The organism is Ruicaihuangia caeni (assembly GCF_029952955.1).
Taxonomy (GTDB): domain Bacteria; phylum Actinomycetota; class Actinomycetes; order Actinomycetales; family Microbacteriaceae; genus Ruicaihuangia; species Ruicaihuangia caeni.
In genome coordinates this window covers 1-56,609 of record NZ_JASATX010000002.1, presented here as the reverse complement: position 1 = coordinate 56,609, position 56,609 = coordinate 1, and the positions used below count along the sequence as shown (strand labels likewise).

General features: G+C 69.1%; 56 protein-coding genes and 1 riboswitch (1 of these 57 running past the window's edge). Of the genes, 24 read left to right on the top strand and 32 right to left on the bottom strand.

Going from position 1 to position 56,609, the window contains the following annotated elements; translation table 11 throughout:
* Window positions 1-766, top strand: partial view of an MBL fold metallo-hydrolase gene (locus QF206_RS05395; protein WP_281488195.1) — the 3' portion only. The gene continues 272 nt to the left of window position 1, outside the view; the window shows 766 of its 1,038 coding nt (coding positions 273-1,038); the start codon falls outside the window, past its left edge; it ends in the stop codon at window positions 764-766.
* 23 nt (window positions 767-789) lie between these two features.
* Entirely contained in the window at window positions 790-2,028 is a 1,239-nt protein-coding gene (gene purD / locus QF206_RS05390) for a phosphoribosylamine--glycine ligase (RefSeq protein ID WP_281488194.1), read from the top strand.
* Window positions 2,029-2,373: 345 nt separating this feature from the next.
* On the opposite strand, the gene QF206_RS05385 is transcribed toward purD, so the two are convergent.
* The 3 genes from QF206_RS05385 to QF206_RS05375 form a co-directional block, all read right to left on the bottom strand.
* Complete coding sequence (locus tag QF206_RS05385; protein ID WP_281488193.1) at window positions 2,374-3,237, bottom strand: metallophosphoesterase; 864 nt, start codon at window positions 3,235-3,237, stop codon at window positions 2,374-2,376.
* Between the two features lie 69 nt (window positions 3,238-3,306).
* Window positions 3,307-4,476, bottom strand: a complete 1,170-nt coding sequence (locus tag QF206_RS05380; protein WP_281488192.1) for an acyl-CoA dehydrogenase family protein — start codon at window positions 4,474-4,476, stop codon at window positions 3,307-3,309.
* Window positions 4,466-5,749 (bottom strand): CaiB/BaiF CoA transferase family protein, encoded by a 1,284-nt coding sequence (locus QF206_RS05375; protein ID WP_281488191.1) that lies wholly within the window; start codon window positions 5,747-5,749, stop codon window positions 4,466-4,468. Before QF206_RS05375 ends, QF206_RS05380 begins: the two co-directional genes overlap by 11 nt.
* A gap of 104 nt (window positions 5,750-5,853) precedes the next feature.
* Between QF206_RS05375 and QF206_RS05370 the strand changes: the two genes are divergently transcribed.
* From QF206_RS05370 to QF206_RS05360, 3 genes are all read left to right on the top strand, one after another.
* Window positions 5,854-6,753, top strand: a complete 900-nt coding sequence (locus QF206_RS05370) for a phosphoribosylaminoimidazolesuccinocarboxamide synthase (RefSeq protein ID WP_422785360.1) — start codon at window positions 5,854-5,856, stop codon at window positions 6,751-6,753.
* A gap of 4 nt (window positions 6,754-6,757) precedes the next feature.
* On the top strand, window positions 6,758-7,264 hold the full coding sequence (locus QF206_RS05365; protein ID WP_281488190.1) for a GNAT family N-acetyltransferase: 507 nt from the start codon (window positions 6,758-6,760) through the stop codon (window positions 7,262-7,264).
* A gap of 232 nt (window positions 7,265-7,496) precedes the next feature.
* Window positions 7,497-8,366, top strand: coding sequence for a VOC family protein (locus QF206_RS05360; RefSeq protein WP_281488189.1), 870 nt, complete (start codon window positions 7,497-7,499; stop codon window positions 8,364-8,366).
* A 271-nt stretch (window positions 8,367-8,637) separates the two neighbouring features.
* Here the strand turns inward: QF206_RS05360 and QF206_RS05355 are convergent, their stop codons facing one another.
* Together QF206_RS05355 and QF206_RS05350 are read right to left on the bottom strand one after the other, a co-directional pair.
* Window positions 8,638-10,092: a catalase gene (locus tag QF206_RS05355; protein WP_281488188.1), complete on the bottom strand. Its 1,455-nt coding sequence runs from the start codon at window positions 10,090-10,092 to the stop codon at window positions 8,638-8,640.
* Window positions 10,093-10,168: 76 nt separating this feature from the next.
* The gene (locus tag QF206_RS05350; protein WP_281488187.1) at window positions 10,169-10,645 is read right to left on the bottom strand and encodes a Fur family transcriptional regulator; all 477 of its coding nucleotides are present in this window, start codon (window positions 10,643-10,645) and stop codon (window positions 10,169-10,171) included.
* 164 nt (window positions 10,646-10,809) lie between these two features.
* Between QF206_RS05350 and purS the strand changes: the two genes are divergently transcribed.
* The 4 genes from purS to purL all read left to right on the top strand — a co-directional run bounded on the left by purS (window position 10,810) and on the right by purL (window position 14,820).
* Window positions 10,810-11,109 (top strand): phosphoribosylformylglycinamidine synthase subunit PurS, encoded by a 300-nt coding sequence (gene purS / locus QF206_RS05345; RefSeq protein ID WP_281488186.1) that lies wholly within the window; start codon window positions 10,810-10,812, stop codon window positions 11,107-11,109.
* Window positions 11,109-11,807, top strand: a complete 699-nt coding sequence (gene purQ, locus QF206_RS05340; protein WP_281488185.1) for a phosphoribosylformylglycinamidine synthase subunit PurQ — start codon at window positions 11,109-11,111, stop codon at window positions 11,805-11,807. The genes purS and purQ overlap by 1 nt, the downstream gene beginning before the upstream one ends.
* Before the next feature lie 2 nt (window positions 11,808-11,809).
* Window positions 11,810-12,349: a DUF3817 domain-containing protein gene (locus tag QF206_RS05335; RefSeq protein WP_281488184.1), complete on the top strand. Its 540-nt coding sequence runs from the start codon at window positions 11,810-11,812 to the stop codon at window positions 12,347-12,349.
* A gap of 209 nt (window positions 12,350-12,558) precedes the next feature.
* Complete coding sequence (gene purL, locus QF206_RS05330; RefSeq protein WP_281488589.1) at window positions 12,559-14,820, top strand: phosphoribosylformylglycinamidine synthase subunit PurL; 2,262 nt, start codon at window positions 12,559-12,561, stop codon at window positions 14,818-14,820.
* A gap of 60 nt (window positions 14,821-14,880) precedes the next feature.
* On the opposite strand, the gene QF206_RS05325 is transcribed toward purL, so the two are convergent.
* The 3 genes from QF206_RS05325 to QF206_RS05315 form a co-directional block, all read right to left on the bottom strand.
* The gene (locus QF206_RS05325; protein ID WP_281488183.1) at window positions 14,881-15,474 is read right to left on the bottom strand and encodes a nuclear transport factor 2 family protein; all 594 of its coding nucleotides are present in this window, start codon (window positions 15,472-15,474) and stop codon (window positions 14,881-14,883) included.
* A 40-nt stretch (window positions 15,475-15,514) separates the two neighbouring features.
* Window positions 15,515-15,829 (bottom strand): chorismate mutase, encoded by a 315-nt coding sequence (locus tag QF206_RS05320; RefSeq protein WP_281488182.1) that lies wholly within the window; start codon window positions 15,827-15,829, stop codon window positions 15,515-15,517.
* A gap of 71 nt (window positions 15,830-15,900) precedes the next feature.
* Window positions 15,901-16,818: a DMT family transporter gene (locus tag QF206_RS05315; RefSeq protein WP_281488181.1), complete on the bottom strand. Its 918-nt coding sequence runs from the start codon at window positions 16,816-16,818 to the stop codon at window positions 15,901-15,903.
* Window positions 16,819-16,937: 119 nt separating this feature from the next.
* Between QF206_RS05315 and QF206_RS05310 the strand changes: the two genes are divergently transcribed.
* Entirely contained in the window at window positions 16,938-17,546 is a 609-nt protein-coding gene (locus tag QF206_RS05310) for a maleylpyruvate isomerase family mycothiol-dependent enzyme (protein ID WP_281488180.1), read from the top strand.
* A 115-nt stretch (window positions 17,547-17,661) separates the two neighbouring features.
* On the opposite strand, the gene QF206_RS05305 is transcribed toward QF206_RS05310, so the two are convergent.
* Both QF206_RS05305 and QF206_RS05300 read right to left on the bottom strand, forming a co-directional pair.
* Window positions 17,662-18,948 (bottom strand): adenylosuccinate synthase, encoded by a 1,287-nt coding sequence (locus QF206_RS05305; RefSeq protein WP_281488179.1) that lies wholly within the window; start codon window positions 18,946-18,948, stop codon window positions 17,662-17,664.
* 78 nt (window positions 18,949-19,026) lie between these two features.
* The gene (locus tag QF206_RS05300; RefSeq protein ID WP_281488588.1) at window positions 19,027-19,671 is read right to left on the bottom strand and encodes a TrmH family RNA methyltransferase; all 645 of its coding nucleotides are present in this window, start codon (window positions 19,669-19,671) and stop codon (window positions 19,027-19,029) included.
* A gap of 164 nt (window positions 19,672-19,835) precedes the next feature.
* Between QF206_RS05300 and QF206_RS05295 the strand changes: the two genes are divergently transcribed.
* Together QF206_RS05295 and QF206_RS05290 are read left to right on the top strand one after the other, a co-directional pair.
* A complete protein-coding gene (locus QF206_RS05295) occupies window positions 19,836-20,759 on the top strand; it encodes a DNA-methyltransferase (protein ID WP_281488178.1) in 924 nt (307 codons plus the stop codon).
* Window positions 20,760-20,798: 39 nt separating this feature from the next.
* Window positions 20,799-21,602, top strand: coding sequence for a class I SAM-dependent methyltransferase (locus QF206_RS05290; RefSeq protein WP_281488177.1), 804 nt, complete (start codon window positions 20,799-20,801; stop codon window positions 21,600-21,602).
* 35 nt (window positions 21,603-21,637) lie between these two features.
* Here the strand turns inward: QF206_RS05290 and QF206_RS05285 are convergent, their stop codons facing one another.
* The 5 genes from QF206_RS05285 to QF206_RS05265 all read right to left on the bottom strand — a co-directional run bounded on the left by QF206_RS05285 (window position 21,638) and on the right by QF206_RS05265 (window position 27,823).
* Window positions 21,638-22,969 (bottom strand): septum formation family protein, encoded by a 1,332-nt coding sequence (locus QF206_RS05285; RefSeq protein WP_281488176.1) that lies wholly within the window; start codon window positions 22,967-22,969, stop codon window positions 21,638-21,640.
* Window positions 22,966-23,520, bottom strand: coding sequence for an orotate phosphoribosyltransferase (pyrE, locus tag QF206_RS05280; RefSeq protein WP_281488175.1), 555 nt, complete (start codon window positions 23,518-23,520; stop codon window positions 22,966-22,968). Before pyrE ends, QF206_RS05285 begins: the two co-directional genes overlap by 4 nt.
* A gap of 48 nt (window positions 23,521-23,568) precedes the next feature.
* Entirely contained in the window at window positions 23,569-24,405 is an 837-nt protein-coding gene (locus QF206_RS05275; RefSeq protein WP_281488174.1) for an exodeoxyribonuclease III, read from the bottom strand.
* A gap of 211 nt (window positions 24,406-24,616) precedes the next feature.
* Window positions 24,617-26,707, bottom strand: coding sequence for an MMPL family transporter (locus QF206_RS05270; RefSeq protein ID WP_281488587.1), 2,091 nt, complete (start codon window positions 26,705-26,707; stop codon window positions 24,617-24,619).
* Between the two features lie 198 nt (window positions 26,708-26,905).
* Window positions 26,906-27,823 (bottom strand): AEC family transporter, encoded by a 918-nt coding sequence (locus QF206_RS05265; protein WP_281488173.1) that lies wholly within the window; start codon window positions 27,821-27,823, stop codon window positions 26,906-26,908.
* Window positions 27,824-28,094: 271 nt separating this feature from the next.
* On the opposite strand from QF206_RS05265, the gene QF206_RS05260 reads away from it, so the two are divergent.
* From QF206_RS05260 to QF206_RS05240, 5 genes are all read left to right on the top strand, one after another.
* On the top strand, window positions 28,095-29,492 hold the full coding sequence (locus QF206_RS05260) for a DUF6421 family protein (RefSeq protein ID WP_281488172.1): 1,398 nt from the start codon (window positions 28,095-28,097) through the stop codon (window positions 29,490-29,492).
* Window positions 29,493-29,513: 21 nt separating this feature from the next.
* Window positions 29,514-30,398 carry an ABC transporter ATP-binding protein gene (locus QF206_RS05255; RefSeq protein WP_281488171.1) on the top strand — a complete coding sequence of 295 codons (885 nt, stop codon included), beginning with the start codon at window positions 29,514-29,516 and terminating at the stop codon, window positions 30,396-30,398.
* Window positions 30,395-31,483, top strand: coding sequence for an ABC transporter permease (locus tag QF206_RS05250; RefSeq protein ID WP_281488170.1), 1,089 nt, complete (start codon window positions 30,395-30,397; stop codon window positions 31,481-31,483). The genes QF206_RS05255 and QF206_RS05250 overlap by 4 nt, the downstream gene beginning before the upstream one ends.
* A 134-nt stretch (window positions 31,484-31,617) precedes the next feature.
* On the top strand, window positions 31,618-31,899 hold the full coding sequence (locus tag QF206_RS05245) for an SHOCT domain-containing protein (RefSeq protein WP_281488169.1): 282 nt from the start codon (window positions 31,618-31,620) through the stop codon (window positions 31,897-31,899).
* Window positions 31,896-32,963: a threonine aldolase family protein gene (locus tag QF206_RS05240; RefSeq protein WP_281488168.1), complete on the top strand. Its 1,068-nt coding sequence runs from the start codon at window positions 31,896-31,898 to the stop codon at window positions 32,961-32,963. The genes QF206_RS05245 and QF206_RS05240 overlap by 4 nt, the downstream gene beginning before the upstream one ends.
* A 177-nt stretch (window positions 32,964-33,140) precedes the next feature.
* Here the strand turns inward: QF206_RS05240 and QF206_RS05235 are convergent, their stop codons facing one another.
* Window positions 33,141-34,622: an APC family permease gene (locus tag QF206_RS05235; protein ID WP_281488167.1), complete on the bottom strand. Its 1,482-nt coding sequence runs from the start codon at window positions 34,620-34,622 to the stop codon at window positions 33,141-33,143.
* Between the two features lie 261 nt (window positions 34,623-34,883).
* Between QF206_RS05235 and QF206_RS05230 the strand changes: the two genes are divergently transcribed.
* Window positions 34,884-35,660, top strand: coding sequence for a nitrilase-related carbon-nitrogen hydrolase (locus tag QF206_RS05230; protein ID WP_281488166.1), 777 nt, complete (start codon window positions 34,884-34,886; stop codon window positions 35,658-35,660).
* 52 nt (window positions 35,661-35,712) lie between these two features.
* On the opposite strand, the gene speB is transcribed toward QF206_RS05230, so the two are convergent.
* Window positions 35,713-36,702, bottom strand: a complete 990-nt coding sequence (gene speB, locus QF206_RS05225; protein ID WP_281488165.1) for an agmatinase — start codon at window positions 36,700-36,702, stop codon at window positions 35,713-35,715.
* Between the two features lie 194 nt (window positions 36,703-36,896).
* On the opposite strand from speB, the gene QF206_RS05220 reads away from it, so the two are divergent.
* The 4 genes from QF206_RS05220 to QF206_RS05205 all read left to right on the top strand — a co-directional run bounded on the left by QF206_RS05220 (window position 36,897) and on the right by QF206_RS05205 (window position 39,716).
* Complete coding sequence (locus QF206_RS05220) at window positions 36,897-37,880, top strand: polyprenyl synthetase family protein (protein ID WP_281488164.1); 984 nt, start codon at window positions 36,897-36,899, stop codon at window positions 37,878-37,880.
* Entirely contained in the window at window positions 37,877-38,893 is a 1,017-nt protein-coding gene (locus QF206_RS05215; protein ID WP_281488163.1) for a LacI family DNA-binding transcriptional regulator, read from the top strand. The genes QF206_RS05220 and QF206_RS05215 overlap by 4 nt, the downstream gene beginning before the upstream one ends.
* A gap of 54 nt (window positions 38,894-38,947) precedes the next feature.
* Window positions 38,948-39,014: riboswitch (guanidine-III (ykkC-III) riboswitch) on the top strand.
* 16 nt (window positions 39,015-39,030) lie between these two features.
* Window positions 39,031-39,345, top strand: coding sequence for a DMT family transporter (locus QF206_RS05210; protein ID WP_281488162.1), 315 nt, complete (start codon window positions 39,031-39,033; stop codon window positions 39,343-39,345).
* A complete protein-coding gene (locus QF206_RS05205) occupies window positions 39,342-39,716 on the top strand; it encodes a DMT family transporter (protein WP_281488161.1) in 375 nt (124 codons plus the stop codon). Before QF206_RS05210 ends, QF206_RS05205 begins: the two co-directional genes overlap by 4 nt.
* Before the next feature lie 97 nt (window positions 39,717-39,813).
* Here QF206_RS05205 and hemC (QF206_RS05200) read toward each other — a convergent pair whose 3' ends face one another.
* The 15 genes from hemC (QF206_RS05200) to hemE form a co-directional block, all read right to left on the bottom strand.
* Entirely contained in the window at window positions 39,814-40,713 is a 900-nt protein-coding gene (hemC, locus tag QF206_RS05200; protein ID WP_281488160.1) for a hydroxymethylbilane synthase, read from the bottom strand.
* Window positions 40,710-41,402 carry a hydrogen peroxide-dependent heme synthase gene (hemQ, locus tag QF206_RS05195; RefSeq protein WP_422785359.1) on the bottom strand — a complete coding sequence of 231 codons (693 nt, stop codon included), beginning with the start codon at window positions 41,400-41,402 and terminating at the stop codon, window positions 40,710-40,712. Before hemQ ends, hemC (QF206_RS05200) begins: the two co-directional genes overlap by 4 nt.
* A 140-nt stretch (window positions 41,403-41,542) precedes the next feature.
* Window positions 41,543-41,773: a DUF3618 domain-containing protein gene (locus QF206_RS05190; RefSeq protein WP_281488159.1), complete on the bottom strand. Its 231-nt coding sequence runs from the start codon at window positions 41,771-41,773 to the stop codon at window positions 41,543-41,545.
* Window positions 41,770-42,207: a phage holin family protein gene (locus tag QF206_RS05185; RefSeq protein ID WP_281488158.1), complete on the bottom strand. Its 438-nt coding sequence runs from the start codon at window positions 42,205-42,207 to the stop codon at window positions 41,770-41,772. Before QF206_RS05185 ends, QF206_RS05190 begins: the two co-directional genes overlap by 4 nt.
* Window positions 42,204-42,683, bottom strand: a complete 480-nt coding sequence (locus QF206_RS05180; RefSeq protein WP_281488157.1) for a hypothetical protein — start codon at window positions 42,681-42,683, stop codon at window positions 42,204-42,206. Before QF206_RS05180 ends, QF206_RS05185 begins: the two co-directional genes overlap by 4 nt.
* A gap of 74 nt (window positions 42,684-42,757) precedes the next feature.
* Entirely contained in the window at window positions 42,758-43,864 is a 1,107-nt protein-coding gene (locus tag QF206_RS05175) for an ABC transporter ATP-binding protein (protein WP_281488156.1), read from the bottom strand.
* Complete coding sequence (locus QF206_RS05170) at window positions 43,861-45,405, bottom strand: ABC transporter permease (RefSeq protein ID WP_281488155.1); 1,545 nt, start codon at window positions 45,403-45,405, stop codon at window positions 43,861-43,863. The genes QF206_RS05175 and QF206_RS05170 overlap by 4 nt, the downstream gene beginning before the upstream one ends.
* Entirely contained in the window at window positions 45,402-46,439 is a 1,038-nt protein-coding gene (locus QF206_RS05165) for an iron ABC transporter substrate-binding protein (RefSeq protein ID WP_281488154.1), read from the bottom strand. Before QF206_RS05165 ends, QF206_RS05170 begins: the two co-directional genes overlap by 4 nt.
* 155 nt (window positions 46,440-46,594) lie before the next feature.
* On the bottom strand, window positions 46,595-48,007 hold the full coding sequence (gene hemL, locus QF206_RS05160; RefSeq protein WP_281488153.1) for a glutamate-1-semialdehyde 2,1-aminomutase: 1,413 nt from the start codon (window positions 48,005-48,007) through the stop codon (window positions 46,595-46,597).
* A complete protein-coding gene (gene hemB, locus QF206_RS05155; protein WP_281488152.1) occupies window positions 48,004-48,990 on the bottom strand; it encodes a porphobilinogen synthase in 987 nt (328 codons plus the stop codon). Before hemB ends, hemL begins: the two co-directional genes overlap by 4 nt.
* The gene (locus QF206_RS05150) at window positions 48,987-49,841 is read right to left on the bottom strand and encodes a uroporphyrinogen-III synthase (protein WP_281488151.1); all 855 of its coding nucleotides are present in this window, start codon (window positions 49,839-49,841) and stop codon (window positions 48,987-48,989) included. Before QF206_RS05150 ends, hemB begins: the two co-directional genes overlap by 4 nt.
* A complete protein-coding gene (gene hemC, locus QF206_RS05145) occupies window positions 49,838-50,812 on the bottom strand; it encodes a hydroxymethylbilane synthase (protein ID WP_281488150.1) in 975 nt (324 codons plus the stop codon). Before hemC (QF206_RS05145) ends, QF206_RS05150 begins: the two co-directional genes overlap by 4 nt.
* On the bottom strand, window positions 50,809-51,969 hold the full coding sequence (locus tag QF206_RS05140; RefSeq protein ID WP_281488585.1) for a ferrochelatase: 1,161 nt from the start codon (window positions 51,967-51,969) through the stop codon (window positions 50,809-50,811). The genes hemC (QF206_RS05145) and QF206_RS05140 overlap by 4 nt, the downstream gene beginning before the upstream one ends.
* A 352-nt stretch (window positions 51,970-52,321) precedes the next feature.
* A complete protein-coding gene (locus QF206_RS05135; protein ID WP_281488149.1) occupies window positions 52,322-53,671 on the bottom strand; it encodes a protoporphyrinogen/coproporphyrinogen oxidase in 1,350 nt (449 codons plus the stop codon).
* A gap of 8 nt (window positions 53,672-53,679) precedes the next feature.
* Complete coding sequence (gene hemE / locus QF206_RS05130; protein WP_281488148.1) at window positions 53,680-54,735, bottom strand: uroporphyrinogen decarboxylase; 1,056 nt, start codon at window positions 54,733-54,735, stop codon at window positions 53,680-53,682.
* A 43-nt stretch (window positions 54,736-54,778) separates the two neighbouring features.
* Between hemE and QF206_RS05125 the strand changes: the two genes are divergently transcribed.
* Together QF206_RS05125 and QF206_RS05120 are read left to right on the top strand one after the other, a co-directional pair.
* Window positions 54,779-56,008 carry a glutamyl-tRNA reductase gene (locus QF206_RS05125; RefSeq protein WP_281488147.1) on the top strand — a complete coding sequence of 410 codons (1,230 nt, stop codon included), beginning with the start codon at window positions 54,779-54,781 and terminating at the stop codon, window positions 56,006-56,008.
* Between the two features lie 212 nt (window positions 56,009-56,220).
* Entirely contained in the window at window positions 56,221-56,547 is a 327-nt protein-coding gene (locus tag QF206_RS05120) for a transposase (protein WP_422785358.1), read from the top strand.
* The last annotated feature ends 62 nt before the right edge of the window (window positions 56,548-56,609 follow it).

Below are 56,609 nucleotides of genomic sequence, written 5' to 3'. Positions count from 1 at the left end.
GACCTTCGAAGCGCTCGGGCTCGACCTCGCCGATGTCGCGACGGTCGTCTGCACGCATCTCCACGCCGATCACTTCGGGCTCACCCAGCGCTTCCGGGATGTCTCCGAGCCCGAGGTCATCGCGCACCGGATCGAGCAGGACTGGTTCAGTGCCGGAGTCGGCAATCCGCAGCAAGACCGAGCGGCCGACTTGGAGCGGTGGGGCGCCCCGGCATCCGTGCGCACGGCGTACTCGGAATGGCAGGATGCCGAACCGCCGCGCGATGCCCAGTTCACCGCGGATCGCCTGGTCGTCGAGGGTGAGACGATCCGCCTGGGCGAGCACGCCCTCGAGGTGATCCACACCCCGGGGCACACCGCAGGTCACATGTGTCTGCACGACGCCGAGCACGGGCTGCTCTTCACGGGCGACCATGTGCTGCCGACCATCAACCCGGGCCTGGGGCTGGGCGGCCGCATCGATCCGAATCCGCTCGCCGCCTACCTGGACTCGCTCGAGCGCATCGCCGCGTACGACCACGCCGAAGTGCTGCCGGGGCACGGGTTCCGCTTCCGAGGACTCCGCCAACGCGCGGAGCGGCTCGGCGCGCACCAGCGCTCGCGCGGCCAAGCGGTCGCGCATCTGGTCGAGCAGCATCCTGGGGCGAGTGTCTGGGACACCGCCTCCCGGGTCTCGTGGACCGGAGGCTGGGAGGCCCTCGGGCCGGTGGAGCGCATCTCAGCGCTCGCGCAGACCGAGATGTTCATCGCGGCAGCTCAGGCCTGAGTGCGCCAAGTACCCTTGCAAGGGTGAGGATTCTCGTACTCGGCTCAGGTGCCCGCGAACACGCCATCATCACCGCGCTGCTGCGGGAGGACGCGGGGCACGAGATCACGGCGGCCCCCGGCAACGCCGGGATCGCGCGTGAGGTGCAGACCGTCGCGCTCGACACCACCAATGGCGCCGTGATCGCCGATTACGCGGTCGACAACGACATCGAACTGGTCGTCATCGGCCCCGAGGCTCCGCTCGTCGCAGGCGTTGCGGATGCTGTGCGCACGCGTGGCATCGCGGTCTTCGGCCCCGGCAAGGCCGCCGCCCGGCTCGAGGGATCGAAGAGCTTCGCGAAGCACATCATGGAGTCGGCCGGGGTGCCGACCGGCCGGGCCGACCGCGCCGGCACGCTCGACGAGGCGATCGAACTGCTCGACCGTTTCGGCTCGCCGTACGTGGTGAAGGCCGACGGGCTCGCCGCCGGCAAGGGCGTCATCGTCACCGACGACCGCGACGCCGCGATCGAGCATGCCCGCCACTATCTGCAGCAGGGTAGCGTGCTCGTCGAGGAGTTCCTCGATGGCGAAGAAGTGTCGCTCTTCGTGCTGAGCGATGGCCACAACGTGCTGCCGCTCAGCCCGGCGCAGGACTTCAAGCGCGTCGGCGACAGTGACACCGGCCCGAACACGGGTGGAATGGGCGCCTACTCGCCGCTGCCCTGGCTGCCCGAGGGCTTCACCGAACAGGTGCTCGAAGAGGTCGCCGTGCCGACCGTGCGCCAGCTCGCGGCCGAGCAGACGCCGTTCATCGGCCTCCTGTACTGCGGCCTCATCATCACCCCTCAGGGCATTCGCGTGATCGAGTTCAATGTTCGCTTCGGCGATCCCGAGACTCAGGTCGTGCTGCCCAGGCTTCGCACCCCGCTCAGCGAACTGCTCTTCGCGGCCGCCACCGGCGGGCTCGCCGGGCGTCCTTGGCCGGAGTTCAGCGACGACGCCGCGGTGGCCGTCGTGCTCGCGAGCGAGGGCTACCCGGAGGCGCCCATCACCGGCCGCCCGATCACCGGTCTTGACGAGCTCGACGGCGTCAGCGTCGCGCACGCCGCGACCGCGGCATCCGACACGGGCTTCACCGCCACCGGCGGTCGCGTGCTGAGCGTGGTGGGGACGGGGCGCGACATCGCTGAAGCGCGCGAGGTGACGTACCGCGAGATCGCGAAGATCGGGCTCGAGGGCAGCCACTACCGCACGGATATCGCCGCCCGGGCTGTGTGACCGCGACATCGCGCATGTCTGCGTCGCCCAGCGCGCTGCCGGCTGCTGGCGGCATCTGAGAGTTGCCTGCCGGCTTGGCGGCAGCCACTGTGCCGGGTTCCGCGATCAGGTCACCATATGAGGCGACGACTCCGCAGCGAATTCGTCGAGGCCGGCAGTGGCTTGGCGCTGAGCGGCGACGCGGCTGGTGCGATGACGTTGCGACTGACCGTCCCTGATCGAGAGAGATCGACTCCGAACGGGCCGTCGCGGGCCCCCAGCCAGAGGCGGGACCCGCGACGGCCACGTTCTAGACGTTCTGGCCGTTCCGGCCGCCCTGCTTCGCCGGTCGTCGCGTCGCCGCCGTCAGGTGTGGCGAGCCGGCCCCGCCGCTTCGATGATGCGCTGCATCTGCTGGGTATCGAAGCGATAGACGCGCACGCCGTCGCCGATGCGCGGGACCGTGAAGGGCAGCACTCGCACACCCTGCTCGTGCACGCGCACGAACGCCGCGCCGCTGCCGGCGACCGCCCCCTCGAACTCAGGCGGTGAGAATTGCTCCGACTGGTTGGTGATGGCGGGAGCGAGCACGACGGGGATGCCCGCCACCTGGTCGACGATCGCCGCGTGGTAGTGGCCGCCGAGCACGACCCGCACATCGCTGCCGCGCAGCACGTCGATGAGCGCCTCGGGATGCTGCAACTCGAGCGCCCTCAGCAAGGGGGTCTCGGCGGGCACAGGCGGGTGGTGCAGCATCAGCACTGTGCCCCGCTCGGAGGGCGTGGCGAGTTCCCGCCGCAACCACTCGAGTTGCTCTTCGCCGATCGCGCCGTAGCCGGCACCGTGCACGTGCGTATCGAGCACGATCACCCGCATCCCGTCGACCACGGTCGACGAGTAGACAGGATGCTCGCCGGGCTCGAGGCCGGCATCCGTCATGGCCTGACGGAACCCCGGAGTCTGATCGTGGTTGCCCAAGCAGTACGCCACTGCCGCACCGCGCTCAGCCGCCCACGGTTCGACCATCGCGCGCAAGCGCCGGTACGAATCGACTGAGCCGTCGTCTGAGAGGTCGCCCGTGCAGGCCACGAGATCGACCCGGCGTACCGGCTCGAGATGACCCAGCACCGACTCGAGCGCTGCCACAGTGTCGGTGACATCGTGGTGCAGCGCCCCGCCCTCCTTGAAGTGCGTGTCGCTCAGGTGGACGATCGTGAACTCGTCGGTCATGCTTCGATCCTGCCGCCAGCCGCCGACACGCGCCGAGACGCGCGGAGACGCGCGAAGACGTGCTGCCGGTCAGCGGAACGCGGCGAACCCGGTGAGCGCGCGCCCCAGCACGAGCGAGTGCACCTCGTCGGTTCCCTCGTAGGTCGCCACCGCTTCGAGGTTCGCCATGTGGCGCATCACGGGGAACTCCGAGGTGATGCCATCACCGGCGAGGATGCCGCGCGCTGTCCGCGCGATCTTCTGCGCCTCGCGCACATTGTTGAGCTTGCCGACGCTGATCTGCTCAGGGGTGATGGCCTCGGCATCCTTCAAGTTTCCGAGGTGCAGCGCGAGCAGCATGGCCTTCTCGTACTCGACGAACATGTCGGCGAGCTTCTGCTGGGTCAGCTGCATCGCGCCGATCGGCTTGCCGAACACCTCGCGGCTCTTCGAGCGCTCGATGGCGACCTCGAGGCAGGTGCGAGCCGCCCCGACCACGCCGAACACGATGCCGAAGCGCGCCTCGTTCAGGCAGCTGAACGGGCCGGAGAGCCCCGCTGCTCCGGGGAGCCGCGCACTCTCGGGGAGGCGCACGTCGTCGAGCACGATGTCACACTGCACCGACGCGCGCATGGCGAGCTTGCCCTCGATGGCGGTCGCCGTGAACCCGGGAGTGTTGGTGGGAACCGCGAAACCGCGCACGCCGTCTTCGGTCTGCGCCCACACGATCGCCACATCGGCCAGGGTTGCGAGCCCGATCCAGCGCTTCGTTCCCGAGATCACCCAGTCATCGCCATCGCGCCGGGCGAAGGTCTGCATGGCTGCGGGGTCGCTGCCCCCGGTCGGTTCGGTGAGCGCGAAGCAGCCGACGAGCTCGCCCTTCGCCATGCCGGGAAGCCACTGCTGCTTCTGCTCCTCCGAGCCGAACTTCGCGATCGCCGACATCGCCAGGGAACCCTGCACCGACACGAAGGTGCGCCAGCCGCTGTCGATGGCCTCGAGCTCCATGCAGACCAGGCCGTAGCTCACGGCGTCCGCGCCGGCGGTGCCGTAGCCCTCGAGGTGCATGCCGAGGAACCCGGCCGCGCCCGCCTCGGCGATGAGTTCGCGCCGGAAGTGCTTGGCCTCGAAGTCGTCTTCGATGACCGGTGCGATCCGCTCCGTGGCGAACTGGCGCGCCCGTCGCTGCCATTCGCGCTGCTCGTCCGAGAGCAGGGCGTCGAGGCCGAGCAGTCGCTCAGTGGTCAGTTCAGCGGTCATCGTGCCGTTCACTTTCTGGTCGGTGGGGATGCTGGTTGGCGAGGTCGAGGTGGGCGCTGGATGCGGCAGCGGATGCGGGCGGCTCGGACGCGGGAGCGGGCTCGGATGCCGCGTCGTGCCACCAGGCGCCATCGTGAGCGCCGAGGGCCGGTGGCGCGGAGCGGTACACCGGTGGCGTGGCGGAGAGGCGCAGCGCGCTTGCGACCTGCCGGCCGGGAGCACCGGCATCCGGGTCGTCGATCTCGACGATCGGGGCAAGGCCCAGTCGCTCGGCGAGCTCGAACCCTTCGAGCACCGTGTTCACACGACCGGCCGGTACGCGGGCCTCGGTCAGCGCCATCACCCAGTGGTCTGCGGGGCGCTGCGCGAGCGCGGGCTCGATGAGCGAGCGCAGTGCGTCGCGGTTTCCGACCCGCGCCTGGTTCGTGGCGAACCGCGCGTCATCGGCGAGCTCGGGCATGCCGAGCACCCCCGCGAAGGAGGCGAACTGGCGGTCATTGCCGACCGCGACCGCGAGGCTCGCATCCGCCGCGTGGAACGTCTCGTATGGCGTGATCGACGGATGCCGGTTGCCCAGCCTCGCGGGCGAGCGACCCGTCGAGATGGCCGCCGACGCCTGGTTCGTAAGCGCCGCGAGCAGCGACGAGAGCAGGTTGACCTCGACGTGCTGACCGCGCCCGGTCGCGTCGGCGTGTCGGAGGGCCGCCTGGATGCCGATCACCGCGTTGAGGCCCGTGATGACGTCGACGAGTGCGACGCCGGCCTTCGTGGGCTCGCCATCGGGGTCGCCCGTGATGCTCATGAGCCCGCCCATCGCCTGCACGAGCAGGTCATAGCCGGGAAGGTCGGCACCGGCGCCCGAGCCGAAGCCGGTGATCGAGCACATGACGACCCGAGGGTTCGCGGCGAGCAGCCGTCCGTGGTCGAGACCGAATTTCTGCATGGTGCCGGGCCGGAAGTTCTCGACGACCACGTCTGCGGTCGACGCGAGCTGCCACGCGCGCTGGCGACCCTCGTCGCTCGCGAGGTCGAGTGCGATCGACCGCTTGTTGCGATTGACGCTCGCGAAGTAGGTGCCTCGGCCCGCGGAGTCGGCCGGCGGGATCCAACCTCGGGTGTCGTCACCGGCCGGGCTCTCGATCTTGATCACATCGGCGCCGAGGTCGGCGAGCATCATCGTGGCGAACGGACCGGCCAGCACCCGAGAGAAGTCCGCGACTCGAACCCCGCGCAACGCGCTCGTCGCGTGTGCGGCGTGGTCGGCGTGGCTCACCCGGGCTCCTTCGCTGTTGGACTGCCTTCGAGACTATCGCTCGCCGGCATCCGCCCCGTTCACTCGGCGGGCGCGAGGGCACGCTGAACAGGGCACGCTGAATAATGGGGAGGGTGATCACCGAACTGCCCGGCTGGGCGCACGAGTACTCCGGCAAGGTGCGAGAGCTGTACCGCCCGATCGACGAGCAGGCAGCGGATGCCGCCAGCCCCGCGGTTGATCGCATGCTCGTGGTTGCGAGCGACCGCGTGAGCGCCTACGACTTCGTGCTCGAGCCAGGCATTCCTGGCAAGGGCGAACTGCTCACCCGGCTGAGCTCGTGGTGGTTCGAACAGCTCGACGTGCCGAATCACGTGCTCTCGACCGACCCGGTGTCGGCCGGCGGCCTCGTGCCCGATGCCGTCGCCGGACGCGCGATGGTCGTCAAGCGCCTCGACATGTTCCCGGTCGAGTGCGTGGTGCGCGGGTACCTCTCCGGCAGCGGTTGGGAGGAGTACCGGCGAAACGGCAGCATCTGCGGCGTGCCGCTGCCGGTCGGGCTCAACGACGGTGACCGGCTGCCGCGCCCGATCTACACCCCGGCGTGGAAGGCTCCGTTGGGGCTGCACGACGAGAACATCACCTACGAGCGCACGATCGAACTCGTCGGGGCGAATGCTGCGGCGTCCCTCCGCGACCTCTCGCTGTCGATCTTCGCGCGCGCGAGCGAGATCGCCGAGGCGCGCGGCGTCATCCTCGCCGACACCAAGTTCGAGTTCGGGCGCGACGCGGATGGCACCATCACGCTCGGCGACGAGGTGCTCACCTCTGACAGCAGTCGCTACTGGGACGCCGCCGCCTACCACCGCGGCGAGCGGGGGCAGAGCTTCGACAAGCAGATCGTGCGCGACTGGCTCGCGGCCAATTGGGACCGCTCAGGGGTTCCCCCGGTTCTTCCTCAGGAGATTGTCGAACGTACATCGGCTCGTTACCGTGAACTGATCGGGTTGATGACGGGAGCGTGAGTGAATGAGTGCGGCGATCTTGCGGGTCGATGTCGAGCATGCCGACAGCGTGCTGCTGAGGGCCGCACAGCGGGCAGAGATCGCTGCGCGATACCGCGACCCGGCGCGTGAGCCCGGCCGCCTCTCGTCGGAGGACTTCTCGGCGTTCTATCTCGCCTATGTCGACGGTATGCCGGCAGGATGCGGCGGCGTCATGTGCCTCGGCGACGAGAGCGCGGATGCGGCGACCGGCAGTGACGGCGGCGCCTTCCCCGCGGGGTTCACCGATGCCGCAGAGGTCAAGCGGATGTACGTGAGCCCGGCCTACCGGGGTACCGGGATCGCCCCCCAGCTGCTCGCAGAGATCGAGTCGTTCGCGCGCGAGCAGGGGCGCACCCGGCTCGTGCTCGAGACGGGCACCGGGCAGCCCGACGCCATGCGGTTCTACGAGCGCGAGGGGTTCTCGCGCATCCCCAATTTCGGGCCCTATGAGACCGAGGAGCTCTCGGTCTGCTACGCCAAGCTGCTCTAGCTGGTCGACGGTCTAGCAGGTTCCCTTGCGAACCCTCGTGTGCGCGCCACATGCTCGTGAGCGCGCCACGAGGATGTGGCGCGCACACGACGAGAAGGCGCGCTCCGGTCGGTCAGGCGTACGGAGCGCGAGGTGCGGCGACGCACTCGACGGAGCGCAACGGGAATACCTGCGGGGCGGCATCCGTTGTTGCCTATGAGAGATAGTTGCCTCAACAACGAAAGTGACGATTATGGCTGAGATCCTGCCCGCCAAGACCGATATGGGCGCGGTGACGCTCAAGGTCGCCAACCTCGATCGCATGATCGGCTTCTACCAGCAGGGCGTTGGCCTCGACGTGCTCGCCCAGGAGGGCGACTCGGCCGTGCTCGGCCGCCCAGGGGTTCCCGCGCTCGTGCTCGAGGTCGCCCCCGAGCTCAAGCACGCGCCGATGAACGCCGCCGGCCTGTTCCACACCGCGATCCTCTTCGACTCGAAGGCCGAGCTCGCCGCTTCGGTGTACTCGGTCGCCCGCAAGTACCCGCAGTCGTTCACCGGCAGCTCCGACCACTTCGTGAGCAACGCCTTCTACTTCGACGACCCCGAGGGCAACGGCGTCGAGCTGTACTGGGACAAGCCCCGCGACGAGTGGGAGTGGCGCAACGGCGAGGTGCACATGGGCACCGTCTTCCTCGATCCCAACGCGTTCCTGCGCGAGAACATCACCGAGCAGGGCCTGGAGGGCGCGGTCGAAGGAGACGCGAAGGTCGGCCACGTGCACCTCAAGGTGGGCGACATCCAGACCGCGAAGCAGTTCTATGTCAACACCGTCGGCTTCGAGGTGACGATCGCCTACGGCACCCAGGCGCTCTTCGTCTCGGCAGGCGGCTACCACCACCACCTCGGCATGAACACCTGGCAGAGCGCCGGTGCCGGCACCCGCACGCCAGCACTCGGGCTCGGTGAGGTGTCGATCGAGGTGCCGGATGCCGGCGAGCTCGACGCTCTCACCTCGCGGCTCAAGTCGAAGGGCGTGCAGGTGCGCAACGACGGCCGCGAGGTGACCTTCGACGACCCGTGGGCGAACCTCGTGCGCGTGGTGGCTGCGCCGGCGGCGGCCTGACCGCAGCACCCGGACGCGCCAGGGCGTTCCCGGCATCCTGACGATGAGAGCGGCCCACCCCCTCAGGGGTCGGGCCGCTCTCTCATGTTCGCGCGCCCGATGAGCGCGTACGAAGTCGGCATGCCCCTCGTCCCGCGCGTCGATACGGCAAGAGGCCCGACCCCCTGAAGGGATCGGGCCTCTTGCGTTCGGTCACCGGCCCCGGAAGGGGCTCGGCTCAGGCGGCGTCAGCGTGACTCAGGCAGCAACGCGGCTCAGGCAGCAACGCGACTCAGGCAGCGACGCGGCTGACCTCGGCGCGGATCTTCGCGCCCAGGTCGGCGTCGACGTTCGTCCAGTACTGGATGAACCGCTCCTTGATGGCGTCGATCGTCAGGCCGGCGTACTGGCCGAGCAGCGTCTCGAGGAAGCGCGCCTTCTGCTCGTCGTTGAAGACCTCGCGGTACAGCGTGCCCGCCTGACCGAAGTCGTCATCCTCGGAGTGCAGGGACTGCGCCGCGCGCACGAGCTCTCCGTCGGTCTCCCAGCTTCCCTCGCCGGCACGCGACGGGTCGGCCGAGGCGCCGCCGAACGAGTTCGGGGTGTAGACCGGGGTCTCGGGCGAGTTGAAGTGGTACCGCATGTTGCCCTCGTGCTGGTAGTTCTCCACGTGGGCGGCGCGGGGCTGGTTCACCGGCAACTGGTTGTAGTTCGTGCCGATGCGGTAGCGCTGCTGGTCGGGGTAGCTGAACACGCGGGCCATCAGCATCTTGTCGGGGCTGATGTCGGTGCCCGGCACGAGGTTCGACGGTGAGAACGCCGCCTGCTCGATCTCCGCGAAGAAGTTGCGCGGGTTGCGGTTCAGCGTGAAGTGGCCGACCTTGACGAGCGGGTAGTCGGCGTGCGACCAGGTCTTCGTGATGTCGAAGGGGTTGAAGCGGTAGGTCTTCGCCTCTTCGTAGGGCATGATCTGCACGAAGATGTCCCACGTCGGGAACTCGCCGCGCTCGATCGACTCGTACAGGTCGCGACGGTAGTGGTCGGCGTCGACGCCCGCGAGGCGCTCGGCCTCTTCGTTCGTCATCGCCACAACGCCCTGGCGGCTCTTGAAGTGGTACTTCACCCAGAAGCGCTCGCCCTCGGCGTTGATCCACTGGAAGGTGTGCGAGCCGTAGCCGTTCAGATGACGCCAGCTCAGCGGGAGCCCGCGGTCGCCCATGAGGTAGGTGACCTGGTGCGCCGACTCGGGCGAGAGCGTCCAGAAGTCCCACTGCATGTCGCCATTGCGCAGGCCTGAGGCACCGAGACGCTTCTGCGAGTGGATGAAGTCGGGGAACTTCATCGCGTCGCGCACGAAGAACACCGGGGTGTTGTTGCCGACGACATCGAAGTTGCCCTCGGTCGTGTAGAAGCGCAGCGCGAAGCCGCGCACGTCGCGCCAGGTGTCGGGCGAGCCCTGCTCACCGGCGACCGACGAGAAACGCAGCAGCACCTCGCCCTTGGCGCCGGGCTGGAACAGCGCCGCGCGAGTGTACTTCGACACGTCTTCGGTGATCTCGAACTCGCCGAATGCGCCGCCGCCCTTGGCGTGCGGGTTGCGCTCGGGGACGCGCTCGCGGTTGAACGCGGCGAGCTTCTCGACGAGCGCACGGTCGTGCAGCGCGGTGATGCCGTCAGGCCCCGTGGTCAGCGAATGCGCATCGCTGGCGAGGGGCGCTCCGCTCTGGGTAGTGGTGTAACCGGTCATGGTTCTCCTTAGCTGCTCAGTGGTTCGGTCTTGCAAGTGGGATCGCGGCTCAGCTGGTGCGCTGCGGCCGCCGTGGTCAAGGGCGAGCGGATGCGGTCGCGATGTCGCTCGCGCGGTCGCTGGTGCCGCCCGCCGCCTCCGTTACGACGCAGTCGACGCAGCGCCCCCAGAAGGTGACTTCGGCTTCTGCGATGGCGAAGCCCTGGGTCTGGCTGGGCACGAGGCATGGCGCCGCGCCGTGCACGCAGTCGACGTCTTCGACGCGGCCGCAGCCAGTGCAGACGAGGTGGTGGTGATTGTCGCCGACGCGGAGCTCGTAGCGGGCGGGTGAACCAGCCGGCTCGATGCGGCGGGCGAGGCCGGCCTCGGTGAAGGCACCCAGCACGCCATAGACGGCTTGCCGCGAAGTGGCTGTCAGCTCCGGCTCGACCATGCGGAACACCTGGTCGGCATCGGAGTGCGGCGCGTACCGCAGGGCGCGGAGCACGGCGAGCCGCGGCGCGGTGACCTTGAGGCCAGCGGCGCGGATCGTGTCGGCATCCTGCGTGTTCATCGACATCCATTCTATCAGTTGTCTTGACACGATCAAAACAATGACCGGCTCAAGACAAGGCTTGCGACAAGGACTGTCGACCAGGGTCGTTGAGCGGGAAGCATCCAGACATGGCTCGGTAGACTCGTGGCATCCCCGCCACCTGTGAACCCCCCGGAGTCGCTGTGCCCACCATCGTCGTCGACGTCATGCCCAAGGCTGAACTGCTCGACCCCGCCGGCAAGGCCGTCGCCGGGTCGCTCGCGCGCCAGGGGAAGGCCCACATCTCGGGTGTGCGCATCGGCAAGCGCTTCGAGATCACCGTCGATGAGGTGAACGAAGCCGTGCTCGCGGAGGTGCGCGAGATCGCAGAGAGCATGCTGTCGAACTCGGTCATCGAAGACGTCATCGACGTGCGCGTCGCCGAGGACCACCCCGCCGCGAACGCGGGCGAAGCCCACGCCGAGGCGAGCGTGAGCCGCTGATGCGCGTCGGAGTCGTCACCTTCCCGGGCTCGCTCGACGAGCGAGACGCGCAGCGCGCCGTGCGGCTCGCGGGCGCCGAGCCGGTGGAGTTGTGGCACAGCGACCACGATCTGCAGGGCGTCGACGCGATCGTGCTGCCGGGCGGCTTCAGCTACGGCGACTACCTGCGCTGCGGCGCTATCGCTGCGCACTCGCCGATCATGCGTGAGGTCGTCGACGCGGCGAACAGCGGTATGCCGGTGCTCGGCATCTGCAACGGCTTCCAGGTGCTCGTCGAAGCGCACCTTCTGCCCGGCGGGCTCATCCGCAATGACCACGGCCAGTTCGTGCGGCGCGACCAGCAGCTGCGCGTCGAGAACACCTCGACCGCGTGGACGAGCGGCTTCGAGCAGGGCCAGGAGATCACCATCCCGTTGAAGAACGGCGAGGGCGGGTTCATCGCCGACGCCGAGACGCTCGCCCGCATCGAGGGCGAAGGCCTGGTGACGTTCCGCTACGTCGGGCTCAACCCGAACGGCTCGCTCAATGACATCGCGGGGCTCACCAATGAGCGCGGCAATGTCGTCGGACTGATGCCGCACCCCGAGCACGCGGTCGAGGCGGGCTTCGGCCCCGACACCTCGACTCGCATGCGCTCGGGCGTCGACGGCCTCACCTTCTTCACGAGCGTCGTCGAGCAGGCGCTCGCGCGGGCGTGAGGATGTCGGAGCCGAGCAGCAGCGACACCGTCAGCGACGCGGCGGTTCCCACCGCCCCACCGCCGAGCGGTCACCGCTTCAGCCCCGCGCAGGTGTACCGCGTCGTGGCGGTCGCCGAGGCGATCACGTGGACGCTGCTCATCGCTGCACTCATCGTGAAGTACGGCTTCGACCCCGACACGGCGCTGCTGTTCCCCGCCGGCCTGACCCACGGCTTCGTGTTCGTGGCCTACGGCGCAACCGCGATCGTGGTGGGGCTCAACCAGCGGTGGAAGCCGGGGCTCGTGGCCCTCGGCATCCTGACCGCGATCGTGCCGTACGCGACGATTCCTTTCGACCGCGCGCTCGAGCGTCGCGGCCTGCTCAAGGGCGACTGGCGTGTGCACGACTCCGGTGACCCCCGAGACAAGCGCGTGATCGATCGGATGCTGCGCTGGTTCCTCGCGCGTCCGTGGCTGCTGCTGGGGCTCATCGTCGCCGCGGTGGTGGCGGTCGTGGCCGTGCTGCTCGTGCTCGGTCCTCCCGGCGAGTGGGGCAAGTAGCGCGCTCGCTGCTCTGGATGCGGCTCTCGGCTCGGGCGCAGTGAGCCGCCGGTAGACTTATGCCCTGCGGCATCCGCATGTTTTCACGCTTTCCAAGGCATCCGGCCAGAGCTCAGGAGCACGCCATCGTGACCGACGTTTCCACTTCCTCAGCGCACGCTTCGGCCCCGACGCCGGCACGCGGCGTCGCCGACACCGTCGAGCACGCGATGGCGACGCCCGAGCGCGAGCAGCCGTACGAGGCGCTCGGTCTGAAGGCCGACGAGTACGCGAAGATCCGCGAGATCCTGGGTCGGCGCCCGACCAGCGGTGAGCTCGCGATGTACTCGGTCATGTGGAGCGAGCACTGCTCCTACAAGTCGAGCAAGATCTACCTGCGCCAGTTCGGCAAGAAGGTGACTCCGAAGATGAAGGAGAACCTGATGGTCGGCATGGGCGAGAACGCCGGCGTGGTCGACGTGGGCGAGGGCTGGGCGGTCACCTTCAAGATCGAGAGCCACAACCACCCGAGCTACATCGAGCCGTTCCAGGGCGCTGCGACCGGCGTCGGCGGCATCGTGCGCGACATCATCTCGATGGGTGCACGCCCGGTCGCGGTGATGGACGCCCTGCGCTTCGGGGCCATCGACGACCCCGACACCGCCCGCGTCGTGCACGGCGCAGTGAGCGGCATCAGCTTCTACGGCAACTGCCTCGGTCTGCCGAACATCGGCGGCGAGACCTGGTTCGACCCGGTGTACCAGGCGAACCCGCTCGTCAACGCCCTCGCGGTCGGCGTGCTGCGTCACGAAGACCTGCACCTCGCGAATGCGCGCGGAGCGGGCAACAAGGTCGTGCTCTTCGGCGCCCGCACCGGTGGCGACGGCATCGGCGGCGCGTCGATCCTCGCGTCCGACTCGTTCGACGAGGGCGGCCCCACCAAGCGCCCTGCGGTGCAGGTCGGCGACCCCTTCGCCGAGAAGGTGCTCATCGAGTGCTGCCTCGAACTCTTCGCGAAGGAGCTGGTCGAGGGCATCCAAGACCTGGGTGCTGCGGGAATCTCGTGCGCGACGAGCGAACTCGCCTCGAACGGCGACGGCGGCATGTACATCGAGCTCGACAAGGTGCTGCTGCGCGACCCCTCGCTCACCGCCGAGGAGATCCTCATGTCGGAGAGCCAGGAACGCATGATGGCGATCGTGCACCCCGACAAGCTCGACGAGTTCCTCGCCGTCGTGAAGAAGTGGGATGTCGAGACCTCGGTGCTCGGCGAGGTCACCGACACGGGGCGCCTCGTCATCCACTGGCACGGCGAGGAGATCGTCAACGTCGACCCGCGCACGGTGGCCGTCGACGGCCCGGTGTACGAGCGGCCGGTGGCCTACCCGACGTGGATCGACGCGCTGCAGGCCGACACGGCATCCGCCCTGCCCCGCCCCACCTCGGGCGAGGAGCTGCGGGACCAGGCGTTGCGCATGCTCGGCTCGCCGAACCTGGCCGACAAGAGCTGGGTCACCAACCAGTACGACTACTACGTGGGCGGCAACACCGCACTGGCGTTCCCCGATGACGCGGGCATGGTTCGGGTCGACGAGGAGTCGGGCCTTGGCTTCGCCGTCGCGACCGACGCGAACGGGCGCTACTGCCAGCTCGACCCCCGCCAGGGTGCGCAGCTCGCACTGGCCGAGGCGTATCGCAACGTCGCGGTGTCGGGTGCGACGCCTGCAGCGGTCTCCGACTGCCTGAACTTCGGCAGCCCCGAGAACCCCGAGGTCATGTGGCAGTTCTCGCAGGCGGTCGAGGGTCTCGCCGACGGCTGCATGGAGCTCGAGATCCCGGTGACCGGCGGCAATGTGTCGTTCTACAACCAGACCGGCGATGTGCCGATCCACCCGACGCCGGTCGTCGCCGTGCTCGGCGTGATCGACGACGTCGCGCGCCGCATCCCGTCGGGTTGGCAGGATGCCGGCGACAACATCTACCTGCTGGGCACCACCGCGCTCGAGCTCGACGGCTCGGCGTGGTCCGGGGTCATCCACGACCACCTCGGCGGCCGCCCGCCGGCGGTCGACCTCGCGCGTGAGAAGCAGCTCGCTCAGCTCATCGCGGCCGGAGCGAGCGAGTCGCTCATCGCCTCCGCGCACGACCTCGCGGACGGCGGTCTCTGGCAGGCGCTGGCCGAGAGCGTGCTCCGCTTCGGTGTCGGCGCCCGCGTGTGGCTCGACGAGATCATCGAGCGCGACGGCGTGGATGCCGCCACGGCGCTGTTCAGCGAGTCGACCGCGCGTGTGCTGGTCTCGGTGCCGCGCGAAGACGACGTGAAGTTCCGCGGACTCTGCGAAGGCCGCGGGTACCCCGCACTGCGTATCGGCGTCACCGACTCGGTCGCCGCCCTCGAGGTGCAGGACCTCTTCACGGTCGAGGTCGACGAGCTGCGCCGCGTGCACCGCGCCCCGCTCGCCGAGGCCTTCGGGCCGGTCGTCGGGCAGTAGCGCGACCGAGCGCAACCACTTCTTGCGACGACCCGCCCCGGAAGGGGCGGGTCGTTCAGTTCACTCGCCAGCGAGCCAGCGAGCACCGCGCGCATAGAGCGCATCGACTTCGGGGCCCACCAGTCCCGGCATGTCTCGTTTCACCGGGTACCCGATGCGGGACTGCGCATACGCGAGGTGCCGGTACCCCACCGGGAAGCTGTTCAGGAGATCGCGGTCGAGGTCGGGCCACTCACCCGTAAGCGAATGCAGACGATCGATCTCGTAGATCGGCTGGCGGTGCGAGACCTTCCACTCCCCCGCCTGCCGACTGAAGAAGTCGTAGAAGCGACCGGTGCACACGATGTCGCACTCGACGCCCTCGACTTCGGCACGCTGGGTGATGGTCATCTTCGTCTGGGCGATGGCGCGGTCGCCGGCCACGTCGATGGACGAGCCGCCCAGGAAGTGGAGGATGCGGACCCCTCGGTTCCACCCGTCGATGCTCGCCCGGATGAACTCTTCGGCGGTGCCCTGCTTCCAGGTCGCCATCATCACTCCGTCATCGGCCCAGACCGTGCGGAACCGGTCCCAGTCACCGGCATCGCGCCAGACCGCCCAGTTCTCGATCACCTCACGAATCGATCGGCGGTCGGCTTCGACTGCATCCGTCACGGACGCTCCCCCTCTGCTCGGCGATGAACTACGAGTCGAACTATGAGTCGTTGGGAGCAGAGGCTGCGATCTGCTCGTGGTGCTGGATGACCTCGGCGACCACGAAGTTGAACCATTTCTCGGCGAACGCCGGGTCGAGTTCGCTCTCCTCGGCGAGGGCGCGCAGCCGTGCGATCTGACGGCGCTCGCGCTCGGGGTCGGACGCTTCGAGGCCGTGCTGGGCCTTGAGCCTGCCGACCTGCTTGGTGAAGCGGAACCGCTCGGCCAGCATGTGGATCAGCGCCGCGTCGATGTTGTCGATGCTGCGGCGGTAGTCGGCCAGCTGCTCGCGCACGTCGCGGTCGTCGGATGCCATACATCGACCCTAAAACATGACCAGCGGGTGCCGGAGCCAGCCGCCCACTCACGGGCTCCGATGCAGCGGCGCTACGCGAGGAACGGCGGCCGGCGGAACATCCACCGGGGACGCTGGGCGAACACGATGCCCAGGAGCACCAGCACTGCGCCGAGCGGCTCGTTCCACGACAGCGTCTCGCCCAGCACCAGGACTCCGAGGGCCACACCGATCACCGGTGCGACATAGGTGACCATCGAGGCCCGGGTCGCACCCCAGCGGTCGACGATGGTGAAGCTCCAGATGTACGCGATGCCGGTGCCAAGGCATCCGAGCGCCAGCAGGCTCCCGAGAACACCCGGGTCGATCGGGAACGGATCGGCGAAGGCCATGGGCGTGAGAAGGAGCATGGCGCCTGCTGCCATGCCCACGCTGTAGACCGCGATCTGCACGCCCGAGTAGCCGCGGGGCATCACGAAGCGCCGCACGTAGCCGAATGAGATGCCGTACATGAGCGTCGTGCTGACGAACGCCAACTGCGGAAGGAGGTCGCCCGACAACACGGCGTTCCACGGCGCGAGCACGATGAGCACTCCGACGACTCCGACGAGCACGCCGGCGAGCTGCGGCCTCGTGAGCCGTTCGACTCGGAATGCGAGGGTCACCATGAGGGCGGTCGCGATCGGGGTGAACGCGTTGAAGATGCTCGAGAGACTGGTGTCGAGATACTGCTGGCTCCACGCGACGACCCAGTGCGGGGTGAAGTTGTTGAGGAGGCCAAGCACGAGCAAGTGCAGCCAATCGATGCGGCGCCGGGGCAGCGGCATCCGGAGCATGAGCGCGATGATGACGAGGGTGAAGCCCCCGAGCACCTCGCGCGACCAGACGAGCTGGAACGGCGTCAGCCCGCCGTCGAGCGCCACCCGCATGAAGAGGAAGCTCGACCCCCACACGATGCACAGCCCGGCGAACATCAGCGCCGTGGTCGGACGGGCTACGGGGCTGGGCACCTGATCACGTTATCCTGCGCAGCGCCGGCCGTTACGCGGGGGTACCGTGCAATGACGTGCTGCAGACCGGCACACTGCCCCGATCTGCAGACCGGGACGAAGTTTGACAGAGTGGGACCATGCCCGAAGCGCGTTTGTTCAGCCAGTCGGCTCGAGCCTACATCGACGTCGTCAGCCGCATCCGACCCGATCAGTGGGATGCGCCCGGCCTCGGCGTCTGGAACGTGCGGGGCCTGGTCGGTCACACCGCCCGCGCCATCCTCACCGTCGAGAACTACCTCGAAGCCGATGAGCCCGGGGCGATCTCGGTTCCCGACGCCGAGACCTACTACACGACGGTGTTCGAGCAGTTCACTGACAACGAGGCGGTCGCCGCCCGCGGTGTCGAGGCCGGCGCGTGGCTGGGAGACAACCCGGTGCTCACGCTGCGCGAAGCACTCGAGCGCACCGAGAACCTGATCGCGGAGCAGCCTCCACGGCGCATCGTCTCGCTCGGCGGCAACGGGATGCTGCTCGAGCAGTACCTGCGCACCCGGGTGTTCGAGCTCGTCGTGCACACGCTCGACATCTGCGAGGCCACGGGCATCGAGCACTCCCTGCCGGATGCCGCCATCTCAGACACTGCCGCACTCGCCACACGCATCGCAGTGGCCCGCGGCTTCGGCCGCGAGATGCTCTTCGCACTCACCGGCCGGGCTCCGCTGCCCGAGGGGTTCTCGGTCGTCTGAGCCGCATTTCCCGCGCGCGCTGTTCGCGCTCGAGCCTGCAGACGCTGGTCTCCGAAGAAACGGCCACGCCTCGACGGTCGGTGGGCGCCCGCCCGAGAGCGGTAGGCAGCTGCTCCTAGTCGACGAGGTCGTGGCGCACGATGACCTCTTCGCGGCCCGGGCCCACGCCGATCACCGAGATGCGCGCACCGCTGAGCTGCTCCACGGCGAGCACGTAGTCCTGCGCCGCCTTCGGCAGGTCGTCGAACGCGCGCGCACCGGAGATGTCCTCACTCCAGCCCTGGAACTCCTCGTAGATCGGCTTCGCGTGGTGGAAGTCCGACTGCGACACCGGCATCTCGTCGTGCCGCACGCCGTCGACGTCATAGGCGACGCACACGGGGATGCGGTCGAGGCCCGTGAGCACGTCGAGCTTGGTGAGCACGAAGTCGGTGACGCCGTTGATGCGCGCCGCGTACCGCGAGATGGGAGCGTCGTACCAGCCGGTGCGCCGCGGACGGCCCGTGGTGGTGCCGAACTCCCAGCCCGCTGAGCGCAGGAACTCGCCCGACTCGTCGAAGAGCTCGGTCGGGAACGGCCCGGCGCCGACGCGCGTCGTGTACGCCTTCGCGATCGCGATGACGCGGTCGATGCGGTTCGGGGCGATGCCCGAGCCAGTGGCCGCGCCGCCTGAGGTCGCGTTCGACGAGGTCACGAAGGGGTAGGTGCCGTGGTCGACGTCGAGCATGGTCGCCTGACCGCCCTCGAAGAGCACGTTCTTGCCCTCGTCGAGCGCCTTGTTGAGCACGAGCGCGGTGTCAGCGACCAGTGGGCGCAAACGCTCGGCGTACTGCAGCAGGTCGTCGACGACCTCGTTGACGCCGATCGAGCGGCGGTTGTAGACCTTGACCAGCAGGTGGTTCTTCTGGTCGAGTGCCCCCTCGACCTTCTGCCGCAGGATGTTCTCGTCGAAGAGGTCCTGGATGCGGATGCCGACCCGGTTGATCTTGTCGGCGTACGCCGGGCCGATGCCGCGACCGGTGGTGCCGATCTGGCGCTTGCCGAGGAACCGCTCGGTGACCTTGTCGAGCGTGCGGTGGTACTGCGTGATGACGTGCGCGTTCGCGCTGACGAGCAGCTTCGACACGTCGACGCCTCGTGCGCTCAGCGCCGTCAGCTCGTCGAAGAGCACCTCGAGGTCGACTACCACGCCGTTCGAGATGACGGGGATGACACCGGGCGTCAGGATGCCGCTCGGCAGCAGGTGCAGCGCATACTTCTCGTTGCCGACGACGACCGTGTGGCCGGCATTGTTGCCGCCGTTGAACTTGACGACGTAGTCGATGCGCTCGCCGAGCAGGTCGGTGGCTTTGCCCTTGCCTTCATCGCCCCACTGGGCTCCGACGATGACGATTGCTGGCATGGTGATCCCTTTCAGGGTCGATTGGGGGCAGCACCCCAGTCTAGTGACGGCCGTCTGCGCCCCCGCTTTGAGCCGGTCTCACGGCAGTCGCGCGTGCTGCATCACCCACGAGTGCATCGCGACGGCCGCTGCGGCGGAAGCGTTGATCGAACGCGTCGAGCCGAATTGCGTGATCTCGAGCACGGCCTCGCAGGCGGCGAGCGCGGCGGCGCTGAGCCCAGGGCCCTCCTGCCCGAACAGCAGCACGCAGCGCTCCGGCATCCGAAAGCGTTCGATGGCCACCGAGCCGGGCACGTTGTCGATCCCGAGAATGGGGAGCGAGCGCTCGGCGCACCACTCGACGAAGTCATCGACATCGGGATGGTGCAGCACGTGCTGGTATCGATCGGTCACCATCGCGCCGCGCTTGTTCCAGCGCTTCCGCCCGATGATGTGCACCGTCTCGGCCGCGAACGCGTTCGCGCTGCGCACGATCGAGCCGATGTTCATGTCGTGCTGCCAGTTCTCGATGGCGACATGGAACGGATGCCGGTGCGCGTCGAGATCGGCCACGATCGCCTCGACCGTCCAATACCGGTACTTGTCGATCACGTTGCGGGTGTCGCCCGTCGCCAGCAGGTCGCGGTCCCATTGCGGGCCCGTCGGCCACTCGCCCTGCCACGGACCTACCCCGTGCGTGCTCGAGCCCTGGGCACCCTCGGGCTCAGCGCCTGCGGGCGGCACGACGGGGTGGCCGCCCGGGTCGTCGGGCTGGGGCTCTGGAGACGACCAGCGGTCTGATGAGGGCGATTCCACGGCCTCAAGGCTAGAGCGTTCCAGGTCTGAGCGGATCGCCACGCGAGCGCGGCCGGCCGCTCGACCGCGGTATCGCTGTTAAGGTCGCTCCTGTGACGGCGACTGAAGGCTCCGCCACCGGGGGCGCGAGACGGTGGCTTCCCGACGGACCCGACCTGATCGTGGCGAGCGACAACCTCGAAGCGATCGCGGCACTGCCCCCGGCATCCTTCACCCTGATCTATCTCGATCCGCCGTTCAACACCGGCCGTTCACAGCAGCGGCAAGGCGTTACGACGGTGGCGAGCGCCGGCGGCTCGCGCGTCGGGTTCAAGGGGCGCCGCTACGAGTCGGTCAAGACGACGCTCTACGGGTACGACGACCGCTTCGTCGACTACTGGGAGTTCCTCGAGCCGAGGCTCGTGGAGGCGTGGCGACTGCTCGACGACCGCGGCACGCTCTACCTGCACCTCGACTACCGCGAGGTGCACTACGCGAAGGTGGCGCTCGATGCGCTCTTCGGACGCGAGTGCTTTCTCAACGAGATCGTGTGGGCGTACGACTACGGCGCGCGCACCAAGCGACGCTGGCCGTCGAAGCACGACACCATCCTCGTCTACGTGAAGAACCCCGACGCGTACCACTTCGACGCCGAAGCGGTCGATCGTGAACCGTATATGGCGCCCGGTCTCGTGACCCCCGAGAAGGCCGCGCGCGGCAAGCTGCCCACCGACGTGTGGTGGCACACCATCGTGTCGCCGACCGGTCGCGAGAAGACGGGTTACGCGACTCAGAAGCCCGAGGGCGTGCTGCGTCGCATCGTCCAGGCATCGAGCGCCCCGGGCGACTGGGTGCTCGACTTCTTCGCGGGCAGCGGCACGACCGGCGCGGTGGCAGCGGCGCTCGGTCGCCGGTTCGTGATGGTCGATAGCAACCCGCAGGCGATCGAGGTCATGCGGAGACGGCTGCCCGCGGCATCCGTCATCGACGAGCTGGTCACGGCGGATGCCGAGAAACCGGGTGTTGTATCGGCGTGACCTCGCCCGCACAATGGTCTCCAACCGAGGGGGCAGGCGATGGCGACTTCCCGACAGTGGCAGCTCGAGCACGACAGCGCCGTGCAGAGCGAGCGGTACAGCGTGCCGGCGATCTTCGGCCCGTTCGCCGATGCACTGCTCGAACGCGCTTCGATCTCGCCCGGCGATCGTGTGATCGACATCGGCTGCGGCACCGGAGCCGCAACGCGCCCGATCGCGAGGCTCGCCGGCGAGAGCGGGCAGGTCATCGGAGTCGACGTGAACCAGGCGTCGCTGCAGGTGGCGGCCTCGGTGTCGCCGACCGACGGCGCGATGATCGAGTGGGTCGAGGCGGATGCCGAGCACCTGCCGTTCGACGACGGCTCCTTCGACGTGGTGGTCATGGCTCAGACGCTGCAGTTCTTGCCCGACCGTGCGGCAGCCCTCCGGGAGGCGCGACGCGTACTGCGATCGGGCGGACGGCTGGTGGCGTCGTTCTGGGCCAGCACCCACAGCAACCCCTACTTCGAGGCGCTCACCTCGGCGCTGCTCCGGCTCATCGATGACACGACCGCTCGGGGCGTGGCGTCTGTGTTCGCGCTGGCGAAGCCCGAGCCCGCCGTCGAATCGGCCGAGGAAGCCGGATTCTCAAGCATCCGTCTGGAGCAGGTGACGCTGCGCCTCGATCTCACGCCGGTCGCGCAGTTCCTGCCCCAGCACATGGCGGGCACGCCCATGGCACGCGGGTGGAGCGCCGCGAGCGACTCCGCGCGGGCGCATGTGGTCGAGCAGGTGACCGAGGCCATCGCGCGATTCGGCCCGCAGGTCCCGTTCTGCAGCCACGTGCTGGTCGCGACCGCGTAGATCCGCTGGGCGAGGCGTCGTCGAGGCGGTCCCACCTACGGGATGAGGCTGCCCTCGATCGGCTCGCCCGATGAGCGGCTCACGAAGCAGGAGTAATCGCGCATCCCGGCGTCCCACTGCTCCTCGGTCACCGCGAAGCTGCCGTCGATCTGGATGTCGGCGTACTGGCCCGCGAGATCGAGCAGGATCGTGCCGGGAGCGGAGCACAGCGCTGACAGCTGCACCCGCAGGGCCTCGGTGCCGGGGAACGGCGCCGCAGCGTCATACTCGGGGAAGGGCTGCTTGATGGTGAGCTGCGCGCGGTGCGGGGTTGCGCAGTCGACGACGGTGAACTCCTCGGCCCACGGGTTCGTATAGGGGTCGATGCACTCGCCCCCGCCGAGCTGGTCCCACTCATAGGTGCCCGGCGCAACGGGCCCGGCCACCGGCAGCGGCGTCTCGGGCTCTTCCTCGGGTGGCGCTTCACTCGCGGCCGGCGGGGCCGCGGGCTCGGCCGGCTCGCCCTCCTGGGCGGCGCCGATGCGTGTGCCCAGCAGGAACAGGGCCAGAAGCGCCAGTACGGCGACGAGAGACCCGGCGACCCAGAGCAGCACCTTCTGCCGCTGCGGGACGCCGCCCGCTCCCGCCGAGCCGGCGTCACGCCGCGACGGGGCATCGCCCGTGGGGTCACCGCCCGGGCCATCGCTGATCGCGCCGATCACATCCGGAACCGTCGCTGCTGCATCGCCGTCTGGAGCCGGAGTCCAGGTGGAACGACGCGCCGCGCCGCTCACGGCGTCGTCGGGAGCGCTTGACATCAGTCGTCGGCCGAACGCGCGGCGAGGCTCCTCATCAGGGGCGACCGGAGCGCTCGGCACAAGCGGCTCACCGAATGGGAAGCGGGCCTCCCCCGCGGTGGGCGGCTGGGGTTCAGGCTGCTCGTCAGACGGCGCGATGTGCTGAGGCGCAGGAGGTGTGAGCTGCTCGGGCTCCGGTGCTGCGTCTTGCGACAGCTCAGGTCGCACCGGCGGGCGAGGCGGCTCGGGCGCAGAAGGAGCAGCGTCGTGAGGCCGAACAGGGCTCGCCATGCCCGACGCCGGCAATCGCTCAGTCGGCGGTTCTGGAAGCGACTCAGTCGCGGGCACGGATGCCGCCGGCGTCGCGGGCTCCTGGCGTTGAGGGGCTGGGGGTGTTGCGGCATCCGCACGGTCGGCGGCTTCGTCGGCCGCCTCGGCGCGAGACTCCCGCAGCGGGAGCCTGGGAACGATCGGCTCTTCCGGGTACTCGCGGAAGGCGTCGGCCCCGAAGACGTCGTCAAGCGTGTCGGGAGACTCCTCGTCGCCCGGCTGCTCGCCGCCGGACTCTCGGGGGTCGCGGGCGTCGCTCACTGCGGCGTCAGCCCCAGGTCTTCGAGGGTGATCGCGGCGAAATACGGGTAGCCGGCTGCTTCGATGCGCTCCTGGGCGCCTGTGCTGCGGTCGACCACGACGGCGACGCCGACGACGGTCGCACCTGCCTTCTCGAGGGCTTCGATCGCCTTCAGCGGTGAGCCGCCGGTGGTGGAGGTGTCTTCGAGCACGACGACGCGCTTGCCGGCGACGTCTGGCCCTTCCACCTGCTTGCCACGACCGTGGTCCTTCGGCTCCTTGCGCACGACGAAGGCGTCGTAGCCCTTGCCGCTCACAGCGGACTGGTGAAGCACCGCCGACGCGATGGGGTCGGCGCCCATGGTGAGGCCGCCGACCGCGTCGACGTCGGGCACCTGAGCGGTGAGCTCTGCCATGACCTGGCCGATGAGCGGGGCCACACGGTGGTCGAGACTCACCTTGCGGAGGTCGATGTAGTAGCTGGCCTTCTTGCCGCTGGTCAGCGTGAAATCGCCGTGGAAGACAGCTTCTTCCTTGATGAATTCGATCAGGCGGTCGCGCGCGTCACTCACCCCGACATCGTACCGACCTGCGCGCTGGAGCTTGGAGCCGCGCGGCGCTCAGAAGATCATCGGGCGGTCGTCGTCCTCGTGCTCGAGATCGAGCTCCGCGACGACGGGCACGTGGTCGGAGGGCGCGTCACCCTTGCGCTCGTCGCGGTGGATCGCGGCATCCGTCACGAGGTCGGCAAAGGCCGAGGAGCCGAGGATGAAGTCGATGCGCATGCCCTCGTTGCGGGGGAAGCGGAGCTGCTTGTAATCCCAGAAGGTGAACCCAGTGGGCACGAACGGGCGCACCACGTCGCGGAACCCGACGGTCTCGAACGAGGCGAACATGTCGCGCTCAGGCTGCGAGATGTGCGTCGAGTGGCCGGGCACGAACGAGGGATCGCCCATGTCGGCGTCGGTGGGGGCGATGTTGAAGTCACCCATCAGCGCGAGCGGCATGCCCGGGTGCGAGGCGAGCCATGCGGTCGCCTCGTCGCGAAGCGCCGCCAGCCAGTCGAGCTTGTAGACGTAGTGCGGGTCGTCGAGCGTTCGACCGTTCGGCACGTAGAGGCTCCAGAGGCGCACGCCCTCGACCGTGACGCCGAGCGCGCGGGCCTCCTTCGGAAGGTCGGGGCCCTCGTGGCCCTTGAGGAAGCCCGGCTGCCCGCGGAAGCTCGTCTCGACATCGGTCATCGGAAGCCGACTCGCGAACGCGACGCCGTTCCACTGGTTCAACCCGTGCGCGACGATCTCGTAGCCGGCGTCCTCGAACACCTGGGTCGGGAACTGCTCGGGCTTGCACTTGATCTCCTGCATGCCCAGCACATCGATGTCTTCGCGCACCAGCCAATCGGCCACGCGCGCCGCTCGAGTGCGGATCGAGTTCACATTCCAGGTCGCAACACGCATGCCGCCAAGTGTAGGGAGCCCACGCCGGCGCTCAGAGCGAAGGCTCCCATCCCGGCGCCCGAGACTACGCAATTGACCAACCCTCGGCACCCCGAGTTGTGATTTGCGTAGTCTCGGCGGAGTCCGGGCAGAGGGGTGGTGGGCGACGGGGCGCGCCATGCGCCGCACGCGACCAGTGGTCGGGTGGCTCAGGCCGCGACGAGCACCCCGCTCAGCGCTTCGCGAGCTTGGACGGCCACCAGATGGCGCGGCCGATGTCGTACGAGAGCGCCGGCACGAGCAGCGAGCGCACGATGACGGTGTCGAGCAGCACGCCGAACGCGACGATGAACGCGAGTTGCGCCAGGAACAGGATCGGGATCACGCCGAGCGCCGCGAACGTCGCCGCGAGCACCACGCCGGCCGATGTGATCACGCCGCCGGTGACCGCGAGCCCGCGGAGCACCCCCTGCCGAGTGCCATGAACGATCGACTCCTCGCGCACGCGCGTCATCAAGAAGATGTTGTAGTCGATGCCGAGTGCCACGAGGAACACGAAGCCGTAGAGCGGCACCGCCGGGTCGGCCCCCGGGAAGTCGAGCACGTGGTTGAACACGAGCGCCGAAACGCCCATCGCCGTGCCGAAAGAGAGCACGACCGTCGCGATCAGGAGCACCGGCGCGAGCACCGATCGCAGCAGCAGCATGAGGATCACGAGGATCACCAGGAGCACGACCGGGATGATCAGGTTGCGGTCGTGCACCGACGCATCATTGGTGTCGATCGCCGTCGCGGTGACGCCTCCGATGCGCGCCTGATCGCCGAGCTCGGCGCGCAGCTCGCGCACGGTCTGCTGAGCGGCGTCGGAACCCGCGGCATCCGTCAGCGTCGCCTGCAGCAGCACGCGGCCGTCGACCACCGTAGGAGCCGGCGCCGGCGTGCCGGGTGGTCCGAGCGGCTGCACGCCGTCGGCGGTGACCGGGGCGCTTCCGCTCGGAGAATCGGCGGCAAGCACCGAGACCGCGTCGACGCCGCTGTTGTCGAGCAGCACCGCGGCCGTCGCTTCGAGTCGGTCCTGATCTGTGAGCACGGCGGCCGGGCTGCCCGAACCAGCGGGGAAGTGCTCGGCGAGCACCGCCTGCCCATCGCGAGCGTCGGACTCGCTCAGCACGAGCGCGGCCTGGTCGACGCCATCGGCCTTCAGCTGGAAGACACCGAGCGCGGCAACAGCGAGCGCGAGAGCCGTGGTGACCCAGATGACCCTCGGGCGACGAGCGATGCCCCGCGCGAGCGTCGCCCAGATGCCACGCTTCGGCAGCGCCTCGTCGTCGGCGGTGCGCGCGGGGTCGTAGGCGGTGCGACGCGGCCAGAACGCTGCCCGACCGAAGGCCATGAGCAGGGCGGGCAGGAATGTGAGTGCCGAGAGCACCGCGAACACGATGCCGATCGCCGCCACCGGGCCGAGCGAGCGGTTGGAGTTCAGGTCGCTCAGCAACAGGCAGAGCAGACCCGCGATGACAGTGCCGCCCGAGGCCAGGATCGGCTCGATCGATCCCTTCAGCGCGGCGCGAGTGGACTCCCACCGGGTCGCGTGCTCACGAAGCGCTTCGCGGTAGCGGGCAACGTAGAGAAGGGCATAGTCGGTCGCCGCGCCGATCACCAGGATGAACAGGATGCCCTGCGTCTGACCGGTGAGCACGAGCACATCGGCCTTCGCGAGCCACCACACCGTGAGCAGCGCGACGCAGAGCGCGAACAAGCTGGTGGCCAGCACGAGGAACGGCAGCAGCGGCGAGCGGTAGACGATCACCAGGATCAGCAGCACTGCGCCGAGCGCGACGAGGAGCAGGAGGCTGTCGATTCCGCCGAAGGCTTCGACGAGGTCAGTTGTGAAGCCTGCCGGTCCCGTCACGTGAGCGGTCACACCGGCGGGGAGCCCGTCGCGAGCTTTCTCGCGCAATCCGTCAACGGCCACACGCAACTCGGAGTCCGCATCGATCGGCACGAACACCTGCACCGCTCGTCCGTCTTCGGACGGCAGCGGCGGCGAGACTCCGCTCTCGACGCCCGGCACATCCTCGAAGCCGTTGACGCGGTCGGCGATCGTCTTGAGCGCGTCGCTGTCGAGCTCGGCATCGGCGGCGAAGACAACGACAGCCGGAATCACCTTGGCTCCGCTGAACTTCGGCAGCTCCTGCTGCACGACGGTCGCGTCGGCGCTCGCGGGCAGATAGCTCGTGCTGTCGTTGGACGAGACCTCCGACACCTTGCCGAAGTAGGGCCCGCCGATGCCGGCGGCGACCAGCCAAACGACGATCAGCACTGCCGGCAGCAGGATTCGCAGCCAACGGCCCGGCGTGCGCGCCGCGCCGCCGAGGGCACGACTGCCACCGTCCCGGACGCGCCGGGGTGTGTTCGGCTGCTGTGATGTCACCGGGTGCCCCTATCTTGCTGCCTCACGTTAGCAAATACCGAACGCCTCTCACCTTCGGATCAGCCGAGAATCCGGGCGCTCGAGGGCTCAGTGGAGCAGCGCCGCGGCCGCAGCCAGCACCGCCACCGATCCGACCGTCGTGATGAGGATCGTGTCGCGGGCGACGGTCTCGCCGCGGCCGTACCGCTGGGCGTAGTTGAACACGTTCTGCGCGGTCGGCAGCGCGGCGAGCGCGACGACCACGAACAACTGATGCCCCGAGATTCCGAGCGCCGATCCGAGCAACCACGCAGCCAGCGGCATCGCGAACAGCTTCAGCGCAGATGCGGTGAGCACGTCTCGTCGACCGGTGCCCGGTTGCAGCAGGCGCTGCCCGTGCAGCGACATGCCGTAGTTCATGAGCATGAGAGGCACCGCCGCCGCCCCCATGATGCGGAACGGCTCGAGCGCCGCCTCGGGGACCGGCACCTTGGTGAGGGCGAGCACGAGACCGATGGCGGAACCGATGATGATCGGATTGCGGAACGGTTGAGCGAGGATGCGACCGACGGATACCCCGCCTCGAGTGCTGAGATCGAGCGCCGTGAGCGACAGCGGGGTGATGAGCAGCAGTTGCAGCAGGATCACGGGCGCCACCCACGCCGCGTCGCCCAGCACGTACACCGCGACCGGGATGCCGATGTTGTTCGCGTTGACGTAGCCCGCCGCGAGCGTCGTCACGACCGTCTCGGCGGTCTTCCGCCGCCAGACGAATCTGACGACGAGGAACATCACCAGGAAGACCGACAGCGCAGCGAGCAACGATGCGAGCATCAGCGGCGAGAACAGCCGAGCGGGGTCGGCATCGGCGATCACTGTGAGCAGCAAGCACGGCGACAGCACGAAGAAGACGAGCTTCGCGAGCATGTATCGCGCCTCATCGCCGAGCAAGCCGGTGCGCCTGACCAGGTAGCCGGTGGCAATGATGACCGCGATGATCGCGAATCCGACGAGAACCCCCAGCACCTGGTCATTCTGTCGCGGCGAGAGCCCGCGGCTCGCTCGAGTCCCGCAGAGCGGGGCGCGACCTCCGTTGCGGTTTGCGCAAGCCGGGGTTCTTTCGCAATTTCCTTGCCTGCGGTGACCCAACTGCGCCGCTTCATTGCGGCTGGCTCATGCCTTTGCGGCGATCATCCGCGTACGCTGAAAACACGGGTGCGCACGAGCGCGCCCTGACATCCACGCCGCCGGAACAAGGGAGCTTCGGCGGCGGCCGCTTCGCGCAAGGAGGCTCGCGATGACCCAGACGCAACCACGCGCCCTGGCCGAGACAGCGGCCCTCGACACGGCGGCGTTCGACGCTCGCGCGTTGCAGCAGCATCCGGCCTGGCATGCGACGAAGACCGCAGCGAGCGCGCTGCGACCGCTGCAGCAGCGGGATGGCAGCATCCCGGATGCCGCCGCCCACGCCGACGCCGCGGAGCACGTGGCCACGTTGGCGGCTGCGCTCCGCTCGCTCGCCCCTGAGCTCCCGCACGACGCCGACTATCTGACCGCCTGCGCCACCGACTTCGAGCGGTGGGCCGCCGAGGGGTTCGGGGTGCCGGATTTCATGGACTCCCTGTCGAAGTTCCACCCCGAGCAATCGCGCGCCGATGGGGCGGCCCACGTCGTGGTGTTCCCGATGGTGACCCAGAACGGCTCACCCGACCGACTCGTCGAGGCCGTCTTGATCGAGGTGATCTGGCCCGAATTCATCGCCGATCTCGAGGCGGGCGACTTCTCCAACCCGATGTTCGTGCCGATTCGGTTCATCGACTTCACGGGCGGGTACGACACCAACTCAGCGGTGCTGTTCCCGGAGACCGTCGCAATGCGCGAGCTCGTGTCGTTCACCTGGGGCGCCATCTTCGCCGATCGCGAAGCGGCGAGGTTCCGCCGGGTCGTGCGGGCGGCATCCGAGATCACCCGCCTCGAACTGCCCGACGATGCACTGCGCCTGCTCGATGACCAGGGCCTCTGCGAACAGACCTTCGTGATGTGGGACCTCATCCACGACCGCACTCACATGCGAGGCGACCTGCCGTTCGATCCGTTCATGATCAAGCAGCGGATGCCGTACTTCCTGTACTCGCTCGAGGAACTGCGCTGCGACCTCACCGCCTTCCGTGAAGCGGTCAGGCTCGCGGCATCCGACGAGACCGACGAGGTGACGCGCGACCGAGCACGGCTCGTGCAGTTCGCGGTGCTCTTCGACCGCATCTTCCGGTTCGCGCTCACCGGCTCACGAGTTCGGAACTACGACGGGCTCGGCGGGCAACTGCTTTTCGCGTGGCTGCACCAGCGAGGCGTGCTGCACTGGACCGACACCCGGCTCTCGATCGAGTGGGACGAGGTCGCGGCGGCGGTGACGGCGCTCGGCGACAGCATCGACGAGCTCTATTGGCGGTCGATCGACCGCCCGAAGGTCGCGCACTGGCTCGCGGCGTACGACCTCGTGCGCTCGACCCTCGAACCGCACCCGGCGTCGCAGTGGGCGCGCGGTCTCCCCGACGACGTGCTCTCGGGACCACCCCGCGGCATGACCGACGCGGTGCTCGACGATGAGTTCCCGCTCTCGATGTTCTACGAGGCGCTGCAGAAGAAGCTGTCTCCGGTCATCGAGTCGACCGTGGGCATCACCGGCCGCGACTGACGCTTCACTACAGTTGAGCGGGTGCTCGAACTGCGGGGAATCGTCAAGAACTTCGGAGACCGCCGCGCGCTGAACGACGTGAGCTTCGCCGTGCGCAGCGGACGGATCACCGGCTTCGTCGGCGGCAACGGTGCCGGCAAGACCACTGCCATGCGCGTCATCCTCGGCGTGCTGAGGCCGGACGCCGGCGCCGTCACCCTTGACGGGCAACCGTTGACCCCGGCGGTCCGCAGCGGCTTCGGCTACATGCCGGAGGAGCGCGGCCTCTACCCGAAGATGAAGGTCGCCGAGCAGATCGAGTACCTCGGCAGACTCCACGGCATGGCCGCGGCCGATGCGAGGCGCGCTACTACGGAACTGCTCGAACAACTCGACCTCGCCGACCGAGCCGACGCGACGGTCGAGAGCCTCTCGCTCGGCAACCAGCAGCGGGCGCAGATCGCCGCTGCGCTCGTGCACGATCCCGGGGTGCTGGTGCTCGACGAGCCCTTCTCCGGTCTTGACCCGATGGCGGTCGATACCGTGCTGGCCGTGCTCAAGCGCTTCGCTGACAAGGGCGCGAGAGTGCTGTTCTCCTCACACCAGCTCGATATCGTCGAGCGTCTCTGCGATGACCTGGTCGTCATCGCAGGCGGAGAGGTGCGCGCGGCGGGCTCGCGCGACGAGTTGCGGGCCGCCCACACGAGAAATCGCTACGAGCTGCACACGTCCAAGTCGACCGAGTGGCTGCACAGCGAGCCGTCGCTCACAGTGCTCGAGCTGGATGGGGGCCGGGCGGTGTTCGAAACCGACGAGCCGGCTGCAGCCCAAGAGGCTCTGCGACGAGCCTCGACGACGGGACCGGTGCTGAGGTTCGGCCCTCTGCACCCGTCGCTCGCCGACATCTTCAAGGAGGTCGTCCGATGACGAGACCGCTCGGGATGGTCGCCGCTGTGCGGCTCGTCGCCGGCCGCGAGATCCGCATGAAGCTACGCAGCAAGGCGTTCTTGATCGCGACGGGCGTGCTCATGCTGCTCGTGGTAGCGGCGGTGGTGGTCGGCGGCATCGCGGGGTCGAGCGAGTCGACGACGAAGGTCGCGGCTACAGGCGCCGCCATAGAGCAGTTGCGTGCCGTGCCCGGCCTCGAAGTGACCAAGGCTTCGGATGCCGCTTCCGCAGAAGGGCTAGTGCGCTCCGGCGAGGTCGAGGCCGCCGTCATCCCCGATCCTTCAACGGCGCTCGGCCTGACGGTCGTCGCGCTCGAAGCGGTTCCCGGCGGGCTCGTGCAGTTGCTCAGCGTCTCTCCCTCGGTCGAGCTGCTCGAGCCACCCACCCAGAACCCCTTCCTTGCCTATCTCGCTGCGATCGGCTTCGGCATCATCTTCTTCGTGTCGGCCATGACCTTCGGCATGACGATCGCGCAGTCGGTTGTCGAGGAGAAGCAGACGCGCATCATCGAGATCCTGATGTCGACGGTGCCGGTGCGGGCCCTTCTCGCCGGGAAGATCCTCGGAAACAGCGCGCTCGCGTTCGGGCAGATCTTGGCGATCGGGGGTCTGGCAGCGATCGGGATGGCAGCGACCCGACAAGAGCTGCTGCTCGGAGACATAGGACCGGCGCTGGCCTGGTTCGTCGTGTTCTTCCTGTTCGGGTTCGTGCTGCTGGCCGCCATCTACTCGGCCACCGCCGCGCTCGTCTCACGTCAGGAGGACGTCGGCACTGCCACAGCGCCGGCGACGTACCTCGTGATGATCCCGTATTTCCTGGTCATCTTCTTCTTCGACAATCCGCTTGTGCTCGGCATCATGTCGTACGTGCCGTTCTCGGCTCCCGTCGGAATGCCGATGCGGGTGTTCCTCGGCAGCGCCGAATGGTGGGAGCCGCTGGTCTCGCTGGCGGTGCTGCTGGTGTCAACGGCGCTCGTGGTACTGCTCGGAGCGCGCATGTACTCGAACTCGCTCCTCCGAACCGGCGCCCGGGTGCGCCTGCGGGAGGCGCTCGGCTCGCGCTGAGCAACGTCGCCGCGCTGAGCAAAGTCGGTGCTCGCGCTCCCGCAGGCAATCAGGGATCGTTTCGGCCGGGGCCGCGCTGTGCGGCGCGAGTAGAGTCCACGGTGTAGGTGCTTCACCCGAAAGGCGGTGCCGCAATGGTGTGGAATCACGGGTTCGGCGCGTGGTGGATGTGGATCCCCGGACTGCTGCTGATGGCGCTGGTCGTCGCCGCGATCGTCGTGCTCATCGTTCTGCTCACGCGCTCGACCGGGCAGGGACGGGGATGGACCGGTGGCATGGATCACGGCGCTCCGCCGCATGACCGGGCACGGCAACTGCTCGAAGAGCGGCTCGTGCGTGGCGAAGTGACGCCGCAGCAATACCGCGAACTGCTCGAGACGCTCGAGTCGGGCCGGCGCGGCAGGTCGGAGTCGTGAGGCGGCTGCACGACGCCACTCGGCGCGGATTCGCCAGCGACAACTACGCGGGCGCCCACCCCGAAGTGCTGCAGGCGATCGCCGAGGCGAATGAGGGGCATGAAGTCGCCTACGGAGAAGACGCCTACACCGCCAGACTGCGCGAGATGATGCGCGAGCACTTCGGGCCGGATGCCGAGACCTTCCCCGTCTTCAACGGCACCGGCGCGAACGTGACGGCGCTCATGAGCCTTTTGCCGCGCTGGGGCGCCGTCGTCTGCGCGAAGACCGCGCACATCAACACCGACGAGAACGGAGCCCCGGAGCGCGTCGGAGGGCTCAAGCTGCTGCCGGTCGAAACCGTCGATGGCAAGCTGACGCCCGAGCTGATCGACCGTGAGGCCTGGGGCTGGGGCGATGAGCACCGGGCCCAGCCGCTCGCCGTGAGCATCACTCAGACGACCGAGCTGGGCACGCTCTACTCGGTGGACGAGGTGGGATCGATCGCCGAGCACGCGCATGCGCGCGGCATGGCGGTCCACATGGACGGCGCCCGGTTGGCGAACGCGGCGGCCGCTCTCGGAGTCCCGTTGCGCGAGTTCACGAGCGACGCGGGCATCGATGTGCTGAGCTTCGGGGGCACGAAGAACGGCGTGCTCTTCGGTGAGGCGGTCGTCGTGCTGAACCCGGCGGCATCCGACGGACTGCTGTATCTGCGCAAGCTCACGATGCAGCTGGCGTCGAAGATGCGGTTCGTGTCGGCGCAACTGCTCGCCCTCCTCGACGACGATCTCTATCTGCGCTCAGCACGGCATTCCAACCAGATGGCGGCTCGGCTGCGACGAACCCTCGAGGAGCGGATCGCCAGCGGTGAGATCGCGGGGTTGGGCTTCACGCAGGCGACCCAGGCCAACGCCGTATTCGCGACATTGCCTGAGGGGGTGGCCGATCGCCTGCGCGAGCGGTTCCGCTTCTACGACTGGGATGCCGCCCGCGGCGAGGTGCGGTGGATGACGAGTTTCGACACCACGGAAGCCGATATCGACGCGTTCGCCGACGCCATCGCCCGCGAGCTCTCCGCCTGAGCCTGCTGGCGCGCTGGCGCACTGGCGCCGGCGAGCGACCCGGCCCGGGTTCGGAGCTGTTCGGATCCCGGCACTCCCGGGCCCTTACCGAGTTCCGCCCCTTGACAACACGGACGAACGACTGGCGCGGTCGCTCCCACAGGGAGGCAACCGCGCCAGTCGCGCTACGCGCTCAGGTCAGCGCGCGAGCGGCTCGACCAGTTCTTCGTCGTCGGCGTCTTCCGAGCGCTCGATGACCACGAGGGTGCTGCCCGTCGCCGCGGCGTGCAGCCGCTTGCGATGCACCCACCACTCGACAGCCACGCCGAGCACACCCACGACGCCGACGCCGATCACAGTCGACCAGTCGGTCGCCCACCCTGCACCCGACTCGCGAGGCCATGCCACGTTGACGATCTGGAAGAGCAGCCAGATGAGGGCGAGCACACTCACAGCACGACCGGCGCGGCCGAGGAAGAGGTCGGGCTCGTCATGCCATGAGCCGCGCACGCGCGCGATCGCCATACCGAGGATCGGGAAGAGGAACGAGATGAAGAAGCCCACGGACGAGAACGAGATCAGCGCCATCTGAATCCCCTCGCTCTGGAAGGGGATGAAGAGCAGCACGGCCACGACCGCGGTCACCAGCACGGCGACTCGAGGCAGACCGGTGTCACCCGACAACCTGGTCAGGGTGCGAGCGAAGGGGAGCTCGCCATTGCGGGCGGTGGCCCAGACGATGCGGGAGACCGTGATCTGGATGGTCATGAGACTTGCGGCGAAGGCGATGACGAACAACGCGAGCACGCCGCGGAACACCGGCTCGGGGAACGTCGCGGCCATGATCGCGACGGCGGGGTCGGCAGCGTTCTCGGGGTTCTGCAAGAACTCGTCGCTCGGCACGGCGAGCGTGAAGGCGAGTGTGCTGAGCAGCACGATGCTCATGATCGCGAAGAACGACACCACCATGGCGCGCGGCACGGCGCGCTTCGGCCGCTTCACTTCTTCGGCGATCGAGCTGGCGCTCTCGAATCCGATCGCGAAGTAGCTCGAGAAGGCGATGGCCATCACGAAGGGCGCAGCGAAGAAGACGCCGTCGAATTCGCCGAGGGAGGCGGGCGAGATGTAGTCGAGCGTCTGATGACGCTCGAAGAAGAGCAGCCAGATCGCCACACCGACGGAGCCGACCGCTTCGGCCACCAGCACGCCGACCATGAGGATCTTGATGAACACGCGCCCCGCGAGGTTGACGACCGTGGTCAACGCCAGCAGCCCGACCGCGAGCCACGTGACGAAGCCCGGGTCTGCCGCCGGAATGTCGAAGATCGGCGGGATGAGCACTGCACCCGCGTAAGCCACCGCCGGAAGCGTGATCAGCAGGGTGCAGATGTAGGTCCAGGAGGCGAACCATCCATACCGGTGGCCCAAGAGCCTGCGCGACCACTGGTAGATGCCGCCGGACTCGGCCCACTTCGACGCGAGCACACCGAGCGTGAGCACCACGACGAACTGGCCTGCGTACAGCACCAGGCCGCCCCAGATGAACGCCGGCCCCGAAGCCGAGAGACCGACTCCGAGCACGCTGTAGAGCGCGACGATAGGAGACACGAACGCGAAGGCCACCGAGAGCGCTGAGAACATCGTGAACTCTCGCTTCATCGCGGTTGGTGCAGCTGCCACAGAAACTCCTTTGATTCTTCGGCCAGGACCGGATGCCGCGCCACCGAGCAGCGGTGCGACGATACACGCGGCGCTCGATCTCGGATCGCCATCGGTCCGGGGAAATGCTAAAGGATGTCGAAACGTTTAGGCAAGGGGTTTCTTCTCCTGGGGCGGCTGCCTTAGCATCGGTGCTAAACGCTTCGGCAACCGATGCTCGCTCGCCTGCGTGAAGGCCTCTTGATCGCAGCTCGTTGAACCCCCAACAGAAGGGCGCCAATAATGCTCCGTTCGTCGCTCCGGGTGGAGGTCGTTCAGGCCACTCCAGCACCGAGAGACATCGCAGCCAATCTCGAAACCACCGCAGCGATGGTCGAAGCGAGTGCGGCCGACGTGATCGTCTTCCCCGAACTGTTCCTGACGGGATACCAGACGGCTGCGCTCGAGGAGCTCGCGATGCCTACTACCGACGCGAGGCTCGGCTCGCTCGCCGCACGGTGCGCGGAGCGCGAGACCGCGCTGCTGGTCGGATTCATCGAACGCGCGGCCGAGGGATACTACGACGCCTACCTCGCCATAGACGCTGACGGCACGATCCTCCCCGCGGTGCGGAAGACCCACCTGTTCGGCGCCGAGGGCGACGTCTTCCTCGCGGGCGATTCCCTCGACCCGATCACGCTCTGCGGAACGCCGATCGGAGTGATCAACTGCTTCGAGCTCGAGTTTCCTGAGGTCGCTCGAACCCTCGCATTGAAGGGCGCGGCACTGCTGCTCGCGGGGTCGGCGAACATGCACCCCTACTCGGAGGATCACCGCATCGCCTCAACGGCGCGCGCGCTCGAGAACCGCCTGCCCGTGGCCTATGCGAATCGCGTGGGCTCGGAGTCGGGCCACACCTTCTGCGGCTTCAGCAGGATCGTCGATCGAGACGGCTCTCTTCTCGGCGAACTGGGTGAGGACGAGCAGGGATCGCTGGTGGCCGACCTGGCGGTGAACGCCACGGTGCCGACCGAGGTCGCCATGCTCGCTCAACGCCGACCCGAGCTGTACAGCGGTTGAACACGAACGCGGGGCCGGCATCCAACCGACCCCGCGTTCGTGACTGCCGTTCTCAGCCGACGCGCACCGGCGTGCTGGGGCAACCGGCGTGGAACGCGAGCGCCTCGATGGCGATCCGCGCCGCGACCAGCTGAGTGCGGGTCGAGTGGTCGAGCGACGGAGCGGGCTCGGCGATGTCGAGTCCGATGAGACCAGCCGGCGCGATGCCGCGCACGATCTCGAGCGCCTCACGCATCGTCATGCCGCCGGGGGTCGGCGCACAGGTGCCGGGCGCGAACGCCGCGTCGAGGGTGTCGACGTCGAAGGTGAGGTAGAAGCCGTCTTCGCCCACGCGCTCAAGAATCTGCTCGACGGCCCATACCGTCCCGTTCTGCCAGATCTCCTCGAGCCAGATCACACGGATGCCGTTGTCGCGGCAGTACTTCAGTTCGGTCTTCGGGTTCATCCACCCGCTGATGCCGACGAGCACCATCTTCGAGGGGTCGTATCCGTTGTCGACGGCACGCGTGATGGTGCAGCAGTGATTGAGCTCCTCGCCCCCCACGTTCGGCGCCGCATCCAGATGAGTGTCGAACTGCACCCATCCCGGGTTCTCCGCAGCCTTGCGGGCTGCTTTCCCGACCGGGATGCTCACCGAGTGGTCACCCCCGAAGACCACCGGAATCGCCCCGGCGGCGACGATCTCGGCGATGTCTGCTTCGACCCGCTCGAACGTCTTCGGAGTGTTTCCGAGCGCCACGTGGCAATCGCCGCCGTCCGCGAGCGGCAGGTGCTGGAAGAGGTCGAAATCGTAGGTGGCCTGGAAGTTCGTGAACTGCACCGACGTCTCGCGGATAGCCCTCGGCCCGTAGTTCGCGCCACTGCGACTGATCGTGGTCGCGTCGAAGGGGAAGCCGTACACGACGGCCTTGGCACCCGACGCGATGATCGCCTCGCGCTTCAGCTCCACCTGCGGCACACCCATGAAGGTGCCGCCGAGACCGCCATGCAGCAGTCCGTTCCACATGGTCTCGTCGAAGGAGGTCCCTGCCGTGTCGCTCATGATTCTCTCTTTCCACGCTGCCGCACAGCGCATCTCCGTTGATGATCAGTGCTCGCTCGGACATTGCCGCACCTTCCGTGAAGGCGTTGCCGAAACGATTCGGCTCAGCGTAGCACGGCGGTCCCCGCGCCCGTCGAGCGCTTTTGCCGACGTCGCAGCCGGAGGATGCATGGGCCGCCGGTATCCTGGCCCGAATGCCGAAACGTTCTGAGATCGCGGACCTCGAAGCCGCATTGCAATCGCACCTCGAAGCGGTGTCGAGCCGCGTGACGTCGCTGCTCGAAGCCCAATTCGAGCAGCTGTCGCTGCAATGCTCGCCGGCGGAGCTCGTCGGCTCCCTGAATGGGGGCAAGATGTTGCGCGCGCGCCTCGCCTGGCTCGTGGCGAACGCCTTCGGAACCGCCCCGAGAGAAGACCTGGTGCGAGCCGGCGCGGCCATCCAGCTGCTCCACTCGGCCTCGCTCGTGCACGACGACATCATCGACGACTCGGCGGTCCGGCGAGGCCGCCCGACGCTGCACATTCTCACGGATGCCGAAACCGCCATCCTCATCGGCGATCTTCTCGTCGCGATGGCGTTCGAGCACGTCGCTCCGCTGGGCCGCGAGGCCACGGCGGCACTCGCTTCGGCCTTCACCCAGCTCTGCCGGGGCCAGCTCAGCGAGGCCTCTCTCAGCTGGGGCGATGACGCATGCGAGCGGCTCGAGGAGTATGCGAGGCTCAAGACGGGCGCGCTGTTCGGTGCGGCGTTCGAGCTCGGGGCGCTCTCGACGGGGATGCAGGCAGCTGAACAAGCCCGCTGCCGAGCGGCCGGCGAGTGGATCGGCGTGGCGTTCCAGTTCGCCGACGACCTCCTCGACGTGCAGACCGACGTCTCCGACCTCGACAAGGACCACGGAGCAGACATCAGGAACGGCATCCCGACGCTGCCGATCTGGCACGCCTACCACTCGCTCGGTGGATCCGCCGAGGAACCCGGGGCACAGGCGCTCGCGGCCGCTTCGGCCTCCGAGGCGAGCCGCGCCTTCACCGTCGGGAAGATCGCGGAACTGGTCGAGCGGGCCGAGGCAGCACTTCCGACCGCACAGCGGCCGGAACTGCTCTCTGCCGCGATCACGGTGACACTCGGCTCCCTTGCTCAGGGAGGCGCCCCAGCAGACGGAAGGCCACTGCCGTGAACCCGCGCCGCCCCACCATCAAAGATGTCGCTCGCGAGGCCGGCGTCTCTGTCGCCACCGCTTCAGAAGCGCTCAACGGCAAGGGACGCGTCGCCCCGGCCACGAGGCAGAACGTGATCGAGGTCGCTGAACGACTGCACTACACGCCCAGCCGAACCGCGAAGAATCTCAACGCGGGCCGAACCGGCACGATCGCGCTGGCGGTGTCGCCGATGTCTGGCGGAGGAGGCGCGGGATCGCTGCAGCCCGAGTGGGATGTGGAGTACTACTTCCGGGTGCTCAACGGCGCGAGCGCTCGCGCGTTCACCAAGGGGTTCCTGCTGTCGATGATCCCCTTCCACGGCACCTCTCACGGGTTTCTCAACTCCACCGATGGGCTCATCGTGGTCGACCCCGGGGCAGACGACGACCTCGTCGACCAAGCCGTTCGAAGAGGCATCGCCTGCGTGACGATCGGCCGCAACTCGCGCGAGGTGAGCTGGGTCGACAACGACTTCTTCACCGGCACAACGCAGTCGCTCGACCATCTCTCGGCCAGGTCGCCCGCGCTGTTCCTCAGCGAGACGACGTCGTCCTATGTGCGCGACGAGCTCTCCGCCTACCTCGAGTGGTGCGCTGCCGCAAACGCCAACCCGACGATCATCCGCTCCCCCGGACCACTCGTCGACGAGGCGGAGCCGGTCATCAGCGCCGCACTGAGCGCCGATGACCGCCAGTTCGACGCGGTGGTCACCACACTCGACACCCTCGCGATCGCGACCGAGCGCAGCGCGCGGCAGCTCGGCATCGACGTTCCGGAACGACTGCAGATCCTGAGCCTTGCCGACAGCCGGTACCTGCACTTCGGCCTGCAGCGCTCGATCACCGCCCTCGACCTGCACCCGGTCCGCCTCGGCGAGCTGGCGGTGGAACTCCTCGTCTCTCAGATCGAAGGCGACCGCGAGCGGCGACAGGAGCTGCTTCCCACCTCACTCACGATTCGCGAATCGACGAACGCGACGCCTGCGCGGTGACGAGCGGGCGGGCGGATGCCGACGCACTGCCCAGGCGCCATTGGTATTCTGCTGAGCGGGCCTCGACATCAGGGTCCGCGGACGAGGGAGCAGTACCCGCCCAGCGACAAGACTGACCAACCGGAGGTCGTTTCGTCATGGCGTGGATCGTGCTGATTCTGTCGGGGGTGCTCGAGGCCGTCTGGGCCACCGCGCTCTCGGCTTCCAAGGGTTTCAAGCGCATCCGGCCCGCGCTGGTGTTCGTGGTCGCGTTCGTCTTGAGCCTGGTGGGTCTCTCGTGGGCCATGCTCGAGATCCCCACGGGCACGGCGTATGCAGTGTGGACCTCGATCGGCGCAGCGCTCACGGTGGTGTGGGCGATCGTGACCGGCAAGGAGAAGGCCAGCCTCGTCAAGCTTCTGCTCGTGCTCGGGATCGTGGCGTGCGTCGTGGGCCTGAAGGTGTTCTCGTGAACGCGGCGTGGCTGGTGCTGCTGATGAGTGCAGCGCTCGAGGCCGTGTGGGCCACGGCCCTGGGGCAGTCGAACGGGTTCACGGAACCCGTCCCCACGGTGGTGTTCCTGGTCGCCGGAACGCTCAGCATCGGCGGGCTCGGCATCGCCATGAAGCGCCTGCCCATCAGCGTCGCGTACGCGGTGTGGACGGGCCTCGGCGCCGCACTGACGGTGAGCTACGCGATGCTGACCGGCGAGGAACCCTTCTCGGTGGTGAAGGTGCTGCTGCTGGCGGGACTACTCGGATGCGTGATCGGACTCAAACTCGTCGGAACACGAGAAGGAGACCACGACTCGGGCGCCGCTGCGATGACCAAGACTCCGGAGTGAGGCCGTCCTGCGCAGCAGGGCGCCGCCTCCCGTCATGCCGTGTCGACGCCCTACTGCGAACGGATCGGTCGAGCGCGGACTCCGCGTGCATCGCGCCTCAGCCCAGCTCGGCGACCCCGGCGCCCACCAACTCGTCGACGATGCGCGCGGCGAGCTCAGCGGCCGGGTTCTTCGAGTCGTCGGGGTAGAGCGCGTGCGAGCTCGTGAGCTCGCGGCTGCCATCGCTGCTGTACGCGCGGGCCGACACGAACAGCAGTCCGTTGTCGAGTTCCGCGGTCACCCCGAGGGGTGCCGCGCACACATCGCGCAGTCGCTCGAGCACCGCGCGCTCGGCGGTCGTGGTGAGCCTCGTAGCGCGATGGTCGAGGGCGCTCACGAGCTTCTCGTCGCCCCGACGGACCTCGAGGGCCAGCGCGCCCTGGGCGGCCTTCGTCGGCCACTCGCTGAGCGAGAAGCTCTCGGTCGCGGCATCGCCGCGGCCGAGCCGGGTCAGCGCCGCGGCGCCCACGATCACAGCATCCAGCTCGCCGTTCTCCACCCGGGCCAGCCGGGAGTCGAGGTCGCCCAGCACATCGACGGGTTCGAGCTCGGCGCGCTTGGATCGCAGCTGCGCTCGTGCGAGCGGCGAGCCAACGCCCACTCTCGCGCCCGCGTCGAGGGTCTCCAGCGTCAGGCCGTCGCGAGCGCACAGTGAATCTCGCGCGTCGCCCCGCTTGACGATCGCGGCGAGGCTGAGGTCGGGCCGCTCAGTCGTGGGCACGTCGCTGAGCGAGTGCACCACCACGTCGCACTCCCCTTCGGTGAGGGCCGTGCGCAAGGCGGAGACGAACACCCCCGTCGAATCGAGCGGCGCGAGTTCGGGCGCGAGACCGTCGCTCTCGGTGTGCACTGGCACGATCTCGACCGACGTGCCCGCTTTCCGGGCCAACCGCTCGACGATCGATTGCGTCTGCGCGAGCGCGAGCGCGCTGTCGCGCGAGCCGACGCGGATGCTCACGCAAGTACCTCGGCGAGTTGGGCACTGCTCACGAGGCGACCCGTGAAGAAGGGCACCTCCTCGCGCACATGCAGTCGAGCCTCGGCCGCGCGCAGGTGCCGCATCAGGTCGACGAGGTCGACGAGCTCATCGGCTTCGAGACCCAAGAGCCACTCGTAGTCGCCGAGAGCGAAGCTCGCCACGGTGTTGGCCTGCACCTGGGCGTATTCGCGGCCCATGCGCCCGTGCCCGCCGAGCATCCGACGGCGGTCCTCCTCCGGCAGCAAGTACCACTCGTACGACCGCACGAAGGGATACACGGTGAGCCAGCGCTTCGGCTTGGTGTCGCGCATGTACGCGGGGAGGTGGTCGCGCGAGAACTCGGCGTCGCGGTGCACGCCCATGGCGTTCCATGTCGGCAGCAGCGGCTGCAGCAATGGGCTCCGTCGCAGGATGCGAAGCGCGGCCTGCAGCCCCTCGGGCTCAGCACCGTGCAGCCAGATCATCGCGTCGGCGTCGGCGCGGAGTCCTGATACGTCATAGAGCCCCCGCACGGTCACTCCGGATGCCTCGACCTCGGCGATCGACGCGTCGAGCGCGGCGGAGGCTGCAGCATCCGCGGTCCGGCCGTTGGAGTTAGGGTCACGGCGCAGCACGGCCCAGAGCGTGTAGCCGAGCGTGGTGGAGTCAGTCGATGCAGTGTCGGACACAGTGGTGCGAGCTCTCTCGTTCGTGGGCGGGACGGCTGGTGGAAGAGGCAGCCGCGGGCGGATGCCGTGGCCGAGCCCTCTTGGCGAGGGGCCGGCCGCCTGATTCCGTCGTGAGGGGTCGGTGACCCGTTCCGCAGGGCTCAGTCGTCGCCGCTCACGCGCCAGACGATGAGTCCGACGATGGCGGCCACGACCGCTGCTCCTCCGGCCACCCACGGTACCGGGTCGCGCTTGAACGATAACCGTGCGCGCTCGATGGCGATCCTCGCCTGCTTCTTCACGTTCAGCTTGTCCTCGAGCTCGTCGAGGGTCGCCTCGAGATCGGCGCGGCGGGCGGCGGCGTCTGCCGCGAGCCGTTCGGTGTCGTTCATCGCTCCTCCGGTTGGGGCGAAGTGCGGGAGAGCACGCCCATGATGGTGAAGTAGTCGCGCTTCACCGAGTCGATCGTCTGCTCGGGAACCGGCGGCATCGCCTGCTTCAGCTGCCGCACACCGAGCATGACCAGCACGGCGATGACGATCAGCAGCAGGAGCGCGACCAAGAGCGCCGCGAGCCAGCCGGGCATCACGAGCGAGAGCGCGAAGATCGCGGCAGTGAGCAGTACGCCGACGAACAGCAGCACGATCACCGCGGCGATCAGCAGGAACGCGACGCCGATGCCCGCCAGCTTGAGCTTGGCGACGATCTCAGCCTTGAGCAGCGCGAACTCTGCCCGTACGAGGTCTGCGACCACCCCGGGAAGATCGCTCATGAGCTGGAAGAGCGAGCGCCGGCTTCCGTACCGGCGGCCGGCCTCGTCGCTCATGTGGTGGGTCCCTCCGCTCGACTGGGACCTGCGGCGCCCATGCCCTCGGGGGTGCCGGCCCGCGGTTCAGAGGCCGCGGAATCCGGAGCGATCTTGTCGGTCGAGGTCGACGCGCCCGACTCGGGGGCTCCAGCCGACTTGCGGCTCTTGCCAGCGCCGTTGCCGTTCTTGGCGGCGCCGTTACCGTTCTTGCCCGCGCCGCTGCCGCTCGACTCGTGGCCGGCTTCACCGCCGGCCTTCCGCTTCTCCGACGCCTTGGTCGCGAGCTTCTTCGTGGTCTCTGCCAGGAACCCGACCACCTCAGGGGCCTTGTCCTTGACCATGTCGCTGACCTCGTCGAAGCGCTTCTGCATGGGGTCGCTGTTCCAGAACCGCATTGCAGCGCTCTTCATCTTGTCGTACCTCGCTCGCCCGGCGCGCGCGCCGAGCACATAGCCGAGTCCGAGACCGGCGGCGAAGAGAAGCTTTCCTTTCACGGTGACCTCCGATGATCGTCGTCCGTCGTGCGTTCCCCAGACTAGTCCGGTTCGGCTATCGCGCCCGGGGCCGGTTATGGCTGACTCGGCTGCGGCATGGGCGCCGCTGCGCCGAGGCCCGCGTGCGCATAGACGAGCGCCGGATGCCGCACCGTGACCGAGACGACCTGGCCCGGCCGCGGCAGTTCGAGGGCAAGTGCTCGGCTGCGCACGATGGCGCCGCCTGTGAGTTCGAGCGTGACGAGCCCCTCATGGCCCACGAACGACAGCTCCGTCACCGTCGCGGCGACTCCCACGCCCTCCGGTTCGATGCGAAGCCACTCGGGGCGGAACACGACGCGCACGCGCGAGCCGCTCGCGGGCGCCTCGCCCACGAGTTCGGCGGGCACTCGCCCGAGCACGGTGTCGACCGATCGGCCGCCGGCATCCGCGCTCCACACCCCGTCGAGCTCGACGGTGTCGCCGACGAACCTCGCGACCCACGGCGTGGCCGGGCGGCGATACACCTCGGCGGGTGTGCCCCACTGCAGCACCCGGCCGCCCATCATGACCGCGACGTGATCGGCCAGCGAGAGCGCCTCCTGCTGGTCGTGGGTCACCAGCAGGGCCGTTGAGCGCTGGTCGCGCAGCACGTCGGCGACCTCGCGCCGCAGCGGTACGCGCAGCATGGGGTCGAGTGCCGAGAACGGCTCGTCGAGCAGCACGAGATCGGGCCGCGGAGCGAGCGCTCGGGCGAGCGCCACGCGCTGCGCCTGTCCTCCGGAGAGCTGCGCCGGCGTGCGCTTCACATGGTCGGCGAGGCCGACCAGCCCGGCGAGCTCGGTGACCCGCGCGGCACGCGCCTCTGGGCTTCGCCAGGCAGGGCCGCGCAGACCGAACGCGATGTTCTCAGCGACAGTGAGGTGTGGGAAGAGCGCCGCATCCTGGGGCACCCACCCGATGCCCCGCCGCTCAGGCGCTACACGCACCTTGCCGCCCGAGAGCAGCCGATCGCCGACGCGCACCTCGCCATCGGCGATCGGCACAAGCCCGGCGATCGCCCGGAGCAGCGTGGTCTTGCCGCAGCCGCTCGGCCCGAGCACCGCCACGATGTCGCCGCGTGGGATGGCGAGCCCGACCCGGCTCAGCACCGGCAGTTCGCCGAACGCGACCGAGAGGTCAGCGATGTTCACCCAGCTCACGACTCATCCTCTCTCGCGGTGCTGCGAATCGTGGACAGCAGCACTGCGGGCACCGAGGCGACGAGCAGCAGCGCGGCAGCATACGGAGCGGCCCCGCCGTACTCGGCGGCGGCGGTGCGAGTCCAGAGCTCGGTCGCGAGCGTGTGCACCGAGGTCGGGCGCAGCAGCAGCGTCGCCGGGAGCTCCTTCATGATGGCGATCGCTGCGAGCAAGCACCCGATGGCGATATTCGGCGCTGCGAGCCTGGCCGTGACGCGACGCCATGACGCCGCCGGCGTATCGCCGAGGGTTCGAGAGACGTCGATGAGGGCCGGGGCGACGGCCGCGATGCCGCTCCGCGCGCTGCCGATGGCCCTGGGCATGAAGAGCACCACGTAGGCGAAGAGCAGCATGAGCAGGCTCTGATACGCCCACGGCACCACGGCGAGGCCGAAGAACACGAGCGACAGGCCGACGACGATGCCGGGCAGGGCATGGCCGAGGTAGCCGATCCCCTCGATTCCTCGGCTGAGCCGATCGCGATACCGCGCGGTCAACGCCGCGATCGGCAGGGCGAAGACGAGCACGAGCAGCGAGCCCACGACCGCCAGACCGAGGGTGGCGCCGACGGCGCTTGCGAAGCGCGGCAGGTCAAGAGCACGGATGCTCTCTGCGCTGAAGAGGCGCACGCCCAGTCCCAGCACGGGCACGGTGACGCTGACGACCGGTGCGGCCAGCACGACGGCGAGCGCAGCCCAGAGCCACCGCCTCGGCATGACCCCGCGCGGGAGCGGGCGCGCGACGCGGGTGACGGCCTGACCTCGAGCTCTCCGCTCTGCCCAGACCACGATCAGGGCGAGCGCGACCAGCACGAGCGCGAGCACGGCGGCTTGCTGCCGATCGAAGCTCGCACTGTACGACGCGTTGATGCCCCAGGTCAGCGTCTCGAACCGCAGCATCGACACCGCACCGAACTCCGCCAAGGAGTAGAGCCCGACCAACAGCGAACCGGCGAGGGCGGCCCCGCGCACCTGGGGCCAGGTAGCGGAGAAGAAGGACCGTATCGGTCCGCGGCCGAGCGTGCGGGCGACGGCTTCGAGGTCGCCGGAACTGCCCCTCCATGCCGCCGCCACCGGCAAGGTGACATAGGGCACGCACACCGCGGTGAGCACGGCCCAGCTCGGCCAGAAGCCGTTCAAGCCTGGCGACCAGACGAGCCACCCGTACGCGACCAGGTATGACGGAACGGCGAGCGGCAGTGCGCTCAGCAGCAGGATGGTGCGCTCGGCCGGCAGACGCCACCGAGAGAGCAGCCAGGCGCTGGCAACTCCGAGCACCAGGCATGTCGCGGTCACCGAGGCGGCGAGCGCCACCGAGTTCAGTGCGAGCTCGAGCACTCTGGGGCGCAGCAGTGTCGCGACGAAGCCCTCGGTGCCCGCCTCGACCGCGCGCACCGCGAGGTAGACGACCGGGATCAGCGATGCCGATGCGGCCAGCGCGGCCGCGGCTGCCAGCAGCAGCGGCGGCCGGGTGCGCTCGCCGACCCCGGCCGTCGTGGTCACAGCAGGCTGTACTTGCTCAGCAGCGCCTGGGTGTCAGCGAGCGATTCCAGGTCGGAGAGGTCGAGTTCGGGGTTGATCAGGCTCTCGAGTGCGGGCAGGCCCTCTGGAGCGTCGACACCCGGCAGCAGCGGGTACTCGAAGGTCTGCTCGACGAAGTACTGCTGAGCCTGCTGCGAGACGAGGTAGCGCACGAACTCGAGGGCGTCAGCATCCGACGCTCCGTTCTGCAGCACGCCGGCGCCGGTCACGTTCACGATCGAACCCGGGTCGCCGGCCTTGGGGTAGGCCAGCTGGGCGCGCATGTTGTCGACGCCCACTTCGGCCGCGAGCTGGTACCAGTAGTAGTGGTTGATGAGTCCCGCGTCGAGCGCACCATCGTTGACCGCCGTGAGGATCGCGTTGTTGTTCTCGAAGATCTGCGGGTCGTTCTCGCTGAGGGCCGCAACCCACTCGTCGGCCGCGGCGTCGCCCTCCAGCACGCGATACGCCGTGACGAATGACTGGAAGCTCGCGTTGGTCGGTGCGACGCCGAGACGTGACGCCCACTCGGGCTCGACGAGCGCGTCGACCGTGTCAGGGATGTCGGATGCTGCGAGCTTCTCGCTGTCGTAGACGACGACGCGCGCCCGGCCCGTGACACCCACCCAGCTGCCGTCGGTCGAGGTGAATCCCGCCGGCACCGCGTCTGCGATGTCGTCGGGCAGGGTCATGAACATATCGGCCTTCGCGAGCGCGCCCAGCGCTCCGGCGTCCTGCGAGAGGAACACCTGGGCGGGAGTGCGGTCGCCCTCCTCGAGCAGCAGCGCGCCCATCTCGGCGGTGTTGCCGTAGCGCACCTCCACCTCGATGCCGGTCTCCTGCTCGAACTGGTCGATCAGCGGCTGAATGAGCGCCTCGTTCCGACCCGAGTAGAGCGTGAAGGCGCCATCGCTCTCGGGCGCGTCCGAGGTGTTCTGCTCAGCGGGCGCAGGTTGTCCGGCCGAGCAGCCGGCCAGCACCGCCACCGCGGCGATCGAGGCGAAAAGGGTGGTCATGGCGCGAGAGCGAGTGCGCACAGAGGCTCCATAGGGGGTGATAGGCGGCGAGCGCCGCCGAGAAAAATGTCGTGCTTAGGGTAGCCTTACCTTGGCCTTCGCGCCAACTCGAGCGGTGCTCATAGGCATCCGGCCGCGCAAGAGGCCCGATCGGCTCAGGCCTGCGCGGCAGCCGCTGCCCGCGCGGCATGCGGCAGCGCCGTGACGATGCGCTCGAGGGCGACGTCGTCGTGCGCGGCCATGACGAACCATGCCTCGAACACCGATGGCGGCAGGTTCACCCCCTGCTCGAGCATCGTGTGGAAGAACGGCGCGTAACGGAACGCTTCCTGCTGCTTCGCTTCGGCATAGTCGCGCGGCGGCTGCTCCGCGAACGCGATCGAGAAGAGCGTGCCCGCTCGCTGCACGGAGTGCGTCACGCCAGCAGCGCTGAGTGCCGCCGAGGCCTCACGCGAAATGGTGTCGGCGAGCTCATTCAGCCGGGCATACACAGCGGCGTCTGCGAGGCGCAGCGTCGCGAGTCCTGCGGCCACCGCGAGCGGGTTCCCGCTGAGGGTTCCCGCCTGGTAGACGGGGCCGAGCGGCGAGAGGTGATCCATGAGGTCTGCGCGTCCACCGACGGCGGCGAGCGGCATCCCGCCGCCCACGACCTTGCCGAACGTCATCAGGTCGGGCGTCCACTCCGTGCCCCCGGGCACCTCACCCGTCGCTTCGAGGCCCCACCACCCGGCACGGCCCGCGCGGAAGCCGGTGAGCACCTCATCGAGGATCATCAGCGCGCCGTGCTCTCGCGCGATCCGGACGAGAGCGGCGTTGAACCCGGGCATGGGCGGCACCACGCCCATGTTGGCCGCGGCGGCTTCGACGATCACCGCGGCGATCCGGTCACCGTGCTCGGCGAACGCCGCGTCGACCGCAGCGAGGTCGTTGTAGGGCAGCACGAGCGTCTGCGCAGCCGTCGCTGCAGTGATGCCGGCGGATGCCGGAAGCGCGAGCGTCGCGAGGCCCGACCCTGCTTCGGCGAGCAGCGAGTCGGAGTGCCCGTGGTAGTGGCCAGCGAACTTCACGAGGAGGTCGCGGCCCGTCGCGCCGCGGGCCAGGCGGATCGCGGTCATCGTCGCCTCGGTGCCGGTCGACACCAGGCGCAGCTTCTCGACGGGCGACGCACCGTTCACAACGAGCCGCTCGCGCACGAGCTCGGCGAGCTCGGTCTCAGCGGGGGTCGACGCGCCGAAGGACAGACCCTTGGCGGCGGCCTCCTGCACGCGGGCGACGACCTCGGGATGGGCATGGCCGAGCAGAGCCGGGCCCCACGATGCGACCAGGTCGATGTACTCGCGCCCCTCCACGTCGGTGACTGTGGCGCCGCGCGACGACACGAAGAACCGGGGAGTGCCACCCACCGACCCGAATGCGCGAACCGGCGAGTTGACGCCGCCGGGAATCACGCGTTGCGCCCGTTCGAACTGCGCTGCGTTGTCGAGCCCCCCGTTGTCGAGCCCCGCGTTGTCGAGCCCTGCGTTGTCGAGCCCCGCGGCGATGCCGGTGTGAGCCGTTGCCTCGCTCATGCCTCCCCTTCCTTGAGCATGGCGGCTGCTTCGACCGCCCAATAGGTGAGCACGGCGTCCGCGCCGGCGCGCCGGATACCGATGATGCTCTCGATGATCGCGCGTTCGCGGTCGATCCAGCCGTTGGCGGCTGCAGCCTCGACCATCGCGTACTCGCCGCTCACCTGGTACGCCCACACGGGGACGTCGCTCATCGCGGCGACATCGGCCAGCACGTCGAGGAACGACATCGCGGGCTTCACCATCACGGCATCCGCCCCCTCATCGAGGTCGAGTGCCGCCTCATGCAGCCCCTCGCGACGATTGGCGGGGTCCTGCTGGTAGGTCTTGCGGTCGCCCTGCAGCGACGACCCGACCGCCTCGCGGAAGGGTCCGTAGAACGCAGAGGCGTACTTCGCCGCGTAGCCGAGGATCGCAGTGTCTGAGAATCCCGCGCCGTCGAGCGCGTCGCGCACCGCGGCGACCTGGCCGTCCATCATGCCCGAGAGACCCAGCATCGCCGACCCGGCGGCCGCTTGCGCGAGCCCCATCTCGCGGTAGCGCACGAGGGTCGCGTCGTTGTCGATGCGTCCTTCAGGGTCGAGCACACCGCAGTGACCGTGGTCGGTGAACTCATCGAGGCACAGGTCGGTCTGCACGACCAGAGCGTCTCCGACCTCGGCCGCGGCGAGCCGTGTGGCGACGTTGAGGATGCCGAACTCGTCGGTGGCGCCGGAACCCACCGCATCCTTCTCCTCCGGCACGCCGAAGAGCATCACGCCGCCGATGCCCGCCTCTGCCGCCTCATGCAGTGCGCGACGGAACGAGTCGAGCGAGTGCTGCACGACGCCCGGCATCGAGCTCACCGGCACGGGGTCATCGATGCCCTCCCGAACGAACATCGGGAGGATCAGCTCAGCGGGGTGGAGGCGTGTCTCGGCGACGAGGCGCCGCATCGCGGGTGTGGCACGAAGGCGGCGAGGGCGGTGCGCTGGGAACGTCATGGGCTGTTCTCCTCGGAGGTCGGCGCGAGGTGCGGATGGTGGGCGGCGGCGAGCGCGTCGATGAGCGCCCGAATGCTCTGGCGAGCGGCGACGACGTCGACCGCGAGCCCGGCCTCCGCTGCCTCTTGAGCCGTTCTTGGACCGATGCAGGCGATCACGGTGGACGGGTCGAGTTCGGGGGCGAGCTCGACGAGGGCGCGGGCGACGCTCCCGGAAGTCACGAGCACGGCATCGAGCGGACCCGCCAGCACCGCACGACCGGCGTCGTCGGGCGAGGCCGTGACGGTGCAGTAGGCGCCGACCTCATCGACCTCGAGTCCGTAGCCTCGCAGCCCGTCGACGAGGGTCGGCGCCGCGATCTCGGAGAGCGGTGCGAACACCCGCAGTCCCGGCATCCGTGCGGGCCATTCTTCGACGAGGGCGCGTGCCGAGAAATCGGATTCGGGCACGAAGTCGACGTCGACGCCGGCGAGCTCGAGGGCCTCAGCCGTCGCCTCTCCCACGGCGGCGACCCGCGTCGTGGGCGCGACCGCCACGAGGGGGCCGGGGCTGCCCGAGCCGGGTGCCGCGGCATCTGCGAGATCGCCCACATGCGCACCCGCCGCGCCGGCCAGTGCGCTCACGGTCGTGGCGCTCGTGAAGACGACCCAGTCGTACTCTCCCGTCGCGAGGCGGGAAGCAGCAGCGGCGAGCGCGGCAGGGTCCGACGGCGGGGCGAACGCGATGAGCGGCACGATGACGGGGTCGGCGCCTTCCGCGCGAAGGCGGGCCGCAGCGCGCGCGCCCCACTCCCCTGCGCGGGGCACGAGCACCCGCCAGCCGGCGAGACGCTGAGGATGGGCTTCGGTCATCGCCTCGATCCGAGGGGCGCCAGCGTCGCGGCTCCGGCCCCGAGCAGTTCGTCGACGATTCGGCGAGAGAGCTCGGCTGCGGGCCGTTCCGCGTCGTCGATGAGGATGCTGTGAGCGCTGCGCAGCGAGCGCGTGCCGTCGAGCGCGTAGACGTGCGCCTCGGCGTGCAGTTCAGCCCCGCGGGCATCGCCCTCGCCGCCACCGCTGACACGGGCGACCACGCCGACGGGCGCAGCGCAGCCGGCTTCGAGACGCGCGAGCACGCCCCGTTCGGTGTCGACGGTCAGTCTGGTCACCACGTCGTCGAGCGCCGACACGAGCGCCTCATCGCCCGCCCGAACCTCGAGCGCGAGCGAGCCCTGCCCGGGCGCGGTTGGCCAGGCCTCGAGCGGGAACGCTTCGGTGACGGCATCGGCACGGCCGAGCCGATTCAGACCCGCGAGCGACAGCACGACGGCATCCAGATCGCCCGACTGAACCCTGCCCAATCTGCTGTCGACATTGCCGCGGATGTCGAGCACCTGCAGATCCGGGCGCCGGGCGAGCAGCTGGGCGCGGCGCCGGGGCGAGCCCGTGCCGACCCGGGCGCCCGCCGGTAGCGTGTCGAGAGTCAGCCCATCGCGAGCGCACAGCGCGTCGCGGGCGTCTTCGCGGCGCGGCGTCGCAGCGATCACCAGCCCGTCGAGCGGTGTGGTCGGCAGATCCTTCAGCGAGTGCACGACAGCGTCGCAGCGGCCTTCGAGCAACGCAGTGCGAAGCGCCGCCGCGAACACTCCCGTGCCTCCGAGCGAGGCCAACGAGGCGGTGGTGCGGTCGCCCTCCGACACGATCGGCACGAGCTCGGCGGCAGCACCGGTCATCGTCTGCAGGACTTCGACGGTCGCGCGAGTCTGGGCCATGGCGAGCGCGCTCGCCCTCGTGCCGACTCTGATCGTGGCGGGAAGGGCCGGGCTGGCGGAAGGCGGCGTCACGGGGCGACCCCGGCTGCGGCGGGCTTGAAGCCGGCGCGCACGTTCTCGCAGCATCCGGGTCGGCACACGTCGTACCAGGGGCCGAGCGGCGTGAGCGCGGGACGCTCGGCCACCGGCGTGCCCTGAACGCGTTCCATCACGAGGTCGACTAGGCCCGAGACGTATTCGGGGTGGATGCCGGGGGTCGGCACCCGCACGGCCGCGAAGCCGCGGTCGCGTGCGGTCTGCATGGCCTCCTCATCGAGGTCCCACATGACCTCCATGTGATCGCTCACGAAGCCCAGCGGCACGATCACGACGGCGCGGGTCTGCTCGGCGTCGAGCTCCTCGATCGCGTCGTTGATGTCGGGCTCGAGCCAGGGCATCTCGGGCGGTCCCGAGCGCGATTGGTAGACCAGGCTCCACGGCGCGTCGCTCTCGGCGAGCTCCATGACGACCTCGGCGACGGCCTGGTGCTGCGCGGCGTAGGCGCCGCCCTCGCCGAAGGAGTGCCCCCTCGGGCCGGAGCGCGCGGCATCCGTCATCGGGATCGAGTGCGTGCTGAAGAGCACATGCACCTGCTCATCGGCGAAGCCTTGGTCCTCGAGCTCGTCGAGCGCGGCGCGCACACCCTGCGCGAAGGGTGCGACGAAGCCCGGGTGGTCGAAGAACTGGCGCACCTTGTCGATCTGCACGGCAGCCGGTGACGTTCCATCGCCGAGGAGGCCGGTCGATTCGAGCGCCATCGCGAAGTCTTCGCGGTACTGGCGGCAGCTCGAGAACGAGCTGTAGGCGCTCGTCGCGATGGCGATCAGCTTGGTGAAGCCGCGCTCACGCGCCTCGCGAACGGTGTCGGCCAGGTAGGGAGCCCAGTTGCGGTTGCCCCAGAGCACGGGGAGATCGATGCCGCGGCTCGCGAGCTCCTGCTCGATCGCGGCCTTGAGCTGACGGTTGTGCTCGTTGATGGGACTGACGCCGCCGAAGTGGCGGTAGTGCGTCGCGACCTCTTCGAGTCGCTCATCGGGGATCCCGCGGCCGCGTGTGACGTTGCGGAGGAACGGGATGACGTCGTCCTGCCCCTCGGGGCCGCCGAACCCGGCGAGCAGAATCGCGTCGTACTCGACAGGCTCGGTGATGTGCGGGTCGCCGCCGGCGCAGGCAGGAGTCGCGCCCAGCACGGTCACGGGCAGCTCGGGGCGGAGGTCGGCGTCGGGGCCGGAGCCCGAGCCGGAGCCGGGTGCCGGTGAGGCCGCACGTGATGTGGGGGCGAAGGTTCCGGGGAGGTTCGACTCGGGCTCGCTGCCGCTGCGCGCGGCACTCGAGGGCGAATCGTCTGCGGGCACAGCACGCTCATCTGCCATGTGGGTCACGCTAGCGAGCCCTCGGTGAGAATCGGCCTAACGTCTGAGCGCCGACAGCGCGCTCTGGCCGACGGGCGCCCCTGCGACGACGCGCGTCGGTTCTGGCGCGGGCTGCGCTCGCGGCCAGAGTTGCCGCCGTCGGTCGGGGTTGCACCCCTGGCCCGCGAGGCTAACCCTGGCCGAGGCGGCGTGGCGCACCCTCGGCGGTCTCCCCGGCGATGTCGTGTGCCAGTTCCCGGGCCGTGCGGCGGGCGTGCGCCACCACCGCGGCCAGTCCCCCGCCGGCGGCCGTTTCTCCCACGAGCAATACGCCTTCCGGCACGGGCGACTCCGATACCGCGGCACGCTGCCACGTCACGATCGCGCTCTCCACCAGGTCGGATGCCGTGAGGCGCACGCCGAGCAGGGTCGACGCGTCGCGCAACGCGATCGTAGGCAGGTCGGCATCCGCGCCCGCGTACGAGAGCCGCACGACGTGCAGGCCTTCGCCCTGACCCGCCGCACGTTCGGCGAGCCATGGCCATTTCGCGGTCTGATGGGTGAGCGCACGGGCGCGGATGCCGGGAGCACCGGGGGCGACGAGGAGCCCCGTACCGCGCGGGGCGGCATCGAGCTGCGCCGACCGGAGCACGAGCACCGCCACCACAGCGGGCCTCGTCGGCGAGGGCCCGAGCATCCCCGGGGCTGCGACGACGACGCGTCCCGCGACGTGCTCACCGCCCGCGAGCTGAACGCCGTCGGGGCTCACGGACTCGACGGCCGCCCCGAGCCGCACGTCGACGCCGAGAGCGTGCAGCTCCAGCTCGAGCGAGTCGACCAGCCGGGCGATGCCGCCGCGGATCCCCGCCACGGCTGCCCCGGCCGGCGCTGCGCGCCGCAGCTCTCCCACCGCGCGCGACAGGGAGCCGGAACGAAGGAGGGCCGCGCGAAGTCCGGGTGCCGCGCGATCGACGGAGAGCTCGGCCGGACTCGCGCTGTGCACGCCGGTGACCACCGGCGACACCAGACGGTCGTGCACTGCCGCACCCATGCGGATGCGCACGAGGTCGCCGAGCGACTCGGCATCGGCTCCGACGCGGCGCGGCATCACGCGATCGACAGCTGCTCGCGCGGCCCCGAAGATGCCGACGCTGGCGATCACGTCTCGGGCGAGCGGCTTCGACGGAATACCGAGCAGTCCGGTCGAGGGCAGTGGCCGCGCCGCCCCGGTCACCGGTTGCAGCCACGCCCGCAGGGGCGCGGGTGCGACGATGTCGGCCTCGAGTCCGAGTTCGCGGGCGAGGTCGGCGACGGTGGTCGACTTGGTCGCGAATGCCTCGGCGCCGACATCGAGGTCGAGCCCGGCGAGCGTGAGACGCCGCACCTGGCCGCCGAGCCGGTCGGAGGCTTCGAGCAGCGTGACACGGATGCAGCTGCGAGCGAGCTCGCGGGCGACCACCAAGCCGCCCACGCCGCCGCCCACCACCACCACAGGCGTGGACGCGCTGCGCGGCGAGGCACCGCGCTGCGCGTCGTTCACGGCATCCGTCACAGGGAGTGCACGAGCTCCACGACGCGAGTCAGCACGGTCGGATCGGTCTCGGGCGGCACGCCGTGGCCGAGGTTCACGACATGCGCCGGGGCGGCGCGACCCAGCTCGACGACGCGCCGCACGTGCGCTTCGAGTGCGGGCCAGGGGGCGCTCAGCAGCGCGGGGTCGATGTTGCCCTGGAGCGGAACATCGCCCCCGAGGCGTGCTGACGCGACGTCGAGCGGCAAGCGCCAGTCGACGCCGATGACATCCGCCCCAACCGCCCGCATGGCCGGCAGCAGCTCGCCGCTGCCGACGCCGAAGTGCACCTTGGGCACATCGAACCCGCGCAGGTGCGAGAACACCCGTGCCGAGTGCGGCGCCACCCTGCGCACGTAGTCGGCCTCCGACAGCGAGCCGACCCACGAGTCGAACAGCTGCACCGCTGAGGCACCGGCCTCGACCTGCGCGCGAAGGAACTGGCCGCTGACATCGGCTGCCCAGTTCAGCAGCATGGCCCAGGTGTGCGGGTCGGAGTGCATCAGTGAACGCGCGCGCAGGTGGTCCTTCGAGGGTCCGCCCTCGACCAGGTACGCGGCGAGCGTGAACGGTGCACCAGCGAACCCGATGAGCGGAGTGGAGCCGAGTTCGGCGACGGTCAACGCGACGGCCTCGCGGATGGGCGCGAGCGCCTCGGGGTCGAGGGGTCGAAGCGCGAGCACATCCGAGGCGGTGCGAATCGGCTGGGAGAGCACGGGCCCGCGCCCGGGCACGATCGAGACGTCGACGCCGGCGAGCTTCACCGGAATGACGATGTCGCTGAAGAAGATGCCGGCGTCCACGCCATGCCGGCGCACGGGCTGCAGGGTGATCTCGCTCGCCATGGTGGGCGTCAGGCAGGCCTCGAGCATGTCGCCGTTCGCGCGCAATTCGCGGTACTCGGGCAGCGATCGGCCCGCCTGTCGCATGAACCAGACGGGCATCCGCTCAGGGCGTTCACCCCGGTAGGCGCGGATGAGGGGGGACGACGAGGTGCGTCCATCGACGAGCGGATGATCGTGAGCGAGCGGCATGCGCTCAGGATATGGGCGAGATGCTCTACCTATACTGTGGGCCGTGCTTCTCTGTCTCACCGCCAGTCATCGAACCGCCGAATTCGGGCTGCTCGAACGACTGTCGGCGGCGGCTCCCGGCGTGACCGACGCCCTTCGTGAGCGGGGCCGTGAGCGTGGAGATGTGCGAGGCGCCGTCGTGCTCGCCACCTGCAACCGCTTCGAGGTCTACCTCGACTCATCGGCGCTCGACTCGCTCCAGACCGTCGCAGACGGCGCGGGAGTGGATGCTGCGGAGCTTCGGTCCAACCTTCAGGTGCTGCACGGCGACGATGTCGTGCGCCACCTCTTCTCGGTCGCCTCGGGCCTGGAGTCGGTGGTGGTCGGTGAAGACGAGATCTCCGGCCAGGTCGCCAGGGCACTCGAACAGGCCCGTGAGGAGGGTCTGACGTCGTCGGCGCTCGAACAGCTGTTCCAGAAAGCCACAGCGACGAGCCGCACCGTCAAGACCGGAACGGCGCTCGGGGGCGCGGGCCGCTCACTCGTTCGTCTCGCGCTCGAACTGGCCGACAGCCGGGTGATGGACTGGGCGACGCACCGCGTGCTGCTCGTCGGCACCGGGCAGTATGCCGCGACGACCGTCGCCGCATTGCGAGACCTCGGCGCGACCGATATCCGCGTCTACTCGGCGAGCGGGCGCGCCGCCGGCTTCGCCGCCAAGCACTCGCTCACTGCCGAGACCTCGCTCGACGCGGCCATCGACCGCGCCGACCTCGTGATCACCTGCACGACCACGGAGCGGCCGGTGATCGAGGTCGGCCACGTGCGCCCCGGCCGGCGACTGTTCGTCGACCTCGGGATGCCGCGCAACGTCGACTCGCGCGTCGCCGAAGTCGCGGGCGCCGAAGTGCTCGACCTCGAGACGATCAAGCTGCACGCCCCGCTCGAGGAGGTGCACGCCGCCGCTGAGGCTCAAGAGCTCGTGCGGGCCGCGGCATCCGACTTCTCGAACGACGTCGAGATCGGACCGTCGGTCGTGGCGCTTCGCCAGCACGTCGAGGCGGTGCTGCAGGGCGAACTGACACGAGGCCGTGGAGCGTCGCCAGAAGTAGCCGCCGCGCTGCGTCACTTCGCGGGCGTGCTGCTGCACCGACCGTCCGTGCGCGCACGCGAACTGGCGGCCGAAGGCCGTGCGGAGGAGTTCACGCGCGGCATCGATGCGCTCTTCGGGCTCTGCCCGGCCGAGAAGAGCCGCCGGGATGCCGAGAGCGCCACGGGCGAAGCAAGCGCCTGACGCCGACGGCGCTGACGCCGCACCGGCACCACAGCCCCGTGCGCAACTCACAAGCCCTGAGTGCGCAATAGCGCGGTGTCGTTAGCGTGAGCCCGTGCGAGCCCGTCGAACGGTCATGGTCTACATCGATGGCTTTGCGCTCTACAAGGGACTCCTCCAATGAATCGCCCCGGGTTTCGTGGAGGGTCTGATTCCCCGAGAGGATGATGGCCATGCCAGCACTGAAGAAGTATCCGCAGGAGTTGCGGGAGCGAGCGATGCGGCTCGTGGAAGAAGCACGGAAAGAGGATCCGGAGCTGTCGATGCATGCGGCAGTGACTCGGATCGGGCAGCGCACTGGGGTGAATGCTTACACGCTGCGCGGCTGGATGAAGCAGGCCGCGATCGACGCCGGTGAGCGTCCCGGGGTGAGCACCGCAGATGCGAAGCGGGTCAAGGAGCTTGAGGCCGAGGTGCGCGAGCTGAAGCGTGCGAATGAGATCCTGCTGGCGGCGTCGAGTTTCTTCGCGCGGGAGCTCGACCCGCGTTTGCCGTGGTAGTCGCCTTCGTCGACGATCACCGGGACCGGTTCGGGGTCGAGCCGATCTGCCGCGTGCTCACC

What these genes read in the sequence shown, in the direction of transcription:
- QF206_RS05385 (WP_281488193.1), bottom strand. Translation starts at nt 3,237, where the DNA reads ATGACCGACGAGTTCACGATCGTCCACCTGAGCGACACGCACTTCAAG.
- QF206_RS05380 (WP_281488192.1), bottom strand. Translation starts at nt 4,476, where the DNA reads ATGACCGCTGAACTGACCACTGAGCGACTGCTCGGCCTCGACGCCCTG.
- QF206_RS05370 (WP_422785360.1), top strand. Translation starts at nt 5,854, where the DNA reads ATGGGGAGGGTGATCACCGAACTGCCCGGCTGGGCGCACGAGTACTCC.
- QF206_RS05365 (WP_281488190.1), top strand. Translation starts at nt 6,758, where the DNA reads ATGAGTGCGGCGATCTTGCGGGTCGATGTCGAGCATGCCGACAGCGTG.
- QF206_RS05360 (WP_281488189.1), top strand. Translation starts at nt 7,497, where the DNA reads ATGGCTGAGATCCTGCCCGCCAAGACCGATATGGGCGCGGTGACGCTC.
- QF206_RS05355 (WP_281488188.1), bottom strand. Translation starts at nt 10,092, where the DNA reads ATGACCGGTTACACCACTACCCAGAGCGGAGCGCCCCTCGCCAGCGAT.
- QF206_RS05350 (WP_281488187.1), bottom strand. Translation starts at nt 10,645, where the DNA reads ATGAACACGCAGGATGCCGACACGATCCGCGCCGCTGGCCTCAAGGTC.
- purQ (WP_281488185.1), top strand. Translation starts at nt 11,109, where the DNA reads ATGCGCGTCGGAGTCGTCACCTTCCCGGGCTCGCTCGACGAGCGAGAC.
- QF206_RS05335 (WP_281488184.1), top strand. Translation starts at nt 11,810, where the DNA reads ATGTCGGAGCCGAGCAGCAGCGACACCGTCAGCGACGCGGCGGTTCCC.
- purL (WP_281488589.1), top strand. Translation starts at nt 12,559, where the DNA reads ATGGCGACGCCCGAGCGCGAGCAGCCGTACGAGGCGCTCGGTCTGAAG.
- QF206_RS05320 (WP_281488182.1), bottom strand. Translation starts at nt 15,829, where the DNA reads ATGGCATCCGACGACCGCGACGTGCGCGAGCAGCTGGCCGACTACCGC.
- QF206_RS05310 (WP_281488180.1), top strand. Translation starts at nt 16,938, where the DNA reads ATGCCCGAAGCGCGTTTGTTCAGCCAGTCGGCTCGAGCCTACATCGAC.
- QF206_RS05305 (WP_281488179.1), bottom strand. Translation starts at nt 18,948, where the DNA reads ATGCCAGCAATCGTCATCGTCGGAGCCCAGTGGGGCGATGAAGGCAAG.
- QF206_RS05290 (WP_281488177.1), top strand. Translation starts at nt 20,799, where the DNA reads ATGGCGACTTCCCGACAGTGGCAGCTCGAGCACGACAGCGCCGTGCAG.
- QF206_RS05275 (WP_281488174.1), bottom strand. Translation starts at nt 24,405, where the DNA reads ATGCGTGTTGCGACCTGGAATGTGAACTCGATCCGCACTCGAGCGGCG.
- QF206_RS05260 (WP_281488172.1), top strand. Translation starts at nt 28,095, where the DNA reads ATGACCCAGACGCAACCACGCGCCCTGGCCGAGACAGCGGCCCTCGAC.
- QF206_RS05250 (WP_281488170.1), top strand. Translation starts at nt 30,395, where the DNA reads ATGACGAGACCGCTCGGGATGGTCGCCGCTGTGCGGCTCGTCGCCGGC.
- QF206_RS05245 (WP_281488169.1), top strand. Translation starts at nt 31,618, where the DNA reads ATGGTGTGGAATCACGGGTTCGGCGCGTGGTGGATGTGGATCCCCGGA.
- QF206_RS05230 (WP_281488166.1), top strand. Translation starts at nt 34,884, where the DNA reads ATGCTCCGTTCGTCGCTCCGGGTGGAGGTCGTTCAGGCCACTCCAGCA.
- speB (WP_281488165.1), bottom strand. Translation starts at nt 36,702, where the DNA reads ATGAGCGACACGGCAGGGACCTCCTTCGACGAGACCATGTGGAACGGA.
- QF206_RS05220 (WP_281488164.1), top strand. Translation starts at nt 36,897, where the DNA reads ATGCCGAAACGTTCTGAGATCGCGGACCTCGAAGCCGCATTGCAATCG.
- QF206_RS05210 (WP_281488162.1), top strand. Translation starts at nt 39,031, where the DNA reads ATGGCGTGGATCGTGCTGATTCTGTCGGGGGTGCTCGAGGCCGTCTGG.
- QF206_RS05190 (WP_281488159.1), bottom strand. Translation starts at nt 41,773, where the DNA reads ATGAACGACACCGAACGGCTCGCGGCAGACGCCGCCGCCCGCCGCGCC.
- QF206_RS05185 (WP_281488158.1), bottom strand. Translation starts at nt 42,207, where the DNA reads ATGAGCGACGAGGCCGGCCGCCGGTACGGAAGCCGGCGCTCGCTCTTC.
- QF206_RS05165 (WP_281488154.1), bottom strand. Translation starts at nt 46,439, where the DNA reads ATGACCACCCTTTTCGCCTCGATCGCCGCGGTGGCGGTGCTGGCCGGC.
- hemL (WP_281488153.1), bottom strand. Translation starts at nt 48,007, where the DNA reads ATGAGCGAGGCAACGGCTCACACCGGCATCGCCGCGGGGCTCGACAAC.
- hemB (WP_281488152.1), bottom strand. Translation starts at nt 48,990, where the DNA reads ATGACGTTCCCAGCGCACCGCCCTCGCCGCCTTCGTGCCACACCCGCG.
- QF206_RS05150 (WP_281488151.1), bottom strand. Translation starts at nt 49,841, where the DNA reads ATGACCGAAGCCCATCCTCAGCGTCTCGCCGGCTGGCGGGTGCTCGTG.
- hemE (WP_281488148.1), bottom strand. Translation starts at nt 54,735, where the DNA reads ATGCCGCTCGCTCACGATCATCCGCTCGTCGATGGACGCACCTCGTCG.
- QF206_RS05120 (WP_422785358.1), top strand. Translation starts at nt 56,221, where the DNA reads ATGCCAGCACTGAAGAAGTATCCGCAGGAGTTGCGGGAGCGAGCGATG.